Raw genomic sequence first — 56,613 nt, 5'->3', positions numbered from 1 at the left:
CACCCGCGGCGGGTGGCGTGCTTGACGGGCTCGTTGGCGCGATGTTTGATCGGCATCGGCTTGAGCTCGTTGCTCAAGGCCGGCGGCGGCCAGTGCGCCAGATGGCTCCCGGACGTCGGATGCGACAGGCTCAGCGGGCTGGTGCCTTTGGGATCAGTTGGGCGGCGGCTATAGGTCATGGCGTCCTCTCCGACGCGACAGTCTCTGCGCGAAAGCGTTGACCGGGCGTTAAGTGCGCTCCGAACCGGACCTCCGCATCAAACCGGAGTTGCATGCAGGCCCTCGGTTAGGGCTCCCACTTAACCCTGTCGCAATCCGCAATAATTATTGAATCCTGAAAGCGCGCCGTTTTCGTTAAGACAATGCCACGCTTTTGAATCTCTCTCGACGATTTGGGGACTAGCGCTGATGTGCGGAATCATCGGGATCCTGGGACGCGGGCCGGTTGCCGAGCATCTCGTCGATTCCTTGAAACGTCTCGAATATCGCGGCTACGATTCCGCGGGCGTTGCTACGCTCGAGGGCGATCATTTGGACCGGCGGCGCGCCGAGGGCAAGCTCAAGAACCTGCAGAAGCGGCTCGAGCAGCATCCGCTGAAGGGGCACGCCGGCATCGGTCACACGCGCTGGGCGACCCACGGCAAGCCGACCGAGAGCAACGCGCATCCGCATGCGACTGACAACGTTGCCGTGGTACATAACGGCATCATCGAGAATTTTCGCGAACTACGGGCCGAGCTCGAAAAGCAGGGCGCCAGGTTCGCGTCGGAAACGGACACCGAGACCGTCGTCCATCTGGTCAACTCCTATTTGCTGAAAGGCCATTCGCCGCAGCAGGCCGTGGCTGCGTCGCTGCCGCAATTGAAGGGCGCGTTCGCGCTGGCCTTCCTGTTCAAGGGGCATGGCAACCTCCTGATCGGCGCGCGCAAGGGCTCGCCGCTCGCGATGGGCTACGGCGACGGTGAAATGTTCCTCGGCTCGGATGCGATCGCGCTGGCGCCGTTCACCGACACGATCAGCTATCTCGATGACGGCGACTGGGTCGAGATCACCCGCGACTCCGGCATCATCCACGACGCCTCGGGCGCGGTGGTGAAGCGCGACGTGTTGAAATCCGGCGCGTCGTCGTTCCTGGTCGACAAGGCCAACTATCGCCACTTCATGGCCAAGGAGATCCACGAGCAGCCGGAGGTCGTCGGCCATACGCTGGCGCGCTATGTGGACATGGGCACCGAGCGCGTAGTGCTGCCGGCGCGGCTGCCGTTCGACTTCAAGGACATTCAGCGCATCTCGATCACCGCCTGCGGCACCGCGAGCTACGCCGGCTTCGTTGCCAAATACTGGTTCGAGCGCTTCGCGCGGGTGCCGGTCGAGCTCGACGTCGCCTCGGAGTTCCGCTACCGCGAGGCGCCGCTGCGCCAGGGCGATCTCGCCATCTTCATCTCGCAGTCCGGTGAGACTGCCGACACCCTGGCGGCGCTGCGCTATGCGAAGTCGCAGGGCGTGCACACGCTCTCCGTCGTCAACGTGCCGACCTCGACGATTGCGCGCGAGAGCGAGATCGTGATGCCGACGCTCGCCGGCCCGGAGATCGGCGTTGCCTCGACCAAGGCCTTCACCTGCCAGTTGATGGTGCTCGCGGCGCTCGCGATCGCGGCAGGTCGCGGCCGCGGCGAACTCTCGGAAGCCGACGAGACCAAGCTGGTGCATGGCCTGGTCGAGGTGCCTCGCCTGATCGCGGCGGCGTTGACGACCGAGCCGCAGATCGAGAAGCTCGCCCGCGAGATCGCGAAGTCGAAGGACGTGCTCTATCTCGGCCGCGGCACCTCCTATCCGCTGGCGCTGGAAGGCGCGCTGAAGCTGAAGGAGATCTCCTACATCCACGCCGAGGGTTACGCCGCCGGCGAGCTCAAGCATGGGCCGATCGCGCTGATCGACGAGACCATGCCGGTCGTCGTCATCGCGCCCCATGATCGCGTGTTCGAGAAGACGGTGTCGAACATGCAGGAGGTCGCCGCGCGCGGCGGCAAGATCATCCTGATGACCGACGCCAAGGGGGCCGAGGAGGCGACCGTGGACTCGCTGGTGACGATCATCCTGCCCGACATGGCCGCGACCTTCACGCCGATCGTCTACGCGATCCCGGTGCAGTTGCTGGCCTACCACACCGCCGTGGTGATGGGCACCGACGTCGACCAGCCGCGCAACCTCGCCAAGTCGGTCACGGTGGAATAGGCAAACGTCCGGCCCGGCGGATCGGTCGGTTCGCTTGATCACGGGGATGGGGATGGCCCTCAACACCTGGCTGCTGTTCTTCGTCACGTCCGTTGGGATCTCCCTGACGCCCGGGCCGAACGGCCTGCTCGCCTTGACGCACGGGGCGCTGCATGGCGGCCGCAGGACGCTGTTCACGATCGCGGGCGGCCTGATCGGCTTCATCCTCGTCATCGCGCTGTGCATGTTCGGCATCGGTGCGCTGGTGCAGTCGTCGATCACTTGGCTCGTGGTCCTGAAATGGGTGGGCGGGCTCTATCTCGCATGGCTCGGGGTCAAGTTGTGGCTCGCGCCGCCGGTGGGCGTCGATCTGGCCGACCAAGCCGTGACGGTCAGAGGACACGCGCTGTTCCGCCAGGGTTTCCTGACCGCGGCGACCAACCCGAAATGCCTGCTGTTCTTCAGCGCGCTGCTGCCACAGTTCATCGATCCCGATCGCAGCCTGGCGGTGCAGTTCGCCGTCGTGGCGGTCACCTATACGGTGACCGAGTTCGTCACCGAATACGCCATCGCCAGCGTGGCGGCCCAGGTTCGCCCCTGGCTCGCGCGGGTTGGGCGGCGCTTCAACCAGGTCTGCGGCGGCATCTTCGTGGCGGTCGGGCTGGCCCTGCCGCTGCGCAGCGCCTAGGGCGCCGCGTTCGGCCGTCCGCGTCGCAACTCGCCGCAACGGACCTGAAGCACCTTCCGCCTGAAATGGGTGTCCGGCTGCCGGGCCACAGGTCAGCGGCAAAGCGCGCATGTGTCGGAAAGAGGGCCTTTGCCCTTCAAAAATCTGCTAAGACCCCTAGCTGAGATTTGATCCGACCCGGAAGTTCGCATGAGTTCCCGCGACGACCTGCCGCCAGAGACCGATCCCTTGGCCGATGCTCCGGCCGAGACGCCCCACCATGGGCTGATGTTCCGGTTTCGCAACTATTTCCTGACCGGCCTCGTCGTAGCCGGACCCGTCGCCATCACGCTCTACATCACGTGGTGGTTCGTGACCTGGGTGGACGGGCTGGTCCGGCCGTTCGTGCCTCTGGTCTATCGTCCGGAAACCTATCTGCCGTTCGGCGTGCCCGGCTCCGGCCTGATCGTGGCCGTGATCGGACTGACGCTGCTCGGCTTCCTGACGGCCAACCTGATCGGCCGCACCCTGGTCGACCTCGGCGAGCGGCTGCTCGGCCGCATCCCGGCGGTGCGGGCGATCTATCGCGGCCTCAAGCAGGTGTTCGAGACGCTGTTCTCGGGCAAGGGCTCGAGCCTGCGCCGTGTCGGCCTGGTCGAGTTTCCGTCGCCGGGCATGTGGTCGATCGTCCTGATCTCGCAGCCGCCGAGCACGGAGATTGCGAGCCGGCTGCCCGGTGACGACGAGCAGATCTCGGTGTTCTTGCCGTGTGCGCCGAACCCGACCACGGGCTTCTTCTTCTATCTGCCGCGGAGCAAGATCATCGAGGTCGACATGAGCGCCGAGGACGCCGCGACGTTGATCATGTCATGCGGCGTGGTGCAGCCGGGATCCGACCAGCAGAAAAAAGTCGCGGCGCTGGCCAACATGGCCAACACCGCGCGCCTCGCCAACGCACCCGCGCAGCCATCGCCGCATCGCGAGCCGGAGCCGGCCAAGGCGGACTAGGCTGAAAGGCCGATTGATGCGCATGGCCGGCCACCCGCGGAGGAGCTAGGCCGCATCCTGCGGAACGAACACGCGCAGGCGATGCCCGTCCGGATCGAGCGCGACGAACGTCGTTCCGAAATCCATCCGCGTCGGCGCTTGCGCGATCGAGAGTCCGCGCGCCTTCCAGTCGTCGTGCAGCCTCTGGACCTCGCCGGCATCGCCGACCGCGAACGCGACCTCGGCGAAGCCTGCTGCGCCCGTCGCTGTCGGCTCGACCGTGTGCCGCGACCACAAGCCCAGCATGACCCCCTCGCGCAGCGGCAGCATGGCGAACGTCGGCGATTGTTCGATCACGGGCCGGCCGAGCAGATCCGCATAGAAGGCCGCGCTCCTCGGCGGGTTGTCGACGTAGAGGATCAGAAAATTGAAGTCGGGCATCGTCGTTTCTCCGGTGGCGGCGCCGTCTGCAGCGCTTCAGCCACACGACTAGCCGAGCCCTCTGCCAGATTCTGTCAGCAGCCTTCGTGAGCATGGTCGGTGGCGGTCCGGTCCGCCCAGCGGGCAAACGTGCGCATCGCGGCGCTTTGCACTGCATGATGATGCGGGGAAAGCACAGCCACGGATGTCGTCGTTCCTACAACCAGCGGGCGGTGGTGTTTCGAATGGTCACCATGGAAACATCGGGCAAACAAAAGTAAGGCGTTGGGGAGGCGCGTAGGATGCCTGTGAGTAGGACGACATTGTTGTACGCGGTCGCGCTGTCCGCGGCGTCCCTGCAACTGACCGCGCCGGCAGCAGCCCAGACCACCTATACGCGCATTCAGGCTTTTGGCGACAGCTACGCCGACACGGGCAATCTCTGGACCTTCACCGGCGGCGCCGGCAAGCTGCCGCTCTATCCCACCGGCCGCTTCAGCGGCGGCACGAATTTCGTCGACACGACCTCGGCGCTGCTCGGCATTCCCCAGCTCAACTACGCGATCGGCGGCGCCATGGCCGGCAACACCAACGTGGTGGCGCCCGGCATTCCCGGCTTCTTCCAGGAATGGAGCGGACTGACGGGCTTCTCCGGCAGGATCTCGTCGACCGACCTGGTCGAGATCTCGGTCGGCGGCAACGATGCGCGGGCCTATTACCGCGCCGGCGGCTCGCTCGCTGGAGCGCCGACGGCCGCGGCCGTCACGGCCCAGCAGGCCATGGCCGGCATCAACGCGCTGGTCGGGGACGGCGCGCGCAGCATCGTGTTCACGGCCGGCGATGTCAGCACCTTGCCGGAGGCCGTCGGCAACGCCAATGCCCCGGCCGGCAAGGCCTACAGCACGACCTATAACAGCCTGATGCAGCAGTCGCTCGCTGGCGTCGCGCGTTCGGGCGTACGTGTCGAGTATGTCGACACCGGACTGGTGGGGACGCTAATCCAGGCCAATCCACAGCGCTATGGCTTCACCAATGTCGGCGCCTGTCCGGTGGCGTGCATCGGCAATCCGGCGCTGCAGAGCCAGTATCTGTTCTATGTCGACGGCGTGCACCTGACCTCGCACGGCTTCGAGGTGCTGGGCCAGTACATCGTCAACCGCCTCAACGCGCCGCTGACCTTCGCGCCGCAGGGCGAGGTGGCATCGATCACGGCGATGGGGTTTGCCTCGACGCTGTTCGGCAAGCTGGATCAGTTCCGCGAGACCACCGGCTTCGCGCCGTCGACGATGAATTCCTTTGCCGCCGTGACGAAGGCGCCTTACGCCAAGTCCCCTTACACCAAGGCGCCGCCGCTGGCGCCGGTCAGCCCATGGTCGTTCTACATGCAGGGCAATGGCGGCGTCAGCGACCGCCAGGGCAGCGCCGCCTCGAATGGCTTCAATCTCGACAGCATCGGCGGCACAATTGGCGTCGAGTACCGGCTGTCGGCGAACTCCATGATCGGTACCGCCTTCGACTATTCCAATCCGAAGGCGAGGCTGTTCAACAGCGCCGGCACCACGGATGCCAACTCCTATCAGTTCGGCCTCTACGGCGCCTGGGCGAGCAGCAACCTGTTTGCCGAGGGCCTGGCGACGATCGGCCGTCAGGACTATCGCAACACGCGGCCGGGCGTGGTCGACACCATCACCTCCAATCCCGGCGGCACCACCTTCGTCGCGGCCGGCAAGGCCGGTTACCTGTTCGATGCAGGCACGGCGAAGCTCGGCCCGATCGGCGGGCTGACCTATGCCCGCGCCCGTGTCGACGGCTTCACCGAGACCGGCGATCCTGCGCTCACGCTCGCGGTCGGCTCGCAGACCGCCGAGACCCTGATCGGCAGCGTCGGCGTGCAGCTGCGCACGCCGTTCCAGGTGCAGGGCAACGTCATCAATCCGTACCTGAACCTGACGCTCGATGACGACATCATCGGCAACGGCCGCCTGATCCAGTACAGCGCGACCTCGGCGCCCGTCATCGTCAACAACTGGACGGTTCCGAACGGCACCTCGCACAACGTCTACGGCCGGGTGAGCGCCGGCGTTGTGGCGCCATTCTGGAGCAATGCGGCGCTGACGGTGAATGTGTCGCGCACGATCGGACGCACGGGGGGAGACGATTTCTTCGGCAGCGGAGGCTTGAAGATCGCGTTCTGAGGGTCTGCCGCGGCAGCCAGCGTTCTCGGGGGGCTCTGAGGGGGCGCTGACGTTGCGGCCAAGGCGAGGGCAGCCCGGAAGGGCTGCCCTTCGTTTTCGTGCCTTCAGTTTTGTCATGGGGTGGGCATAGTCTTCGAGACCATCGTTGGAATCGGAGCGTCATCATGCCTCCCAGCATTGCCGTCATCGCGCCCGGCGCCATGGGCAGCGCCATCGCGGCCCGTCTCGTGGAGCACGGCTGCAAGGTTCTGACGTCGCTCGAGGAGCGCAGCGCGGCGACGCGGGCGAGGGCGGCCGCATCCGGCATGATCGGCGCCAGCGACGCCGAGATCGCCAATGCCGACATCATCCTGTCGATCGTGCCGCCGGGCGAGGCTGTGGCGCTGGCGGAGCAACTCGCGACGGTCATCAACCGGAGTTCGAAGAAGCCCATCATCGTCGACTGCAACGCCGTCAACGTCGACACCATCCGGACCATCGAGGACATCGTGCTGTCCTCGGGCGCGCGCCTGGTCGATGCCGCCATCATCGGTCCGCCGCCGAAGCCGGGCACGAAGGGACCGGCGTTGTATGTGAGCGGCGAGGCGGCCGTTGATGTCGTCGTGCTGGGCCAACTCGGGCTCGATCTGCGCCGGATCGAAGGGCCGATCGGCGCGGCTTCGGCGCTGAAGATGTCCTATGCGGGCATCAACAAGGGCCTGACGGGGCTCGGCGCCGCGATGGTGCTGGCCGCCACCCGCGCCGGCGCCGCCGACGCGCTGCGCGACGAGCTCGCGCTCAGTCTTCCTCATGTGCAGGCGCGGCTCGCCAATGCCTTGCCGGACATGCTGCCGAAGGCCTATCGCTGGGTCGCCGAGATGCGCGAGATCGCCGGATTCTTGGGGGAAGATCATCCGGCCGCGCTGATCTACGAAGGCTTCGCCCGTCTGTTCGAGCACATCGCGACGGACGTGCAGGGCGAGGGCACCGATGCAGCGCAGCTGGTGGCGTTCGCCGAGAGCTGCAAGGTGAATAAGCCGGCGTCATAGACTCGTAGGGTGGGCAAAGGCGCACCACGCAACGCGCGGTGTGACGTGCCCACCGTTGTTCTTTACGACCATCGACATGGTGGGCACGCGCCGCCTTTGGCGTCGCTTTGCCCACCCTACAACATGTCAGCCCGCCGTCAGCAGCGGGATCGCCTCGTCGCGTTCGTAGAGATAGAGCAGGCAGCGCAGCGCGTCGCTGCGCGGGCCCTTCAACTTGGGATCCTCCTTGAGGATGCGCAGCGCCTCGTCGCGAGCCTGCGTAATTAGTTGCGCATGCACCTCGGGACGGGCGATGCGATAGCCGGGCAGGCCACTCTGGCGGATGCCGAGCACGTCGCCTTCGCCGCGCAGCTTGAGGTCCTCCTCGGCGATCCGAAAACCGTCGGTGGTCTCGCGGATCACGGCGAGCCGCGCCTTCGACATCTGCCCCAGCGGCTCGTGATAGAGCAGGATGCAGGTCGAGGCCTCCGAGCCGCGGCCGATCCTGCCGCGCAGCTGGTGCAACTGCGCCAGGCCGAAGCGCTCGGCGTTCTCGATCACCATGATGCTGGCGGCCGGCACGTCGACGCCGACCTCGACCACGGTGGTCGCAACCAGCAGGCGCAGCTCATGCGCCGCGAACCGCCCCATGACGTCGTCCTTCTCGCTGCCCTTCATCTTGCCGTGGACGAGGCCGACCTTGTCGCCGAAGCGCTCGCGCAGGCTCTCGAAGCGATCCGTCGCATTGGTGAGATGATCGACGCCCTCGGCCTCGGATTCCTCGACCAGCGGGCAGATCCAGTACACCAGCTTGCCGGCATCGAGCGCGCGGCCGACGGCATCGATGACCTCGCCGAGCCTGGTGTCGGCGACCGCGCGGGTGTCGATCGGCTGCCGGCCGGCCGGCTTCTCGCGCAGCTCGGAGATGTCCATGTCGCCGAAATAGGTCAGCACGAGGGTGCGCGGGATCGGCGTCGCCGACAGCACCAGCACGTCGACGGCCTCGCCCTTCGAGGTCAGCGCCAGCCGCTCGCGCACACCGAAGCGATGCTGCTCGTCGACGATGGCGAGCGCGAGCGACTTGAAGACCACGTCGTCCTGGATCAGCGCGTGGGTGCCGACCAGCAGGTCGATTTCGCCGGCCTCCAGACGCGCAAGAATGTCGCGACGCTCCTTGCCTTTCTCGCGCCCCGTGAGAATGGCCACCTTCATCCCGGCGCGCTCGGCGAGCGGCGTGATGGTCTTGGCATGCTGGCGCGCCAGAATCTCGGTCGGGGCCATCAGGGCCGCCTGCTTGCCAGCCTCGGCAACGGCGGCTGCCGCCAGCAGCGCCACCACCGTCTTGCCGGAACCGACATCGCCCTGCAGCAGCCGCAGCATCCGCACCGGCTTTTCGAGATCGGCGGCGATCGCTTCGATCGCCCGGGCTTGCGAGTTCGTCAGCGCGTAAGGCAGGGCATCGATGATCTTGCGGCGCAGACGACCGTCGCCGGCATGACGGTTGCCCGCAGGACGGCGCAGTTGCGCCCGCACCAGCGCCAGCGCCAATTGGCCGGCCAGCAATTCGTCGAACGCGAGCCGCGACCAGAACCGGTTTTCCGGCAGGATGTCCGTCAGCTCCTGCGGCACATGGACCCGCGTCAGCGCCTCCTTCAAGGGCGGGAAGCCGCAGCGGCTGAGCACCTCCGGACTGATCCATTCCGGCAGCTCGGGCAGCTTGGTCAGCGCCGCGGCGATCGCGCGCCGCAACGATCCGAGTGCGAGGCCTTCCGTCAGCGGATAGACTGGATCGATGCCGGAGAGTTTTGCAAACCCCGCTTCATCCAGGATGCGGTCGGGGTGCACGATCTGCGGCACGCCGTCATACATTTGCACGGTGCCGGAGACGTAGCGCTTGGCGCCAACCGGCAGCACCTTCTCGATGTAGTCGCCCTTGGGACGGAAGAAGGTCAGCACGACGTCGCCGGTCTCGTCGCTGGCGTAAACGAGGTACGGTGCGCGGGCGTTGCGCGAGGGGCGGTGGCGATCGACCGTGACTTCCAGCGTCACCACGGTTCCGACCGCGACGTCGCGCACCTTCGGCCGGTTGCGGCGGTCGATCACGCTGGCCGGCAGATGCAGCAGCAGGTCGACCAGCCGCGGCGTCTCGCTGCAGCCGAGCAGGTAGCGCAGCAGCTTGTCCTGCTTCGGCCCGACCCCGGAGAGGGTGGTGACCGGCGCGAACAGGGGATTGAGAACGCTTGGGCGCATGGACCGAACACTTAAAGCGGTTTGAGAGCCGGAATAGCCGCGAATGCCAAGACATCCACGTCTTTTTCTCAGGTTTCAGGTGCCGGGCATGCCGGTTCTGCAGCCTGGGAGGGCTGACAGGAGCGCTGCGTGCCGCTATATCGAACCGCGCCCGGCACTGTCCGGGCTTTTGGCGTTGTCCTGCAGGAATATCGCGATGACCGGAACGACCCGATCGAGCCAAGGCCTAGACGACCGTCGCAAGCGGCTCCTGTTCCGCTGCTGGCATCGCGGCACCCGTGAGATGGACCTGATCCTCGGCCGCTTCGCCGATGCCGAGATCGGGAGCCTCTCCGAGAGCGAGCTGGCCGAGCTCGAACAGCTTCTGGAAGTTCCGGACCCGGATTTCTACGCCGCGGTGACAGGCGCCCGGCCGCTGCCGCCGGAGCAGACCCCGGCATTGTTCGAGCGCATCAAGGCGTTCCGCGCGGTGGGCGCCGATTGATGAAGAGTCCGGTCAAGTCGCCAGCCGAGCATCTCGCGCCGGGGCGCGCGCTTACGCTCGCCAATGTCGCCGAGGGCGCCGAAGGCCTGGTCGTCTCGGACCTCGCGCGGGCGATCGCCGCCAAGCCGAAGCCGCCGGCGGTCAGCCTCGCCGTGGTCTGTCGCGACGGCAATCGGATGCAGCAGCTGGCGCGGGCGCTCGACTTCTTCGCGCCGGATCTGCCGGTGATGCAGTTCCCGGCCTGGGACTGCCAGCCTTACGATCGCGTCTCGCCGCATGGCGGTATTCTCGCCCAGCGCGTCACGACGCTGGCGCGGTTGTCGCGCCTCGCCGGCAGCGACAAGCCGCTGATCGTGCTGACCACCGTCAACGCCATCGTGCAGCGCGTGCCGGCGCGCGACACCATGGCCGGGCAGGCGCTGTCGGTCGCGCCCGGCCATGTCGTGCCGATGGACTCCGTCGTCGCCTGGCTCGAGCATAACGGCTATCACCGCTCGTCGACCGTGCGCGAGAGCGGCGAATATGCGGTGCGCGGCGGCATTCTCGACCTGTTTCCCGCCGGCCTCGACCAGCCGGTGCGCTTCGACTTCTTCGGCGACAGCCTGGAGTCGATCCGCACCTTCGACGCCGAGACGCAGCGCACCTTGCTCGACATGCGTTCGCTGGATCTCGTGCCCGTCTCTGAATTCCAGCTCGTCACCGACACCATCCGCCGCTTCCGCATGGGCTATGTCGCCGAGTTCGGCGCGCCCGAGCGCGATGACGCGCTGTACGAGGCCGTCAGCGAAGGCCGCCGCTATCCCGGCATGGAGCACTGGCTGCCGCTGTTCCATGACAAGATGGAGACCTTGTTCGACTATCTGCCGAACACACCCATCGTGATCGAGCCGCAGGGCGAGGACGCCGCGCGCGAGCGCTTCAAGCAGATCATCGACTATTACGACGCGCGCCGCGAGGCGATGGAGCATCCCGGCGGCGGGGCGATCTACAAGCCGCTGACGGTCGACCGCCTGTATCTGACGTCGTCGGAGTGGGCTGAGCGGCTCGCCGCGGTGCCGCTGGCGCGCGTGACGCCGTTCGCGGTGCCGGAGAGCGCCAACGTCGTCGACATCGGCGCGCGGCAGGGCCGCAACTTCGCGCCCGAGCGCAACGACGCCGCCGTCAACGTGTTCGAGGCAGTTGTCGCCCACGTGCAGGCATTACAATCGGTGCGCAAGAAGGTCGTGATCGCGCTGTGGAGCGAAGGCTCGCGCGACCGCATGGCCAGCATGCTGAAGGACCACAAGCTGATCCATGTCACCAGCGTCAACACCTGGCGCGTGGTGCAGGCGACGCCGCGCAACGAGACCATGCTCGCGGTGCTGGGCCTGGAGACCGGCTTCGAGACCGACCAGATCGCCGTCATCTCCGAGCAGGACATTCTCGGCGACCGCCTGGTGCGGCCGCGCCGGGCGAGCCGCAAGCTCGACAACTTCATCTCGGAGGTGACGAGCCTCGCGATCGGCGACATTGTGGTCCATGTCGATCACGGCATCGGCCGTTTCGTCGGGCTGCAGACGCTCGAGGTCGCCGGCGCGCCGCATGACTGTCTCGAACTGCGCTATGCCGGCGAGACCAAGCTGTATCTGCCGGTCGAGAACATCGAGCTGTTGTCGCGCTACGGCTCCGACCAGACCAATGTCGAGCTCGACAAGCTCGGCGGCTCCGGCTGGCAGACGCGCAAGGCCAAGCTGAAGAACCGCATCCGCGAGATGGCCGGTGAGCTGATCAAGATCGCCGCCGAGCGCATGCTGCACGAGGCGCCGAAGCTGCCGGTGCAGGTCGGCCTCTATGACGAGTTCTGCGCCCGCTTCCCCTATGACGAGACCGAGGACCAGCTCGCCGCGATCCAGGCGACGCTCGCCGATCTCGAAGTGGGACGTCCGATGGACCGGCTGGTCTGCGGCGACGTCGGCTTCGGCAAGACCGAGGTGGCGCTACGCGCCGCCTTTGCCGTCGCGCTCGACGGCAAGCAGGTCGCAGTCGTCGTGCCGACCACGCTGCTCGCGCGCCAGCATGCAAAGACTTTCGCTGAGCGCTTCAAGGGCTTTCCGGTCAACGTCGCACAGGCGTCGCGGCTGGTCAGCACCAAGGAGCTCAATCAGGTCAAGAAGGGCCTCGCCGACGGCTCGGTCGACATCGTCGTCGGCACCCATGCGCTGCTCGGCAAGGCGATCAAGTTCCGCGATCTCGGCCTCGTCATCGTCGACGAGGAGCAGCATTTCGGCGTCAGCCACAAGGAGCGGCTCAAGCAGCTGCGCGCCGAGGTGCATGTGCTGACCCTGTCGGCGACGCCGATCCCGCGCACCTTGCAGCTCGCACTCACCGGCGTGCGCGAGCTGTCGATCATCGCCTCGCCGCCAGTCGATCGTCTCGCCGTTCGCACCTTCGTCGCGCCGCATGACCCCGTGATGATCCGCGAGGCGCTGCTGCGCGAGCGCTACCGCGGCGGCCAGGCGTTCTACGTCGTGCCGCGCATCGACGATCTCGCCGAGGTCAAGGAGTTCCTCGACAAGACCGTGCCGGAGATGAAGGTCGCCGTCGCGCACGGCCAGATGGCGCCGACCGTGATTGAGGACATCATCGGGGCGTTCTACGACGGCAAGTTCGACATCCTGCTGTCGACCACGATCGTCGAATCCGGCCTCGACATTCCCCGCGCCAACACGCTGATCGTGCACCGTGCCGACATGTTCGGCCTTGCCCAGCTCTATCAGCTGCGCGGCCGCGTCGGCCGCTCCAAGCTGCGCGCTTATGCGCTGTTCACCCTGCCGTCGACGCACAAGATCAGCCCACTAGCCGAAAAGCGCCTGGGCGTGCTGCAGTCGCTGGAGACGCTGGGGGCCGGCTTCCAGCTCGCCAGCCACGACCTCGACATCCGAGGCGCTGGGAACCTCCTCGGCGACGAGCAGTCCGGCCACATCAGGGAGGTCGGCTTCGAGCTCTATCAGTCGATGCTGGAGGAGGCGATCGAGAACCTCAAGGCTGGGATCACCGAGCCGACCGTCGACCGCTGGTCGCCCCAGATCACCATCGGCATGCCCGTGCTGATCCCCGAGGACTACGTCTCCGACCTCTCGGTGCGACTGTCGCTGTACCGCCGGCTCGCCGATCTCGAGACCGACGACGAGATCGACAACTTCGCGGCCGAGCTGCGCGACCGCTTCGGCAAGCTGCCGGACGAGACGCGCTATCTGTTCAAGGTCGCCGCGATCAAGAACTACTGCCGCAGGGCCAATGTCGAGAAGGTCGATGCCGGCCCGAAGGGCGCGGTCATCGCCTTCCGCGACAACAGCTTCGCCTATCCCGACCGTCTCGTCGCCTTCATCAAGCGCCACGGCCAAGCCGCCAAGGTGCGCCCCGACATGAAGGTCGTGTTCCTGCAGGTCTGGGAGACGCCCGAGGAGCGGCTCGCCGGCACCACCGATATCCTGAAGGAACTCGCCGACCTCGCGGAGAAGAAGAAGGCGGCGTAGCGCGGGGAGCGGAAGCTATCGGATTCACATGACACAATATCCGATCGGAATAGACTGCGTGTGGATCGCCTCTGATCGAGACGGCCATGTCGGCGCCTTCATAAGCGCGGGTGCAGGACCGATCCCCGCAGCCGGATTCGATTCGGATCAGATCCCTATTGAGGATATCGAGACGCGTTTGTGTCAGTTGCCGATCGTGTCATCGGCTCATCTACTCGCCACGGTCCGATCGCCGGCGAGCTTTGTCGATTTGGCCGAACGAGGGCTGTTCGTCTACGATTGGATTGACGCCCATCGTTCCAGCAGGGATGCAACATGCATGTACGAGCCGGTTGCCGTGCCAGCGATGCCGCTTCGTTCAGATCAGCTTCCCAATGATCTGCACATCCTTGCCGACGAACTGCGTCTGTCCGCTGTGCGCTTTGGCAGAGAGACGTCGGTGGATATCGGATCGCTTCTGACCTGCGTTGACGCTGGATGATCAGCGAAGCTGCCAGCCGAAATGCAGCGCGAAGCTGGCGATGAGGAAGACTGAGACGATCGCGACTACGCTCACCCAATCGGTCTCGTCGCGAGATTGTGGGTTTTGCATCGCGCCATTCTCCGCTTCTTCGGACTCCCCCAAAGTCCACCAGTGTCATTGCACCAGACGAGTGGGGCAAATGCGCGATCTCAACATGCCGGTGTTTAGTTGAGATCGTGACCGAGGGAACGAACGTCCAACATCGGGGCTACGGAACGCAAGATCTCGTAGGGTGGGCAAAGCGGCCGCCGTCAGGCGGCAGCGTGCCCACCGTCGATCGGTATGTTGCGCGGTGAGATGGTGGGCACCGGCGCTATCCGAGATCTCGCATGTGGTGACACCGTGCATGCGCCTTTGCCCACCCTGCGGAGCACGACTCGTAGTTCGGACAAGCGCAAATAACGTCCTTGGGGCGCCCAATTCCTCACGACGCCACGCGCTGCGGCTCGCCATAGACCCGGGCTAGCAGCGTGCGTGCGGTGTCGCCCTGCCGCCATTCTTCAGGGTCTGGCTGACCGCGGTGGCGAAGTCACGGGCGAACGCGGCGCGCGTGAGCAGGCCGGTCAGCGGATCGAGCATGCCGCCGGCTTCGATGGCGCGCAGCGTGCGGTTGAGCTTGGCCTCGACGACACACGGCGCAAGCTCGCCGCCTGGGTCAGGGACTACAACGGCGAGCGGCCGCACTCCTCACTGACATACCAGACGCCTGCGGCCTATGCCGCCAACCTCCCCGCAACGGGCGAACGGCTGCGCAACCCCGACCAGCTCCGCCAATCGCCCGTTGCTGCACCCGCGCCACTCGGCGTCAAACCCAACAGGACTCTAAATCCTACTGGATGAAACTTCGGTGGCAGGTCAGTTGCAGAACACGGCGGGCCTGCGATGCTCGCCGGTATCGGCATCATGCGAGCGCTAGCTAAGTCCGGCTCGAACGCGTGTGCAACCTTGAGATGGTCGCACGAGTCCCTAAAGAGGATTAATGTTTCACAGATTTTTATCAACGAGATCAGTTTCGCAGATCTTCAAGAAGATCAAAGGTCAGTTGTGGGGGGCGATCCAACTGCCTAGTTCAGGCATCGACGATGTCCGATCCACGATCACTATCGCCGGAGATAAATTTCCGCCGAGGCATTAGCTATGCCGGCGGTCTGGTCGCAATTGGACTGATCTATTTCGCCCTGGCAAAAGGTGGCCTTGCTCTCGCCTCTATTCATCCCAGTGCAACGCCAATTTGGCCACCGACAGGTGTCGCGCTGGCGGCGGTGCTGTTGTGGGGATATCGGACTTGGCCCGCAATTTTCACGGCGGCGGTGATCGCCAATGCGACGACCGCCGGCTCGGTTGCCACCGCGATTGCGATTGCGACCGGTAACTCTCTTGAAGCGGTTGTTGGCGCTTACCTAATCCATCGATGGTCGAGCGGATGTAATACGTTTTCGACGCCATATTCTGTCGCGAAGTTTACCTTGATTTGCCTCGTGATCGCGACACCGATCAGCGCCAGCATTGGACTGTCCAGCCTGGCAACCGCCGGGTACATCGAACGGACGAATTTCGCAAACGCCTGGGTCACATGGTGGCTGGGAGATGTGACCGGCGCGCTGGTCATTGCCCCCGTTATCGTGCTTTGGGCATCAAGCCCCTACCATGCTTTCAACCGTAAGGAATTTTTGGAGACGGTCGGCGTCCTCGCAACAGCGGCGGCTGTTGGACTCATTGCTTTCAGCCCCCTGATCGAGCAAACGCCGAGCCGAAATCCACTGGGTTTTCTTGCGATCCTGCCAATGTTGTGGGCGGCGCTGCGCCGCGGTCCACGTGACACCGCAACGGTTGCGCTGGTGCTTGCGGGGATCACGATTTGGGGGACGCTCACGGGCGGCGGCCCCTTCACGACCGTGGATCTCAACGTTTCATTCCTGCTGGTATTGATGTTCTTGATCAGTATTACCGTTCCAAGCTTGTTACTGAGCGCCGACGTCGAGGTGCGCAAGAAAGCGGAGGAAAGTCTGCGCCACGCGCAGATGGAACTCGAGCGGAAGGTCGCAGAACGTACGCAAGAGCTGGAGCTCGCCAATGCAGCAAAATCGCGCTTTCTTGCCATGGCAAGCCATGATTTGCGGCAGCCATTACATGCACTAGGCCTGTTCGTTGCGCAGCTGCGCACGCCGCTCAAATCGGGGGAAAGGACAAAGACGATCGAGCGGATCGATGCAACGCGCAAAGAAATGGATGAAATGTTCAACTCGCTCCTGGATATTTCCAGGCTCGATGCTGGAATCTTTACACCCAAAATTACCGAATTCCCGATCGCGCGCCTGTTGCAAACAATTGAGACTACGTTTGATCAGGCAACGCGAGAAAAAGGCTTGCGTCTACGCGTTCGGCGAAGTGATGCCTGGGTGCGGAGCGACGCCATGCTGCTCGAACGCATACTGCTCAATCTGGTATCCAATGCTGTGCGCTATACGTCACGGGGCGGGATCATCGTCGGATGTCGTCGGCGCGGTGAAATGTTGCGTATCGAAGTATGGGATAGCGGTCCCGGCATTCCTGAGGATCAGAAGCAGAATATTTTTGGCGAATTTTTTCAACTACCCGGCCCGGAACGGAACCGGTACGGCGGCCTGGGGCTCGGCCTGGCTATTGTCGATAGGCTTCGCGTACTTCTCAACCATCAAGTCGACTTAGCTTCGACTGTGGGCCGAGGTTCGCGATTCGCAATCCTGATTCCGATGGCAGATAAATGCGTCACGTCCACCGTGCCCGTCGACTCACCTCGCTCCGCAGTCGTTGCGGTCGAAGGTAAGGTAATTCTTGTTATTGCCGATGCTCCAATTGTGCGAGAGGAGACGGGCGGATTGCTTGGCAAATGGGGATACTCCGTCCTTACCGCCGGATCCGACGAAGCTGCGCTTATCCGACTGGCTGAGCGCCAACAACGCCTCGATCTTATAATCTCGGATTATCATCTTGCCAGCGGAAAGACCGGGATCCGAGCAATTGAACAAATTAGTGCGGCGTTTGGCTCATCAATTCCAGCTATCCTCACCAGCGGCGATACGGCACCCGAACCACTACGTGACGCTAAGGATAGAGGGTACATTTTGCTGCACAAACCTGTCGACCCAATGCGGCTCCGCGCTGTCATGCACGAGTTCTTGAGGGATCAAGACGATAGGAGAGACACCGGGGCGGCGTTATGAATCAGAGTTCGGCGACAAATCCCAGCCCATTTTTCCGACTTCTATTACTGCCTCGGTGCGACTCGTTACATTGAGTGCCTTGAGAACGACCGTGATGTGGTTCTTCACTGTCGGCACGGCCATATCGAGGGTCTTGGCAATGATCTTGTTGCTTTTTCCCTTCATCAGGAGCGCAAGCACTTCAATCTGCCGATCGGTCAACCCGAGACCCTTGGGAGAGTCGCGCGTCGCTAGCTTATTTGTAAGCCGCGGAGACGTTGGTTCCTCAAGAATCTCCGAGGGAATGTAAATGCCGCCAGAGAACACTAACTTGATGGCGTTGAGCATGACCTCACGTTCGGTAGTTTTCGGGATGAAACCCAGAGCGCCAAGTTTGAAAGCGCGCTTGACTGTATCTTGATCATCCGAGGACGAGAGAATGACGACAGCAATGGTCGCATAGCGGTCACGCAGTTCGCGGAGGACAGAGAAGCCATCTCGATCGGGCAAATTGATATCAAGCAAAATGAGGCTGATGTCAGGATGTTCCTCGACTATGTGCACTGCCTCACGGCCGTTCGAAGCTTCAAAAATGACGGAGTCTCGCTTCAGTTGTTTCACGATGGCGTGCAACGCCTCGCGGATTAATGCATGATCGTCGACAATAAGAACTTTCATAAAAGCTCTCCGTCATCCCATTGCACGGAGATCCAACTTAAAAAAACATACACCCACCTTCGGGTCTTTGGCGAGGAAGAAGCTGGCGGAAGACTGGCTCCCGATACCGTCCATCCACCATCATCCGTGGCCCAACCAGCGGTTCGCCGCCGGGCACTCAAGGTAGGAGCCGAATGCCGTTGTGTGGTGTAATTGTAATCGCCTCACGGTAGGAGCGCGAGTACGGACCACGAAAGTCGTGGGACTCAGAGTCACCTTCGCCTGTAGGCAAAGGTGATTGATGCCGAGATCTGTACGGTACCTTGATCATAGGACCTAGGAACCTCTCTCTGTGGACCTCCGGCTGATTTACGCGCTGTGCCGTTTAAACGATGATCGTCAAGCGGATAGCTTCACGCGCCAGCAGGTTCTACCAAGCGCTGCCATATGATCGCTATCGCAATAGCTTTCGTGGCCGGGGTCGGCGTGAAGCAGATCTAGATTGCGGCGTTGTCACGATCCGGCAGCGCGGCGGTGACTTTTTGTCAAATTCGGTCCCTCTTGAAGCGTGCTCGTACGCCGGACGGGGCAATCAGATGCATGATCGAACTGCCGACCTGAAGCCATCGGTAGGCGCGTTGCCGGAGCTGAAAGGCTACGGCCGCGATTTGCGCATTGATGCCTGCCGCGGCATCGCGCTCTGGTGCATCTTTCTTGATCATGTCCCCAACAACATCGGGAGCTGGCTGACGCTGCGGAACTACGGCTTCAGCGATGCCGCGGAAGTGTTCATGTTCGTGTCGGGCGTAACCTGCACGTTGGCCTACGGCAAGGCATGGCGCTGCGGGGGCTGGACCGGCGTGATCGGTCGGACGCTGTGGCGAAGCTGGGATATTTATGTCGCATTTCTGCTGCTCACGCTCGCCTGCGCCATCATGGTTCACCTCGCAGGCGGCGGCCATCTTGCCGACGAGAGCAATACGCGCATTCTGTTGGAACAGCCGGGCGTGACGCTCGCGCACGCGGCGATCCTGCAATACTGCCCCGTCAACACCGACGTCTTGCCGCTCTTCGTGCTTTATCACCTTGTGTTCGCGCCGCTGCTGTGGCTGCTGCTGCGAGCGCCGAACGCAACGCTCGGCGCGTCGCTGTTGCTTTACGCACTGGTGCACGTCTTCGGCTGGACCATCCCGGCATGGCCGAATGGCCACTGGGCCTTCAATCCGCTGGCCTGGCAGCTGCTGGTCGTGCTTGGCGTGTGGTGGATGATCGAAGGCAAGAGAGCCCGGCCATGGGTGACCTCACGCACCGCGCTTGTGGCTGCCGCTCTCTATCTGGTGTTCAGCCTCATCATCGCATTGAGCTGGAGCATCAAACCGCTGGAAGCGCTGGTCCCGCAGGGGCTGCTGACGCTGCTTTACCCGATGGACAAATCGAATCTCGATCCATTGCGACTGCTGCATTTCTTGGCCCTTGCGGCTTTGGTGGTATGGTTAGTGCCTCGCAATTGGCGAGGGCTGACGACGGCGGTGATGCGCGGCGCCATTCTCTGTGGCCAGAATTCGCTGCCAATCTACTGCCTCGGCGTTCTGCTGACGTTCGCCAGCCGCCTGGCGCTGCTCGGCATCTCGGAGGGGCTGACGATGCAGATCGCGCTCAGTGTTGGTGGCGTCCTGGTGATGATCGTGGCGGCGACGCTGCTGAACTTGATCAAGATCAAGCCGAGGCAGCAGCCGGACGCGAAGCCCGTCGAGCAGACAACCAGGTTTGAGCTGGTCGTCAATCTCAAGACAGCCAAGGCGCTCGGCGTTGACATTCCGCCCACGCCGCCCGCCTCGGGCCGACGAGGTGGCCGAATAAAGATGCTGTTTGCTCCGGTGCGCGAGTCCGGCTGCGGCGCTGGTCCAGTGCCAGCAATGAGCACGCCTTCGGGCCACCAGCGAAAACTGTGGGTCAGGTCGTGAATTAGATCACAAGGACCGTGGAGCCTGCCCTTTATTCTTCCGGCCATCGTACAGAGGAGCCAAGGCCATGATTTCCCACCCAAGGACCCACAAGGGAGCGGTGCTGATCGCGGCGTGTGTGATGTTTGCCTGCGTAGCGGCATTATTGTCGGTCAACCTGACGTCACCCACTAGCGCCGCGCTCGGCACTGACTGGCAGTGCAGCCGGCTTGCGCTCGTTATCACGACCTGCACCCATGTGCGTGCACACGAGACCGTTTCAACTGGCGTGCGCAAGCGGACCTGGTACCCGGAATCATAGCTCGGTGATACGGCGGTCTTTGAAGCGGCGTTGCCGGGCCTTTTTCTTGGTCCAGACGAAGGCTCAGATCTGACGTTATATGCTTTGATGTAGTGACCTGCCCCTAGGAATTTGCGGCCTATGCCGCCAACCTCACCGCAACGGGCGATCGGCTGCGCAACCCCGACCAGCTCCGCCAATCGCCCGTTGCTGCACCCGCGCCACTCGGCGTAGAATTCAAGAGGACTCTAAATGCTACTGGATGAAACTTAGGTGGCAGGTCACTCGCAATGACGCCCGTGACGCAGGCAACATCGTTCTATGAAGCCGCGCGCTGGGCCTCGCCGTAGACGCGGGCCAGCAAGGCGCGCGCGGTGTCGCCCGGCTGCAGCGCGGCGACGGTGACCGAAGGCTCCGTGCGCGTATCGCGCTTGCCGTGGGAGGTGTGGCGCATCACGCTGGAGAGGCGGCGCGCGATGGCGTGAGCCGAGCGCAGATCGGTCTCGGCGAACACGACGACGACCGAACCGTTGTCCTCGTGGGTGCCGAAATCCATCCGCCGCATCAGGCGGCTGATGATGCGGGCGCCGTCATATTGGGCGCGCGGATTGACCGGATCGAACGCGAAGCGGGCGACGGCAAGGCTGCCGCCGTTCTTCTGGGTCTGGCTGACGGCGCTGGCGAAGTCGCGGGCGAACGCGTTGCGGGTGAGCAGGCCGGTCTGCGGATCGAGCATGCCGCCGGCTTCGATGGCGCGCAGCGTGCGGTTGAGGCGGGCCTCGAAGGCGTGCTGACGGATCAAGGGCAGCGCGCTGGCCGCGATATGCGCGGGTGCGCCGGCGATGATCTCGAGATTGGCGAGTTCCTGCAGCGGTGCCGGCTGGTTGGCGGTGACGACCACGGCGAGGTTGCGGAAGCGAGTGTCCTCGGCAAGGACGGCGAGGAACGCATCGACCACGCGGGGCGAAAAACCTTCGCCGAGCACGATGCCGTCGATGTCGCGGCTCGACAGATGCTTCGCGGCGGCTTCGATGCTCAGCGCGCCGACCACGGCCATGCGTTCGCCGAGCGCGACCGACAGGCCGGGCAGGGAGCTGCCGCGGCCGAGCAGTAGCACGGTCGCATCATCGAGCGGATCTGTTTCCGGCAGCGCGGCGTCGGGCGTCTTCTTCTCGTCGAGACGGCGCAACACGGTGGTGTGCAGAGTGCGGACACGCAGGGCGGCGCGCAATCGCGCCAGCAGCCGTTCGTGGTTGTCGCTGTCCTGCAGGGGAAGAGCGTGATCGGGCAGGGTTGCGTCACCCGGCGTGATTGCGATCAGCGGCACGTAGGGCTTTCGCGCGCCGATATGACGCGAGAGCGCCGCAAGCTCGGCCGCATCAGCGCCCTCCATCACGGCCACCACTGCGGCCGGCTGCACCTTGGACATCGCGCTCAGCGCATCGGTCCAGCGCGTTTCGACGGAGGGGAGAATCTGCGCCGCCGCGAGGGCAGCCGTCAGCGAAGGCCGCGTGGAAGGAGAGACGATGAGAAGCGGGCCTTGTTGGGACATCCAGGGAACTCAGGATACGCTGATGACAACGTGCGATCCTAGGTCGCTCCCGTTAACGCGGCGTCAACACTGTTCCGAACGCACCGGTTCCCCTGTCAGAGCGCGCGCCCTTCTCGCGGGCGCACCGGATCGACGACCTGGCCAACGCGGCAATATCAGCCGCCCGAGCTGGCGCGATCGCGGAAGGCCTCGACCATCAGCGGATTGAGTCCGAGTTCGGCGAGCGCTTCCCGTGCGCGCGCATTGTCCATCGCGCGGCCCGCAAGGCGGTGACCGCTGAGACGGTCGGGCAGAGCGGTGAGCAGCGCACCCTGGCCGAGCCGCCTCGACCATTCGTGCAGGTCCTGGGCGAGGAAGCGGTAGCCGCCCACGGCCATCACGCCGGCCGGCGGCGCCGTGATCGAGATCGTGTCCTGGGCGCGGTCGAGGCGCACGGCGTATTCGGTGTCGACGTAGTCGCGCGGCGCTGCCGGCAGCAGCGAGTCGCTCGGCGGTTGCGGCGGCGCGTAGGCGGCCAACACGACCATGGGGCCACGCAGCCCGAGCGTGCCCTTCGGCGTCACCAGGATCTCGCCGGCGATCGACGAGCCCGGCTGTTCGCGCGGCGCGCCCTGGCGTCCCGGTTTGACCGGGCCCGGGCTGCCGTCGGCCGCGGTGCGGCGCACCGCGAACAGGCCGGCTTCGCCGAACAGATAGACATCGGTGAGCTCGATGTCGCGCGTCTTCCACGATGCGCTCGACGCGACCTGCTCGGGCGCGCGCCACAGGCCGAGCACATAGCGCAGGTTCGGCAGCCGCGCGGCGAGGTCGCCCTCGTCGAGACGCAAGGCGAGTTGGGCCGGGGCGATCAGCGTATCGCAGGCCAGCTCCGCGAGCTGCTGTTCCAGCGCATCGGCGTCGAACGGGTGATGCAGCGCAAGGGTGCCGCCGGACAACAGCCATGTCACGACCGAAGCGGCGAGACCGGCGAATGACGACGGCAGGAAGGCCGACATCATGTTCACGCCCTGCGGCAGATCGCTCTCGAGCGAGACGGCGAGCCCGCCGGCGATCAGGCTCAAATGGGTGCGCGGGACGGCGCGGAAGCCGTCGGCGGTCACGTCGAACGAGACGATCGCGGCCTTGCGGCCGTCCGGCATCATCCCGCGCGTCGAACGCGAGGGTTTTGCGATCGACTGGTCCAGCGAATACATGCCCTCGGGCAGGTCGGAGCCGAAGCCGCAGACGTGGCGGATCGAGAACGCCTCCGCCGCCGCATTCATCGCGAGATCGGAGTGAATCACGCCGTCGATCTTCGACATCGTGACGATGGCGCGCGCGCTGGTGCGGTTCAGCGCCGCCACGAGCTCCGACTGACGCCACAGCAGCGGGAACACGGCGACCACGAGGCCGGCGCGATGCGCGGCCAGCACCGTCAGCACGAACTCGATGGTGTTGGGCAGTTGGACCGCGATCACCGAATGAGCGGGCAGGCCGGCGTCGATGAAATGCGCCGCCAGCGCAGAGATCACGCGATCGGCTTCGGCATAGGTCAGGCGCATCGGCGGCCGCCCGGTGACGCGCTGCTTGTTGATCGGATCGACCAGCGCGACCGCATCCGGCTTACGCGCCAGGATGCGTTGAAACAACGCGTCGAGCGTCGGCGACGTATTGGCCTGATTCACCTGTTGCCCCGTACTTTCACGGACCCGGCCACGACCAATTGCCCCGATTGGTCACTTCTGTGCCGGCTCCGGCCGCTGCCACCAGCTCTCCGGGAGCGCTCCCGTCAAAGCCGTCCTCTTTGGCCGTTCTATACGATTCCACCGAGCAATCCATTCCTCGGCGGCATTGAGCACTGGAATAGCGTAGAACCCCGCCATCAGGGTACGGTCCAATGCGCGAACCGTCGAGATAAATTCCAGCCTGTCGCGGGCGCGCAACAGCGCCGCGATCATGGCGTCGATCGCAGGATCCTTGGCGCCCATGTAGTTGCGGGTTCCGGTGCGGTCGGCGGCCTCGCTGCCCCAATAGAACGCCTGCTCGTTGCCGGGAGACAGCGACTGGTCCCAGCGGTTCTGGATCATGTCGAACTCGAAGCTCAGGCGGCGCTGGTCGAACTGCACGGGATCGACGACCCTGATCGAAGCATTGATGCCGGCCCGCTTGAGATTGCCGGCGTAAGCCAGCGCAATACGCTCCTGATCGCGCGTCGTGACCAGGATCTCGAAGGCGAGGGGGCCCCGCGTCGTCCGATGCCGCAAGACCGTCCCATCGAAACCATAGCCGGCCTCGTTAAGCAGATCGAGCGCCGCCTTCAGCGTTGCGCGGTCGCGGCCGGACCCGTCGGTGATCGGCAGGCGGTAGCTGCCGTCCAGGATGTCGGCGGGGATCTGCGCGGCGTACGGCTTCAACAGCTCGAGCTCGGCCGCATCTGCTGGACGTCCATAGGCCGAAAGCTCGGATCCAGCGAAATAGCCGCCGCTGCGGCGGTACAGCCCGAAGAAGTAGTTGCGGTTGATCCATTCGAAATCGAACAGCAGTGTCAGCGCGCGGCGCACCTTCACGTCGGCGAACACCGCGCGCCGCGTGTTGAACACCAGGAACTGCGAGGGCTGCGGCATCCCCGAGGTGAAGCTGTCGCGGATGACCTCGCCATTGCGGGCGGCCGGGAAATCGTACCCGTCGTGCCAGCGCAGCGGCTCGGTCTCGACGCGGAAGTCGTACAGCCCGCGTTTGAAGGCTTCGAACTGTCCATTGGACTCGCGGTAGTAATCGAGCCTGATCTCGTCGAAGTTCCACAATCCGCGGTTGACCGGCAGGTCGCGTCCCCAATAGTCCGGATTGCGGGTGAGGGTGACGCTGGATCCCGGCTGCACCGCGGTGACACGATACGGGCCTGACCCAAGCGGCGCGGTCATCGTCGTGTCCTCGAAGCTCGCCACGTCCGTCGCGTGCTTCGCCAGAATGGGCATCAGGCCGAGGATCAGCGGCAGCTCGCGGTCCTCGGCTCCGCCGAAATCGAACCGGATGGTCAGCGGGTCGAGCACGTCGGCCCTGGCGACCTTGCCGTAGAACTGCCGGTGGTTGGGGCGGCCGTGATCGCGCAGCAGCGCAAAGGAGAACGCCACGTCCTCGGCGAGCACCGGGCTGCCGTCGGAGAAGCGGGCACGCGGGTCGAGCCGGAAGGTGACATAGGTCCTGTTCTCGTCGGTCCCGACGGATTTCGCCAGCAGGCCATACAGCGTGAACGGCTCGTCATTGCCGCGAGTGAGCAGGCTCTCGACCACATAGCTGCGGATTTGCTGCACGGCGATGCCGCGGACGATGAACGGGTTCAGGCTATCGAAGGTGCCGAGCAGTCCCCAGACCAGACGACCGCCCTTAGGCGCGTCGGGATTCGCATAGGGCATGTGGTCGAAGTCGGCCGGCAAGGCCGGGTGACCATGCATGGCGATCGCCGCAGTTTCTGCTGCGTTCGCCGTGGGGGTGTAGACCGCGGGCAACAATGCCAGGATCACGGCGGCCCATCTCGCGGCCGCGCTGAATATGCGCTGCAGCATCAGGATCGGGGCGCAAGCATTTGATTCGGAACAGGTCACAAGGGGCTTTTACCACAGGCTCGCCAGCGCTAGACCGCGGCTTCGACATGGTCTCGCGGCATTGATTCTTCCGCGCACCGCGTTAAGAAGGCGGGCGATTGAGTGAAGGCGGCAACGCCTGTCACTTAACCGCCTCATTTCCTGAGGAGACAGCCGCTTCAACGGCTTGGTGTGGCGCCTTTGGCGGTCTCGGGCGCTGCCGTTCAGAAAGGGTTTTCCGCAATGAATTTCCGTGACTTGGCCTCGTCGGTTGGGCCGCGTGGGCGGCTCGTCGCGCTGCTCGCGGTCACCGCGCTGGCCGTTTCCTTCGCTCCTTCGGTTGCGCAGGCTCAAGCGCCGAAGGCGAAGGCTCCGGCTGCCGCTCCCAAGGCTCCCGCTCCGGCCGCTCAGGCCCCTGCAACTCCTCCCGCCGGCGGCCAGCCTCAGGCCCAGGCTCAGCAGGAGATGCCGCAGCTGATCTACGCGCCGTGGACCAAGTTCTGCCTGAAGGGGCAGGATGCCAACGCCAAGCAGGTCTGCTTCATCGGCAAGGACGGCCGCATCGAATCCGGTCAGCCTGTGGTTGCAGCCGTCATCATCGAGCCTGAAGGCGAGCCGAAGAAGATCCTGCGCGTGACGCTGCCGCTCGGCATGCAGCTCCAGCCCGGAACCCGTATCGTCATCGACAACAACCAGTTCATGGAAGGCAAATACGTCATCTGCTTCCAGAACGGCTGCATGTCGGACTACGAAGCCACGCCTGAGTTCGTGAACAACCTGAAGAAGGGCCAGACCCTGTTTGTCCAGGCGATCAACTCGAACGGCACCGCGCTGACGCTGCCGCTGCCGCTGCAGGAAGGCAACAGCAGCTTCGCCAAAGCCTATGATGGCCCGCCGACCGACCCGAAGCAGTTCGAGGAGACCCAGAAGAAGCTGCAGGAAGAGCTGCAGAAGCGCGCCGAGGAGCAGCGCAAGAAGCTCGAGCAGACCCAGCCAGGCCAGCCGCAGGCGAAGCAGTAACGCCGGTCGGGTCCATTCCGCAAAATCAAGGGCGCTCCATTCGGAGCGCCTTTTTCGTTCTGCGAACTGATGTAAGGGGACTTGCGCGCCGGGACCAAAGATCAAGCCTGCGCCGACGGCGCTGGGTTGAAACCCTCCGGTCGACAGGTCAGTTCATCAGCGGATTGCGCGGACGATAGCCGCCCGACTTGTCCTTGATGAAGATCTCCGCAACCTGGGAATGGCGGATCGGCTCGCCGGACTCGTCGGGAACCAGGTTCTGCTCGGAGACATAGGCGACGTATTCGGATTCCGCGTTCTCGGCCAGCAGGTGATAGAATGGCTGGTCCTTGTGCGGACGGACCTCCTCGGGAATCGACAACCACCATTCCTCGGTGTTGTTGAACTCCGGATCGATGTCAAAAATCACGCCCCGGAACGAGAACACCCGATGCCGGACGATCTGGCCGATCTGAAACTTGGCAGTTCGCGCTTTGATCATCTCAGTCGAATAGACCAGGATGGGGAGCGATGCTAGTGCCCCGCGGCCGGATTTAATCTAGACCAATCCGATTCGCGTCAAGCCGCGACGCCCCCGCATTCCAGGCCCTTCCCAGGCCCCCCAGGGGTCATCCTCCGAGCCCATGTTCGACATTCTCAACCTGGCCCTGCCTTATTTCGGCGTCGTTTTCATAGGCTTCGCCTGCGGTAAGTGGAGGAGGCTGCCCGAAGCCGGGCTCGCCTGGATGAACTTCTTCCTGCTCTACGTCTCGCTGCCCGCCTTGATGTTCAACCTCATCGCGCGCACACCGTTCACAGAGCTGAGCAACCCTCCCTTCCTGGTTGCAACGACGCTCGCCACCATGCTCACCTTCGCCCTGGCGCTCGTGCTCGGCAAGGCCATCGGGCAGCTGTCGCTGCGCGAGGCGACCATGGCCGGGCTCGCGGGTGGCTACGGCAATATCGGCTATATGGGGCCGGGGCTGGCGCTGGCCGTGCTCGGGACCAAGGCGGCGGCGCCGACCGCGCTGATCTTCTGCTGCGACAGCATCTTCCTGTTCTCGATCGTGCCGCTGCTCGTCGAATTGACCGAGCGCGACCACGCCTCGGTGGCGCACGCGCTGCGCACCGTGCTGCGCCAGATCCTGCAGAACCCGCTGATCATGGCGACAGCAGCCGGCATCCTGGCGGCGGCGTTTCAGCTGCATCCGCCGACCGTGCTCGACCGCACCCTGCAGTTCCTGCAGAACGCCGCTGCGCCGACGGCGCTGTTCGCGCTCGGCGTGACCGTGGCGCTGCGCCCGTTCGAGCGGCTGCCCTGGGAGGTGCCGGTCCTGACCGTGGTGAAGCTCGTCGTCCACCCGCTGCTGTCGTTCGGGCTGATGCTGCTGTTCGGGCCGTTCGCGCAGCCTTGGGCGGCGACCGCGGTGCTGATGGCGGCGTTGCCGCCGGCGCTCAATGTGTTCGTGATCGCGCGCCAGAATGACAGCTGGATCGAGCCGACCTCATCGGCGGTGCTGATTGGCACCTTCGCCTCGGTGATCACCCTGACCAGCGTGATGTGGCTGATCCAGACTGGCCGGCTGGTGTTTCCCTGACGGTGCTCAACCGGCCCTGCGCGTGGCTCTCCATGACGGCGCCAGGCCCTCGCGCATGGCGAGCCGCCGCAGCGGACCGATGCCGCTCATCAGGTGCATGCCGACGGCGCGCAGCGACTGCATCGGCAGGAGATCGCTGAGCAGCGAGCGGTTGGCGACGTCGATGGCGAAGGTGCGGCTCAGGATGTCGGCGCGGCGCGCCGCACCGTAGCGCGCGAGCACCTGCGGCGCACCGATATCCTCGCCGGCCGCATTGGCCTTGCGCACAACATCGGCGATGTCGATGCCGTCGCGCAGGCCGAGGTTCAGTCCCTGCGCACCGATCGGCGGCACCACATGCGCGGCCTCGCCGACCAGGGCGATCCGGTTTTGCTCGTAGCGCAGGGGCCGCTCGATCGCGAGTGGAAACACATGGCGGCCCGGCTCGACGCGAACGCGGCCGAAGATCGAATGCGACTGCCGCTCGGCCGCGGCGGACAGGGCTTCGTCGTCGAGCGCGAACAGCCGGTCGGCCTCCTTCGGGGCTGCGACCCAGACGACGCTGGAGCGGTCGCCCGGCAGCGGCACGAACACGCAAGGTCCCTGCGGCGTGTGGAATTCCGTCGACACGTTGTGATGCGGCCGCGCATGGGTGATGTTGAAGGTCAGCGCCGACTGCTGCAGCGTGCGCCGGCTCACGCCGATGCCGGCGGCCTCGCGGCACAGCGAATGCCGGCCATCGGCGCCGACCACGAGCCGCGCCGTCAGCACGCGGCCCGATGCGCTGGTGACGGTCACCGCATCGGCATCGCTGCGGACGCTTTCCGCATCCTCGGCGATCCGCACCAGGCCGTCGATCTCGCCGGCGCGTTGTTCCAGCGCCTCGACCAGGACGGCATTGGCGACGTTGTAGCCGAACACGTCGAGACCGATCTCGTCGGCGACGAAGCGCACCTCCGGGGCTCGGATCAGCCGGCCGGTATCGTCGACCAGCCGCATCGCCTTCAGGCCGGCGGCGCGGTCACGGCACGATGACCAGACGCCGATCTCGTCGAGGAAGTCGACCGAGCCGCCGAGCAGGGCGGTGGTGCGGTTGTCGGCATACGGGGCCTTGCGGGCCACGAGCGCCGTCCGCGCCCCGGTCTGCGACAAGGCAATGGCGGCGGCGAGCCCGGCGGGCCCGGCGCCGACGACGATGACATCAAAGCTAGCGTCTGTGTTGCTCATGCGGGAACATTTGACGTTCCCGCAGGGCTTTTTCAAGAGTATTGCGTGAGCCTGCGCGGCGCATCGCCGCAACGGCGGATATGCAATTGGCTCCGATTCCTGATAGCACTGGCGCCGCATGGATCAGTTGAGACCAGAGAGCAGGGTGGCCGCAACGCCCGCCCATCGCGCCGCGGCGTTCTCGGTGCACGTCTTCACCGCGCTCGGTGCGGGCGTCGCGCTGCTCGCGCTGCTCGAGGCCGTGCGCGAGCATTGGACTGCGATGTTCTGGTGGCTCGGCGTCGCGCTCGTCATCGACGGCATCGACGGGCCGCTGGCGCGTCGGCTCGACGTCGTCCATGTGCAGCCGGACTGGTCGGGCGACGTGCTCGATCTCGTGGTGGATTTCACGACCTATGTGTTCGTGCCGGCCTACGCCATCACCGCCAGCGGGATGCTGCTGCCGCTCGCCGCGCCGGTCATCGGCGTCGGCATCGCCGTCACCGGCGCGCTGTATTTCGCCGATCGCCGCATGAAGAGCGACGACAATCATTTTCGCGGGTTTCCGGGACTCTGGAACATCGCGGCATTCTACCTGTTCCTGCTGCATCCCTCGCCATCATTGGCGACCTTGGGTCTCGCGGTCCTGATCGCGCTGACCTTCGTCCCATTCAACGTCATCCACCCGGTGCGCGTCGAACGGCTGCGCTGGCTGACGCTGCCGCTGGTCGCGCTCTGGGGCGTTCTGGTCATCGATGTGCTGGGAAACAACTTCGCCGTGGGCCCGATCGTGACGACGCTGTTGTGCGCGATCGCCCTCTACATCGTCGCGAGCGACTCCGCGATCCGACTGTTGAGATCCTTGAAAGCATGATCGACCTTCTGACCAGTCCCGAAGCGTGGGCCGCGCTGCTCACCCTGACCGCCCTCGAGATCGTTCTCGGCATCGACAACGTCATCTTCCTGTCGGTGATCACCTCGCGCATCCCGCAGCCGCAGGCGACACGCGCCCGGCAGGTCGGGCTGGCGCTGGCCTTGATCTTCCGCATCATGCTGCTCAGCGTGCTGGTCTGGCTGATCGGGCTGACGCAGCCGGTGCTCACGATCGGCGGCGTCGGCTTCTCCTGGCGCGACATCATCCTGATCGCCGGCGGCTTGTTCCTGATCGCCAAGGCCACGCATGAGATCCATGCCGAGGTCGAGGCGCGTGAGGACGGCGGGTCGCAGGGCGGCGGCACCAACAAGTTCTTCTGGGTGATCGTGCAGATCATCGTCATCGATCTCGTGTTCTCGCTGGACTCGATCATCACGGCGATCGGCATGGCCCAGGATCTCGAGATCATGATCGCCGCCGTCATCATCGCCATGGTCATCATGTACGTGTCCTCCGGACCGGTCGCTCGCTTCGTGGCGAACCATCCGACCACCAAGATGCTGGCGCTCGCCTTCCTGGTCCTGATCGGCGTCGCGCTGGTCGCCGACGGCTTCAAGTTCCACATCCCGCGCGGCTACATCTACTTCGCGATTGTCTTTGCGCTGGCGGTCGAAGCCTTCAACGTGATGGCCTCGCGCAACCGCAGGAAGCGCAACGCCTGACAGGTGCCGAGTTGACAAGGCCGTCGTGATCGCCTTCGCTTTTGCCGCCGGCAGCGCCCGATGCGCGGCCGGAGTCCGGCTCCTTCAACGGAGCCGGATGTCCGATGAGAATCAGGTAAGTGTCGGAAGTTCTTTCGCCGGATTCTCGGACGCGGCGATGGAGAGTCCGAGGGGAGATGGCGGGATGACCAAGGCGGTGCGCGTGCACAAGGTGGGAGGCCCCGAGGTGCTCGTCTATGAGCCGGTCGACGTCGCCGCGCCCGGCCCCGGCGAGGTCCGCATCCGCCAGCACGCGATCGGCCTGAACTTCATCGACGTGTACTACCGCACCGGACTGTACAAGGCGCCCGGCCTGCCGTTCATCACCGGCAACGAGGCGGCAGGCGAGGTGATCGCCGTAGGGCCGGGCGTCACGAATTTTCATCCCGGCGACCGCGTCGCCTACTACGAAAATCTGGGCGGCTACGCGACCGAGCGCAATATCGCTTGGCAGCGCCTGGTCAAGCTGCCCGACCACATCACCTATGAGCAGGGCGCGGTGCTGATGCTCAAGGGGTTGACGGTCTGGTATCTGCTGCACAAGACGTTCAAGGTCGAGCCGCACCATCGCGTGCTGATCCACGCTGCCGCCGGCGGCATCGGCCTGCTGGCCTGCCAGTGGGCGCGCGCGCTCGGTGCGCACGTCATCGGCACCGTCGGCTCCAAGGCGAAGGCCGATCTTGCCCTGGCCAATGGCTGCGACCACGTCATCCTCTACAACGAGGAGGACTTCGTCGCACGGGTCAAGCAGATCAGCCGTGGTGAATTATGCGACGTGGTCTATGACGGGGTCGGCAGGTCGACCTTCCCCGGCTCGTTGTCCTGCTTGAAGCCGCGCGGTCTGTTCGTCAGCTTCGGCAATGCCTCGGGTCCGGTGCCGCCATTCTCGATCGCCGAGCTCAACAGCCATGGCTCTTTGTTCGCGACCCGGCCGAAGCTCAACGACTACATCGGCAAACGATCGGAGTTGCTGGAGGGCGCCGACACGCTGTTCTCGGCGGTGATCAGCGGCAAGCTGCACGTGCAGATCAATCACGCCTATGCGCTGAAGGATGCGGGCCGGGCGCACGCCGATCTCGAAAGCCGCGCCACGACCGGGGCCTCGATCCTCAAGCCATAGGCGCTTGGCGATCGGGATCTGCCGCTAGAATTCGTCCCGGTTCGAAGCGCCACCAGCCGAAGCCCGGCTCCAGAGCACCGCGTCCGTCTGCGCTGCCGTCGTCGACGCCTCGATCCGCGCCGGCGCGAGGCTGTCTTGTCCGTCGCGCCAGGCGCGCTCGCGCTCGGGGTCGTGGAGCGCCAGAACGAGACCCTGATTGAGCTCATAGAGGCCAGAGGCGAGCCCCGCAGCACCGAGCGCGTCCCTGAGCGAATCCTGCACCAGGGCGCGCAGCGCGACGTGTGGCGCCGAGACCGGCACATCCACCTCGCGGCCGGCCATGGCCTGCGCGCAGGCGCGCCGGTCGAACGAGGCATGGCCGCGGCAGGCGAGCGGACGCGCGGGATGGATGATGCAGCCGCCGCGCACGACGAATGGGCAAGGCTGGTGCAGCTTCATTCGCTCGGTCTCGCCCAGGCCGCGCGTCGCGCGGTTGGCGAGCTTGATCCGTCGTGACAGCGAGCCGAGCGCGGTTGCCGGCATGCGCTGATCGATCTGCCGGGCGTAGCGCGCGAGCAGGAAGATCTCCGGTGCCGTCGCCGTCACGCGCAGCGCGCAACAGGAGGGGCAGCCCTTGGCGCAGGCGAGGGCGGGCAGATGCGCCGTCTGGGCGTGGATGTTGGCTTCGAACAGATCGAAGGCGCGGTCGGCGAGCATGTCTGCCAGGTTCTGCGAGGCCCGCCCGGACGCCAGCAGCGCGTTGAAGACACGTCGCAGTTCGCTGAAAGGTGCTTCGCTCAATGTTTTCCTCCGACGCCCGCACGAACCAAAACGTCAGCGACCGCGGCGCACCCGGCGCACCGCGGTCGACAAGGATGAGGCAGAGAGGACGCCCGCTGCCTCATCCGGAGAGAGCCGACGTCAGGCAGCAACGCCTTTCAGGATCGCGTCGAAGCAGGGGCGGGGGATGCGGAAGAATCCGCGGCCGCCGGCGAACGTCCGATAGTGCGGACGTGCCATCTCGAGCAGGCGCTCGTACCATTCGTTCGCGGTGAGCCCGGCCGGCTTCTCGCCGATCGAGTTGATGTCCGAGTTCGGAAAGAAGCGGACGTGAATCAAAACCTCTTCGGTGGCGGCAGCGGGGGCGATGTGGCTCGCGGCGTCCGTGACGGGTAGTGCCCGAGCCAGATTGTCTCTCGCCATTCTCGTATCTCCTTGTGTCGTACCGACGTCGTTGTCGGCGGAATGATCATCAGCTTGGTCCGGTAAGCCTCGTCCCTCCGAGCTGATCACATCCCGTACAACGCTATATCCACAAGGATATAACGTATGTCATCGGACCGCAGGTGTTTGGCTCCGCAAAGATCGTTGGTCAGGCGGCGCGCTGTCTTTGATCTAGGTCAATCGAAGTCCGGTTCTGGAGCCTCCGGCGCGACACGATAGACCTGACGCTGTGGCTCCTCGTCTTCGCGCCGGCATGCTTCCGCTCCTCCGACAATCATGTTCTCGGCGATCGCGCGCCCCTCCGGACGCGCATCCCGCAAGGTCGGCTCGACTGATGAATGCCGCGCCGGTCCTAGCGACCTGAGCTGCTACGCCACGCACCGGGCAGCGCCGACCTCGGTCAGGATGCCATCCAGCGTGTCGATCATCGCCGCGATTTCGTCCCGGGTCACGTTGAGCGCCGGCATGAAGCGCAACGCATCCGGACGCGGCGCGTTCAGCAGCAGGCCGAGCTCGAAGGCATGCGCGACGATCGCCGGCGCGATCGGTCTGATCACGTCGAGCGCGAGCAATAGACCACGGCCGCGCGCTTCGCCCAGGCCGTGCCTTGCCGAGATGCGCTGCAGCTCACTCTCGAGATAGATCCCGTTGTCCGCGACAGCCTTGAGAAACTCCGGCTTCTCGATGACGTCGAGCACAGCAAGTCCCGCCGCGCACATGAGCGGATTGCCGTTGAAGGTGCCGCCCTGATCGCCATGCTCGAAACAAGACGCCGCATCGGTCGCCAGCAGGGCGGCGAGCGGAACGCCGCCGCCGATGCCCTTGCCCAAGGTCATGATGTCCGGGAGGACGTCGGCGTGCTCATAGCCGAACAGCTTTCCGGTGCGGCCCATGCCGGTCTGGATCTCGTCGACGATCAGCAGCAGCCCGTGCCTGGTGGTCAGCGCCCGCAACTGCTGCAGGAAACTGTCCGTCGCGGGCCACACGCCGGCCTCGCCCTGGATCGGCTCGAGCATGATCGCCACCGTCTTGTCGGAGATCAGGGCCTCGACCGAGGCGATGTCGTTCAGGCGTGCCTTTGGAAAGCCCGGGACCTTGGGCTCGAACAGCGGCTCGAACGCCTTCTTGCCAGAAGCCGACATCGTCGCCAGCGTGCGGCCGTGGAAGCCGCCCTCGAAGGTGATGATCTCATACGCGCCGTTCTTGCGCAGAGCGCCGTATTTGCGCGCGAGCTTGATGGCGCCTTCATTGGCTTCGGCGCCCGAATTGGTGAAGAACACCTGGTCGAAGCACGAGCGGTCGACGAGTGCCTTGGCGAACTGCAGGCTGGTGTCGTTGAAATACGCTGGGCTCGGGGTGATCAGGCGCGCCGCCTGGCTGGCGAGCGCGCTGGCCAGCTCCAGCGGCGCATGGCCGAGCGAGTTCACGGCCCAGCCCTGGATGAAGTCCAGATAGCGCTTGCCGTCGTCGTCCCATAGCCAGGAGCCCTTGCCCTGAACGAAGACGGTGCGCGGACGCGCCGTGATCTCCATCAGAGCGTCGTAGGGATGGGAGGCGGTCAGCATGTGCAATCTCCTGTGCTCAGAGGTGAAACGGTGGGCCAAAAAGCGAGAAGGCCGCTCCTTTGCGGGAGCGGCCTTCTCGAAAACCTGGAGCTGATGAGCTAGCTGATCAGCAACGTCTTCGGACATGGCGCGCCCCGGCATCGTCACGGCGGTGACGACGGCAAACGGCGGCGCGGCGGTTGGTCCGGTTGAAGATCATGCGGCGGCCATACAGGCAAATCGCAACCGGTGTCAAGATGCCGGCCTGCAGGCTGCAATACGGGCCGCTGCTCCGGGAAGCGGCGAGGGAAGCGCCGGCCGGTGCGAAGGCCGCACGATCCAATCTCGGGTCTCGCGCTTTAGTGACAACTTTACCAAACATTTAGCGGCTGCGTTTACTTTGCCGGGCAGCTTGAAAATGCAAGCGCTCAGGACGAGCGATGTCGAACCCCCATCTCACGATCGCCGAAGAAGTGCAGGCGGCCATAGCCACCGGCTCAGCCGACCGCTGCTCCGGCGTGGCCGAGCGGGTGGCCGCCCTGTTCGTCGCCTCGGCCGGCAGCCTGGATATCGAGCAGCACGCGCTGTTTGCCGACGTCTTCGAGCGTCTCGTCAACACCATCGAGCTGCGCGCGCTGGCCGACGTCGGTGCCCGGATCGCACTCGCCGAACTCAGCGCCCAGCTTGCCCCGATCCCGCAGGCGCCGGCCGGCGTGATCCGGCGGCTGGCCTATCATGACGACATCGCCGTCGCGGGGCCGGTGCTTTCGGAATCGCCGCGGCTGAGCAGCGAGGATCTCGTCGAGATCGCGCAGACGCGCGGCGAGAAGCACCTGATTGCGATCGCCGGGCGCTGGTGGCTGCAGGAGATCGTCACCGATGCGCTGCTCGCGCGACGCTATCCGAGCGTGAGCCGCCAACTGATGAAGAATCCCGGGGCGCGGGTGTCACCCGCCGGATTCGCCGCCATCGTGGCGCAGGCGGCTGGAGATGCGGAGCTCACGGTCGCGGCCGGCATCCGCGCCGATCTGCCAGCAGCCTTGCGCAGGACCCTGTTGCAGCGCGCGACGGAGGCGGTGAGGGCGCGGCTGCTCGCGTCGGCGCCGCCGCATCTCTACGAAGAAATCCGCAGCGCCATTTCAGCGGCCACGGTCGACGCCGAGCGCGACATGTCGCGAAACCGCGATGGTGGCAGCTCCAAGGTGGCGGTTGGCCAGCTGAAGCAGGGCGGAAAGCTGACCGAGGCCGCGCTGCTGGAATTTGCCCGTCAGCGGCGCTACGGCGAGACGATCGCGGCCATCGCGGAGCTCGCGAAATGCAGCATCGAGCTGGTGCGGCCGCTGATGCAGAGCCTGCGCAGCGACGGCATTCTCGTGCCGTGCAAGGCCGCTGGGCTGAGCTGGGTCACGGTTGCCGCGATCCTCGATAGCCGGTTCGTTTCAGGTGCAACGCCTCCCGACGAGCTGACCAAGCTCAAGAACAAATATCTCGAACTGAAGCAGGACGAGGCGCTTCGCCTGCTGAAGCTCTGGTCGGTTCGCACCACGGGCTCCTCGCACTGAGGGGCGGTCCGCAGGTCCAGGACGCGTTGACACGCCCATTCTGCAATTCCCCCGAGTTCCCGGCGATGGCCCGAGACGCGACAGAGCCGCGCTAGAAACCCGCGACCGTGCCGTGCAGGTCGTATTCGTCGGCACGTTCGATCCTGACCGTGACGATCTCGCCGACACGCAGCGGCCGGCGGCTGGACAGATAGACGGCGCCATCGATGTCAGGGGCATCAGCCTTGGTGCGGCCCTTAGCGACGCTCGGCCCGACCTCGTCGATGATCACCTGCTGACGCGTGCCAACCTTGCGCTTGAGCCTGCGCGCCGAGATCTTCTGCTGGCGGGCCATCAGCGCGTCCCAGCGCTCCTGCTTGACCGCGTCCGGGACCTGGTCGGGCAGGGCGTTGGAGGTCGCGCCGGCCACCGGCTCGTATTTGAAGCATCCGAGCCGATCGATCTCGGCCTCATCCAGCCAGTCCAGCAGATAGGCGAAATCCGCGTCCGTCTCGCCGGGGAATCCGACGATGAAGGTCGAGCGCAGCGCAAGGTCGGGGCAGGCTGCCCGCCAGGCCTTGATCCGGTCCAGCGTCTTGTCCTGCGCCGCCGGGCGGCGCATCGCCTTCAGGACGTTCGGGCTGGCATGCTGGAATGGGATGTCGAGATAAGGCAATATCTTACCGTCTGTCATGAGGCCAATCACCTCGTCGACATGCGGGTAGGGGTAGACGTAATGCAGCCGGACCCAGGCTCCGAGTTCGCCGAGCTCGCGCGCCAGATCGAGGAAGCGCGCCCGGACGCTGCGGTCCTTCCAGGCGCTTTCGGCATATTTCAGGTCCAGCCCATAGGCCGAGGTGTCCTGCGAAATGACCAGGAGTTCCTTGACCCCGGCTGCGACCAGCCGCTCGGCCTCGCCCAGCACGTCGGCCGCGGGGCGCGACACCAGATCGCCACGCAGCTTCGGGATGATGCAGAAGGTGCAGCGGTTGTTGCAACCTTCGGAGATCTTCAGATAGGCGTAGTGCCGGGGCGTAAGCTTGATGCCCTGCGGAGGAACCAGGTCGAGATGAGGGTTGTGCGCAGGCGGCGACGCGCGGTGTACGGCGTCCAGCACACTCTCGTACTGCTGCGGGCCGGTGATCGACAGCACACCGGGATAGGCCTGCTCGATCTGCTCCGGCTCCGCGCCCATGCAGCCGGTCACGATGACCTTGCCGTTCTCGGCCATGGCCGAGCCGATCGCCGACAGGGATTCCTGCTTGGCGCTGTCCAGGAACCCGCAGGTGTTGACGATGACGACGTCGGCGCCGTCATGCTTCCGGGCAAGCTCGTAGCCCTCGGCGCGGAGACGCGTGATGATGCGCTCGGAATCGACCAAGGCCTTGGGACATCCGAGCGAAACAAAGCTGATCTTGGGCGCCGAACCCTGCTGCATCTTGGAACTGCCTGATGAGATAGGCGTCAGCTAGTCCGAATTGTCCAGAAAGACAAGGCTTTGAGGCGGCCACGTCCATGCTATGGGTGAGGGCCCGGACAACCTGGTGATCGATGAGCGCCGAGCAATCGCCTAAAATCGTGATCGTCGACGAAAGCCCGATCCGCGCGGCCATCCTGGAGGAGGGCTTGCGGGAAGCGGGCTTTACCGGCGTCGTGCATGTCAGCGAGATGCAGGGTCTTCTGGCGCGCATCTATGCCCTGGATCCGGACGTCATCGTCATCGACCTGGAGAACCCGAGCCGCGACGTGCTGGAGCAGATGTTCCAGGTCAGCCGCGCCGTCCGCCGGCCGATCGCGATGTTCGTGGACCAGAGCGACGCCGCCTCGATCCAGGCCTCGGTGGAGGCGGGCGTCTCCGCCTACATCGTCGATGGCCTGAAGAAGGAGCGGATCAAGCCGATCCTCGACCTCTGCATCTCCCGCTTCAATGCGTTCTCCAAGCTTCAGGACGAGCTGGAGCGCGCCAAGTCCGCGCTCGAGGACCGCAAGGTGATCGACCGCGCCAAGGGCATTCTGATGAAGATGAAGGGCTTCACCGAAGAGGAAGCCTACGTGCTGTTGCGCTCCACAGCCATGCGCGAAAAGAAGAAGATCGGCGAGATCGCACAATCGATCCTGACCGCCTCGGAGATGTTGAAATGACCGGCCCGCTTCGCATTGGCTTCATTCCGCTGGTCGATGCCGCGGCGCTGATCGTCGCCGTCGATAAGGGCTTCACGGCCGCGGAGGGGCTCGACGTCACCCTCGTCCGCGAGGTCTCCTGGTCGAACGTCCGCGACAAGCTCAACATTGGCCTGTTCGATGCCGCGCATCTGCTGGCACCGGTGGCCATTGCGTCCAGTCTTGGTATCGGCCACGTCAAGGTTCCGATCGTCGCGCCGTTCAATCTCGGCGTGAACGGCAACGCGATCACCGTGACGCCGGCGCTGCATGCGGCAATCATGGCCCACCTCGAGGGTGATCGTTTCGACCCGATGGCGACGGCGCTGGCCCTGGCGCGCGTCGTCGCTGAACGGCGCAAGGCCGGCGCCGAGCCGCTGACTTTCGGCATGACGTTTCCGTTCTCGACCCACAACTATCAGTTGCGGTTCTGGATGGCTGCAGGCGGCGTCGACCCCGATGAGGACGTCCGCCTCGTGGTGCTGCCGCCGCCTTACATGGTGGAGAGCATCGCCAACGGTCACGTCGATGCGTTCTGCGTCGGAGCACCGTGGAACTCGATCGCGGTCGATCTCGGCATCGGCCATATTCTCCACTTCGTGTCTGACGTGCTGGTGCGCGCGGCCGAAAAGGTGCTGGCGGTCAGGCAGAGCTGGGCTGACAAAAATCCCGGCGCCCTCGCCGGCCTGGTCCGCGCCTGCGCGAAGGCCGCCGATTTCATCGAGCAGAACCACGGGGAGGCCGCGCGTATCCTGGCCCAGCCGGAGCGGATCGGCGTCGATGCGGAGGTGCTCCAGCGTACGCTGGACGGCCGCCTCAAGATCTCGCCGGACGGCACCTTCCGCGAAAGCTCGCGCTATCTGCTGGTGGGCCGGGAAGAAGCGGGACGGCCCGAGAAGATCCAAGCGGCATGGCTGTATGCCCAGATGGTGCGGTGGGGCCAGACTCCCCTCAGCAATGAAGCCCTGGGCACCGCCATGGGCGTGTTCCGGCCGGATATCTACGACGCGGCGATGGGCACGGCCGCGGTCGGCACGGATGCCGCCATCGGCGCGTTCGCTGGTCCGCCTTTTGCGGTGGATGACGTGATCGGCCATCTCAAGGCATTCAAGATCGGCCGCTGGACGGCCTGATCCACCGCTCCGATCAGGGTCTGGGCACCGGGCGCCGCCGACCAATTTTTGGGCGGCGTGCCCGTATTTCGGGGCTTGAGCCTGACAACGCGCCTTCATCGATTCGGGCAGCGACCTGATTCTTCGCGCTTTTCCTTGATTTGTCCCGCTGGCACGCAACTTGAATGTTGCGGTGCAGTCGGCCGCCGCAGACGCCGCTGACTGCAATCCATGTCGGATTTCCGCAGCAACGAAGCTGGTCGGATCGCTCACCTGAAGCAGGCCATACCGGCCGGTCGGACGATGCGATCCTCATCCCATTCCCGAACGCCAATCGCCCTGGCCGCTGGAGCTTCGTCCGCCATCATGAAAATCGAATCGTTGTCAGTCGACTTCAACGACGAGCAGAAGCGCTACCTCGAAGGGTTGGCCGCGGGTCTCAAGGTCACGCTCGCAGGACGCGGCCAGGGTGGCGCGCCGACAGCAAGCGAGCCGACCGGTCCGGACGCCATCCACATCAAGGCGCAGGACAAGGTGATCGCGTCGGGACGGAAGCTCGCCGACCAGGAAAAGGTCAAGCGCGAAGGACATCCGTTCGATGCCTACGAACGGCTGAAGGAGCAGGCGCGCAACGATGCCGCGCCATCCACGGCCGACAATTTCCGTTGGCGCTACTACGGCCTGTTTCACGTCGCTCCGGCGCAGGACTCCTACATGTGCCGTCTGCGCATCCCCAACGGCATCCTGAAGCATTGGCAGTTGACCGGCCTCGCCGATCTCGCCGACGAGCTTTGCGGTCCCTACAGCCACGTCACCACGCGGGCAAACCTGCAACTGCGCGAAATCCCACCCAGGCACGCGGTCATGCTGCTGGAGGGACTTTCGGATCTCGGTCTGACCGCGCGCGGCTCCGGCGCCGACAACATCCGCAACGTAACGGGAACGCCGACCGCCGGCATCGATCCGCAGGAATTGCTGGATACGCGGCCCTATGCGCGCGAATGGCATTTCCACATCCTCAACGACCGCTCGCTGTACGGCCTGCCACGCAAGTTCAACGTCGCTTTCGACGGTGCCGGGCAGATCGCGGCGCTCGAGGACACCAACGACATTGCGTTCTCGGCGGTCGAGGTGAAGGACGGATTTGGGGTTGCGCCCGGCGTGTGGTTCAGACTCGGCCTCGGCGGCATTACGGGACACAAGGATTTTGCCAAGCCGACCGGAATCATCGTCGAGCCTGAGCGGGCGACCGAGGTGGCTGACGCCATCGTGCGGCTCTTTATCGAGACCGGCGACCGCACCAATCGTCTCAAGGCGCGGCTCAAATATGTGCTCGACAGCATGGGCCACGACAAGTTCATGGAAGCCGTCGAGACGAGGCTCGGCCGCAAGCTTGCGCGCGTGCCGGACGAGGCGCTCGAGCCACGCCTCGACTCCGACCGCATGGCCCATGTCGGCGTGCATCAACAGAAGCAGCAGGGGCTGAACTGGATCGGCGTGGTGCTGCCGCTGGGCAGGCTGACCACGGATCAGATGCGCGCGCTTGCCAGAATCGCAGCGGATCTCGGCGATGGCGAGATCCGGCTCACGGTGTGGCAGAACCTGCTGTTATCGGGCGTCCGCGACGACAAGGTCGCGCTGGCCTGCGCCGCGGTCGAGCAGATCGGACTGTCGGTCAAGGCCTCGCACATCCGCGCCGGATTGATCGCCTGCACAGGCAACGCCGGCTGCAAGTTCGCAGCATCCAACACCAAGAAGCATGCGGCCGAGATCGGCGACTGGTGCGAGAGCAGGGTGGACGTCGACACGCCGCTGAACATTCACCTCACCGGCTGTCATCACTCCTGCGCCCAGCACTACATCAGCGACATCGGCTTGATCGCGGCAAAGGTGCCGGCTGGTGACGGCGACGACACGGTCGAAGGCTATCATCTGTTCGCCGGGGGTGGTTTCGGCCCTCAGGCCGATATCGGCCGCGAGGTCTATCGCGACCTCAAGGCGGCGGATGCGCCTGTAACCGTCGAGAAGCTGCTCAAGGCCTATCTCGCCCATCGCGCCTCGCCCGAAGAGACCTTCCTGTCGTTCGCACGCCGTCACGACGGCGAAGCGCTGCGCAATCTCGCCGAAGCCCAGACCTCGTCGCAGGTGTCAGCATGAACCAGATCACGCCCATGCCCAACATCGAGATCATTCCTCCGACGGCGCCATTTTCCGAGGCGCAGCGCTCGTGGCTCAACGGCTTCCTGGCCGGAGCGCTCGGTCTAGACGGCTCGACAGCATTGTCGCCGGCGCAGAACGGCGCTGTGCTCGCGCCCGCAGGCGACGGTGATGACGGCGAGGCGCCATGGCACGATCAGACCATGCCGATCGCCGAGCGCATGAAGCTGGCCGAGGGCCGTCCGCTGCGCCGGCGCATGATGGCAGCCATGGCGCAGCAGGACTGCGGCCAATGTGGCTACAATTGCAACGACTATTCGGATGCGATCGCCGCTCGCAGCGAGGCGCGGCTGAATCTGTGCGTCCCCGGTGGCAAAGAAACCGCGCGGATGCTGAAGGCTCTTTACGAGGAGATCGACACGGCTCCGGCGGCCGCCAAGCCCGCTGCTGCTGCGCCGGCCACCGTCTCCGTCGTCGTCAGCGAGCCCGGCCGCTCGCGCGACAATCCGCTCGAGGCGACGTTCCTGTCGCGGCGCCTGCTCAACAAGCCGGGCTCGGAGAAAGAGACCTGGCACATCGAGTTTGATCTGGGAGAGAGCGGGCTCGACTATGTCGTCGGCGATTCCTTCGGCATCTTCGCCAAGAATGATCTCGGCCTGGTCGACCAGATCATCGCGCTGCTCGGCGCCTCGCACATGACCGAGGTGAACGGCAAGCCGCTGCGGCAGTGCCTGCTCGAGGACGTCTCGCTGTCGCCGGCACCGGATTCGCTGTTCGAGCTGATCTCCTTCATCACCGGCGGCGCGACCCGCGAGAAGGCGCGGCAACTGGCGCAGGGCGAGGATCCCGATGGCGATGCGGCAACGCTCGACGTGATGGCGGTGCTGCAGAAGTTCTCCGGTGTCCGGCCGCATCCCGAAGCCTTCGCCGAGGCGCTGGAGCCGCTGCAGCCGCGGCTCTACTCGATCTCGTCGTCGCACAATGCCACGCCCGGCAAGTTGTCGCTGACGGTCGACTGCGTCCGCTACGTCATCGGGAAGCGCAAGCGGCTGGGCCTCGCCTCGACGTTCCTGGCCGAGAGGATCAATCCCGGCGACAAGCTGCGTGTCTACGTGCAGAAGGCGCATGGCTTCGCGCTGCCGGCCGATCCCAAGACGCCGATCATCATGGTCGGCCCCGGCACCGGCGTTGCGCCGTTCCGCGCCTTCCTGCTCGATCGCAGGGCGACCGGCGCGCCGGGCAAGAACTGGTTGTTCTTCGGCCATCAGCGTAGCGACTGCGACTTCTTCTACGCCGACGAGCTCAATGCCATGAAGACCGCGGGCCTCTTGACGCGGCTGTCGCTGGCGTGGTCGCGCGACGGCGACAAGAAGTTCTACGTCCAGGACCGCATGCGCGAGGTCGGCCGCGAGGTGTGGACCTGGCTCGCCGATGGCGCCCACCTTTACATCTGCGGCGACGCCAAACGCATGGCCAAGGACGTCGAGCGCGCCCTGGTCGACATCGTCGCCCAGTTTGGTGCCCGGTCCACGGATGAGGCCGTCAGCTTCGTTGCGGACCTCAAGAAGAAGGGCCGGTTCCAGCTCGACGTCTACTGAGCCGGAACCCGATGGAGAATATTTCTTGGTCGGAACACCGATCGAGAATTTTTTGTTTCCAAGCGGACCCGAATCAGGGGGCTTGTCGTTATTTCGCCGGTTGCCTTGCACCCGGCCGCGGGAACGCTTTTCTCATGGCCGGAACTTCAGGAGACCGGCCATGCGGACGATATCGACGCCCCTGCGACACATGCCCCAGGCCCGCGCCATTCGCGAGCGCGGCACCGCGGTCGCGCTGGTAGCCTTTTATAGCGCGCTGGCGCTGATTGCCGCGATCACCTTGGGCATGCCCTCCACGCATCCGTTCTGATCACACCGCCGAGCTGAACGGCGCGACCGTGATGCCCGCCGCGTCGAGTGCCTTGCGGACCTCGCGTGCGATCTCGACGGCGCCGGCTGTATCGCCGTGGATGCAAACGGTGTCGGTGCGCATCTTCATGACCTTGCCGCTCACTGAAATCACGGCGCCGTCCTGAACCATTCGCACGACGCGCTCCGCGATCTGCTTGGGCTCGTGCAGCACCGCGCCGGGCTTGCTGCGCGACACCAGCAGTCCATCGTCGCCATAGGCGCGGTCGGCAAACACCTCGTGAGCCATCCTCAGATTGGCCTTCTCGCCAGCGGTCACCAGCTTGGAGTTGGCGAGCACGACGAAGATCAGGCTGGGATCGACGGCCTTGATCGCCTTGGCGATGGCATTCGCCGTCATGTCGTCCTCGCAGGCGACATTGGACAGCGCGCCGTGTGCCTTCACATGCGTGACCTTGTGGCCGGCCGCGGTGGCGATCGCCTGCAGGGCGCCGATCTGATAGGCGACGAGGTTCTCGATCTCCGACGATTTCAGCCCCGGCATCGGACGCCGACCGAAACCATGCAGATCGCGATAGCCGGGATGCGCGCCGACGCTGACGCCTTTGGCCTTCGCCATCTCGACCGTCCGCCGCATGATGTCGGCGTCACCGGCATGAAAGCCGCAGGCGACGTTGACCGATGTCGCCAGCTCGATCATGGCGGCGTCATTGCCCATTTCCCACGGGCCAAAACTCTCTCCGAGGTCGCAGTTCAGATCGACGGTGCTGGTCATGTCAGGGTCCGCTCGTTGATGGGTCCGAAGCAACGTGAGATGTGATCAAACTAATCGGGAGTGACTCCGGGCCAGGTGGTGGCGTCGGTTGCGCTGACGGCATGACCGGCCACATTGGCCGTGAACAGCGCATCGACGTTGAAGTCGCTGCTCGCAAGCTCGGTGACGCGGCCGGGCAGGCTGCGCAGCAGATCCTTGTAACGACGCAGCTCGGCCTGCGCCTCGGCCATGCTCACGGCCTTGAAGCGGAACGGCGTTCCGGCCGGCGTCTGCGCCAGGCGGCCGAAATCGGCCGTGATGACGGTCGCGATCTTCGGATAGCCGCCGCTGGTGCCGCGGTCCGACATCAGCACGATCGGCGAACCGTTGCCGGGCACCTGGATGCTGCCGTCCACGGTGCCGTCCGAGACGATGTTGTGACCGTGCAGGTGGCGCATCTGCGGCCCCTCGAGGCGATAGCCCATGCGGTCGCTGGTCGCCGAGACCATCCAGTCGCTGCCGAGGAATAGCGCTTTCATCTCGTCGCTGAACTCGTCGTCCTGCGGTCCCATGACGACGCGAATCGCGCCGCCGGCTTTCGGTAGATCGATCCGCAGTTCCGGCGCATCGCCGGCGGGCGCGACCTCGAACACGTCGCCGGCCTGAAGCGGGCGGGGGTAGGGGCTGCCGAGCCCGGCGCGCGCATTCACCGAGAGACTGTTGAACATCGGTTCGCCGGCGATGCCACCTGCGATGGCGAGATAGGTGAACGAGCCGCCGCGCGCAAAGCCGAGCGTGAGCTGCTCTCCGTCGTTCAGCGTCACCGACGTGTTGATCTCGACCTGCCGCTTGGCGACATCCGCCAGCCGTTGCGCGCCGGCGAGCGCCACGCGCACCGCGCCGCCCTTCGCCGCGAACGTCGCGCCGAACGGGCCGATCTCGATCGCAGCCGCCATCAGCGCATTGCCGACGAGGCTGTTGGCTGCCGCCAGCGCCAGCTTGTCCATCGCGCCGGACGGCGTCAGCCCGTAGCGCTGCGCGCCGAAACGCCCGCCATCCTGGACCGAGCTTGCCGGGCCGATCTGTGAGACGACGAGCGTGCTCATGCGGCGATCCGCTCGGCGATGAGCTCGCCGCCCTCGGCGGCGCGCTCCTGCTCCGCGAAGGTCTTGACGTCAACGGCATAGAAGCTGACCTCGTCGCCGGGCTCGAGCAGAAAGGTCGGCTCGCGATGCAGTTGAAACGTCCGCATCGCGGTGCGGCCAAGCAGGTGCCAGCCGCACGGGCCGGCAAGGCATTGGATGCCGGTCTGGATGCCGCCGATGGCGATGATGCCGGCCGGTGTCCAGAGCCGCGGATTCTGGCGGCGCGACATCTGCAGCGTGGGATCGAGACCGGACAAATAGGACCAGCCCGGTGTGAAGCCGATCATTGCGACGCGATAAGTGCTGGCGATATGGCGTGCGACGACTTCGTCCGGCGTGAGGCTCAACGCCTTGGCGACATCCTCGAGGTCGATGCCATTCTCTCCGCCATAGCAGACTGGAACCCGCCAGCGCCTGACCTCGCTGTCCGGCGCGAGCGACCCGGCCGACAGCGCGAAGAGCCTTGCCCCGAGCGTGTCGTGGTCGATGACGTCAGCATCATAATGCACGAGCAGCGAACGATAGGTCGGCACCGTCTCCGTGATGCCCTCGATCCCGGCCGCTGCCACTGCATGGTCGAGCGCCAGGACGCGGCGGTTGGCGATCTCGTCGATGGTCCGGCTGAACTCGACGGTGACGGCGCTGTCGCCGCTGGGCAGCAGGCGGGGAGGTGGAAAGGGATCGGCCATGAGTCCGAAGTGATCCGCGTTGATGGTCCCTGATCTAGCTCGTTTCGATCGCAAGTGGAATTGGGTCAAAGGCAAAAAGTCTCGAAAATTCAATAAATTAATCGGATGCTCGGCGATAAGAAGACTTTATCGGATGGGCGCAAGCCCCGCATGCGCTGGACGCACCGAGCATGCCCTTGACGCCGCCTTCGTCGCTCGCAAGATGCGCCTGCTTTTTCCGCCAGCTGTTTGGAGCGCCAGTCTCAAGATGTCCCTCACCCCCGAAGCCATCGCCACCCTGTCTCAAGTCACAACCGCGACCATCACGACGGTCTTGCTGAAGAAGGGGTTGCGCAATGTCTGGCTGCGCGGCGCCAAGCCGCTGCGCCCGGGACAGAAGCGGCTGGTCGGTCCCGCCTTCACGCTCCGCTTCGTGCCGGCGCGCGAGGATCTGGCGACGCCGGAATCCTGGTCGTCGCCGATCTCGACCCGCACCGCGATCGAGGCCATGCCCGAAGGCTGCATCGCCGTGGTCGATGCGATGGGCGTCAAGGACGCCGGCATCTTCGGCGACATCCTCTGTGCCCGCATGGTCAAGCGCGGCGTCACCGCGCTGATCACCGACGGCGTGGTGCGTGACCTCGAAGGCGTGCTCGGCACCGGGCTTCCGGTATGGTGCGACGGCTACGCGGCGCCGCCTTCGGTGGCCGGCCTGACCTTCGTCGGTTGGGGCGAGGCGATCGGCTGCGGCGGTGTGGCCGTGTTCCCGAACGACGTCGTCGTGGCCGACCAGGACGGTGCGGTGCTGATCCCGCAGGCGATGCTCGATCACGTGCTCGCCGAGGGCCCCGAGCAGGAACGCATGGAGGCCTGGATCGTCGACGAGGTGAACAAGGGCGCGGTGCTGCCGGGTCTCTATCCGATGAATGCCGAGACCAAGGCGCGCTACGCCGCGTCGAAGAAGTAGTTCACGGCCCCGATCAATCGACGGCACAGATTCAGGAAAGGTAGAACAATGGTCGAAGTCTATCTCGCGGGCTCTCGCCCCACCCGCCGCGCGGCGGCGGAAAGCTTTACGGGCACGGTCTGGCAGGATCCGATCATCACGCCACAGGCTCCGGCTCGCGTCGCCTCGGCGCGTGTCGCGTTCGAGCCGGGCGCTCGCACGGCCTGGCACACCCATCCCCTCGGGCAGACGCTCTATGTCATCCAGGGCGTCGGCCGCGTGCAGGCCAAGGGCGGGCCGGTCCGTGAGATCAAGGCCGGCGACGTCGTCTGGATTCCGCCGGGCGAGAAGCATTGGCATGGCGCCGCGCCGACCACCGGCATGGTCCACGTCGCGATGCATGAGTCGCTCAATGGCGAGCACGTGACGTGGATGGAGCACGTCACCGACGAGGAATATGCCACCCCGGTCGGCTGAGGCTGAGCAGCACCCGAGATCAGTTCGAGCGCGCGGTCGCAGGGCCGCGCGCTTTTCATTTGAAAGAGCGTCGACCGCAGGCGCGGCGCTCAGTTCACCCGCGTCCAGGTCTGGCCGCCGCAGAACATGCCGCCGAAGGCGCAGCCCTGCACGCGCAGACTGTCCATTCCCTTCAGCGCAATGGTCGAGTCGTAGGTGCTGCCGCTGTTCGGATCGAAGATGCGGCCGGTCCACTTCTTTTCCTGCGTCTTGTCGCTCGGCCGCATGTTGATCAGGATCTGCTCGCCGTTCTGGTTGGTCTTCGTATCCACGGCGTAGCCGCAGAGATTGCTGCCGCAGGGCTCGATGCGGATCTGGCCCTCCTTCTCCTCGGTTAACCAGATGCCGACCGGCGAGTTGGGATCGCGACCGGCGGTCTGCGCCGCAGCGGGCGGCGCGGCTGCGGTGGTCACGGCAGGCGTCTGGGCTGGGCGCGGTGGCGGTGGCGCGGCGGCAGGAGCCGGAGCCGCAGCAGGTGCCACAACGGCCGTCGCAGCGGCTGGCGGCGCAACCGGTGCCGCGGCGTTGGCGGCCGGGGCCGCCGTAGGCGGCAGCGGCGCGGGTGGCGCGGCCGCTTGGACGGGAGCAGGCGCAACCGGCGGGGTCGCCGGTACGGCTCCCGTCGGAGCTGGTGCGGGAGGAACAGGGGCTGGGGCCGTGGCGGCCGGAACCTGCGGTTGCGGGGCCGGCGTAACGGCCGCCTCGGCTGGCGCCTGGGCCGGCTTGTCCGCGCCAGGCTGCGGCCTGGCCGCCGGATCCGGATCGCGCTTGGTGCGCTTGGTCTTCTTCTGCTCGGTATTGTCGTAGACCCCGGGGATCTGCACGGTGCCGCGGTCGGGATCGATGCGGATTGTCTTGCCGCCGTATTCGATGACGTACTGCGCCTCGGCGGCACTGCTGGCCAGAACCAAAGCCGCAACAGCCAACAGCCTCTTCATCCGTGTCTCCGCGATGTCGGTTGCTGATGTGAGCGAGCTCACGCGCAATTAAGTCGCTGATGCGGCGTCCCCGGTTCAATGCGCCACCTGCTCAGAAATCGAGCGGCGCATTGTCGACGACCTCCTTCATCACGAAGAACGTGCGCGTCTGGCGCACGCCGGGCAGCGAGATCAGTTGGTCGCCATGCATCCGATTGAAGTCGTGCATGTCGCGGACGCGGATCTTCAGGAAGAAGTCGAAATCGCCGGCCACGAGATGACAGTCGAGCACGAATTTCAGCTTTCGGATCGCGGCCTCGAAGGTGCGGAAGCTCTCCGGCGTCGACCGGTCGAGCACGACCCCGACCAGGACCAGCGCGCTGCGCTCGACCTTCTCGGGCGCGATCTGGGCGCGCACACCGGTGATGTAGCCGTCGTCGAATAGCCGCTGCGTGCGGCGATGGCAGGTGGCGGGGCTGACGTGGACGGCGGCGGCGAGCTCGGCATTGGTCATCCGGCCGTCCTTCTGCAGCAATTGCAGAATGCGCCGGTCGACGCGGTCCAGGTCAGGGGTGGAAGCTTCTTTCGATTTCTGCGTCATTTGCGGATGTATCTATCGTCAAATCGCGACGGTGCGGAGGTAACCACGAAAACATGGGGCGATAAAGAGAGCACCTTTCTGAGGGATTTTCGTATGGTGAGGCGACCCTTTCATCCACCCACGGAGAGATCCCGTGCTTCGGCTCGACAAGTTCAAGAAGTATCCGCTCACCTTCGGCGCCACGCCCATCGAGCATCTGCCGCGCCTCACGGCGGCGCTCGGCGGCAAGGTGCAGATCTACGCCAAGCGCGACGACTGCAACTCCGGCCTCGCGATGGGCGGCAACAAGCTGCGCAAGCTCGAATACATCGTGCCGGACGCGATCGAGTCGAATGCCGACACGCTGGTCTCGATCGGCGGCGTGCAGTCGAACCACACCCGCATGGTGGCGGCGACCGCGGCCAAGATCGGCATGAAGTGCGTCGTCGTCCAGGAGAGCTGGGTGCCGCACGAGGACGCCGTCTATGACCGCGTCGGCAACATCCTGATGACGCGCCTGATGGGCGCCGACAGCCGTATCGTGCCGGATGGATTCGACATCGGCATCCGCAAGAGCTGGGAGGATGCGATCCAGTCGGTGAAGGATGCCGGCGGCAAGCCCTACGGCATTCCGGCCGGCGCGTCCGTGCACAAGTTCGGCGGCCTCGGCTATGTCGGCTTCGCCGAGGAGGTGAGGGCGCAGGAAGCCGAGATGGGCATCAAGTTCGACTACATCATCGTCTGCGTCGTGACCGGCTCGACCCAGGCCGGCATGATCGTCGGCTTCGCCGCCGACGGCCGCGCCGACCGCGTCATCGGCATCGACGCCTCCGGCACGCCCGAGCAGACCCGCACCCAGGTGCGGCAGATCGTCGACAACACCGCCGAACTCGTCGAGCTCGGCCGCAAGGTGCGCGACGACGAGATCGTCATCCTGAATGACTACGCCTATCCGGCCTATGGCGTGCCGAGCGCCGAGACCAACGAGGCCATTCGCCTGGCCGCCCGCACCGAGGCGATGATCACCGACCCGGTCTATGAGGGCAAGTCGATGCAGGGGATGATCGACCTCGTCAAGAAGGGCTACTTCCCGGAAGGATCGAAGGTGCTCTATGCGCATCTCGGCGGCGCTCCGGCGATCAACGGCTATAGCTACACATATCGGAACGGCTGAGGGCGGATTCATCTTCCCCCGCAGCGTAGCCGGTGGTCCGAGGTCCAACACCACATCCCGCCGTCGTCCCGGCCTTGAGCCGGGACCCATAGCCACCGGCAGTGCTGGTCTGACGGGCTGCATGTCCTGGCCTGCCACGAACCACGGCCTGTGAGCATGGGTCCCGGCTCGGAGGCCGGGACGACACCGAATGTGTTGCGCGAGCGATCCACCCATGGTCTCGTCATTGCGGGGCGTGCGACGCGCGCCTCGGAATGACGGCGCGTGTGTTGAAAGAGCGATCCACACATGACGTCGCCTTCTCGCGACGCACCAGCGTCCGAGGGATCCATCAGTTCGCCCCTCTGAATGAAGAGGGCGCAGGGAATGCCGGGTGAAGGCCTCACCCATGGCCCGCCTGCAACAAGAAAAGCAGGCGGCAGTCACCACAGGTTCAGCCGATCATCCGGCATTCCCTGCGCGACGGTCTTAACGCTTATACGCAGTCTCCCTGGTGCGCCGGGCTTGTTGGCCACCATGGCGACAATGCGCTTGCGCGCATTGCGCTGGACACCAGCATCGGGGTGTCAGGACGCTGCGATTTCGCGTCCGCGCCATGCCGTTCGTCCGCGTGCAAGCACGCTGCGGCAAAACGCGGCCATCGCCTCCCCACCTCGCGTGTCGTGACGATCGCGCGCTACGCCCCTCTCGTTGAGGTGGGATGGCGTCAGTCAATCATAGTTTCCGAAAAAACGAAAGATGAATATTTTTAGCGCAGGGACTGGACAGGGGTCTTCGCGTTGAAATGACTGCAGAACTTTGCGTTTTGCGTCCTGCTGGACATTCCATGTCACGTTCCGGCTGCGGCCTCATCTCGGAATCCGCAGCATCCCAATGGAGGCCCCGACCGTCGTCTTGTATAAGCCCCGCGACAATGCTCTCCGGAGACATCCACAGCAGCGCAATCGTCGCACTATGCTACACTCACGCTACCACGAACGCCATCGAGATCACGTTCTCATAGCGGCCGTCGATGCGGACGGCGTTGCGTTGCAGCCCTTCGGCTCGGAAGCCGACGTTCTTGTACAAGGCGATCGCATTCATGTTCTACTCGCGCACGGTCAGCTCGATGCGCGTGAGGCCGACGGCAAGCGCGGCGTCCATCGTCCGTCGAATGAGAGCACGACCAATTCCGCGGCCGCGATGAGCTGGCAGCAGACCTATGCCGAGGGTGCCGCAATGGACGTAATCACTCGGCAAGCACGTGTCCTGCGCCAGACGAGGGGAGGCAACGGCGCTGTCGGCGCAACGCAGGTCGCGCAGCTCCCCCAAGGCAGCATATTGGAAGACGGCTGTTCTCGCGCGGCAGGGCGATGACCTAACCTCCGTCTCGAAGCTCGGCTCAAGCCGCCTCTGCCACCGGTTCCGATCCATCGCCAGAGGCGCCGCGCGCCGCTGTGCTGCCGGATGACAGGCCGCGTCCTTTCACCAGACCGAAAATGGCGGGGATCACGATCAGAGTGAGCAGAGTCGATGAGATCATGCCGCCGATCATGGGGACGGCGATGCGTTGCATGATCTCTGAGCCCGTACCATTGCTCCACATGATCGGAAGCAGACCCGCCATGATGGCGACCACGGTCATCATCTTCGGCCGGACGCGCTCGACGGCGCCCTCCATGATCGCGTCCTGGAGATCGCGCCGGGTCAAGGGCGCGCCCTCAGCGGCCCGCCTGGCTTTCATCTCGGCCAGCGCGTGGTCGAGATAGATCAGCATCACGACGCCGGTCTCAGCGGCCACGCCGGCGAGTGCAATGAAGCCGACCGCGACGGCGACCGATAGATTGAAGCCGAGCCACCACATCATCCAGATGCCGCCCACCAGCGCGAACGGCAGCGACAGCATCACGATCAGGGTCTCCGTCATTGCCCTGAAGTTCAGATAGAGCAGCAGGAAGATGATTGAGAGCGTCACGGGGACGACGATCTTGAGGCGGGCAGCGGCCCGCTGGAGATATTCGTACTGGCCGCTCCAGACCACGTAGGTGCCGGCTGGAAACTGGATGTTCTCGGTGACGGCGCGCTGCGCGTCGGCGACGTAGCTGCCGATGTCGCGATCGCGGATGTCGACATAGATGTAAGTTGCAAGCTGTCCGTTCTCGGTCCGGATCGAGGTGGGTCCCCGGACCGGCTCGATCCTGGCGACCTCGCCGAGCGGCACGGCGCCGCCGGCCGGCATCGGCACCAGGACATCGTCGGCGATGGCCTTCGGATTGTCGCGGAGATCGCGCGGATACCTCATGTTGACCGTGAAACGCTGGCGGCCCTCCACCGTGGTGGTGACCGTCTGGCCGCCGAGCGCAGCCGCGATCGTATCCTGGACGTCCTGGACCAGCAGGCCGTAACGGGCAAGCGCCTCGCGGTCGGGTGTGATCTCGAGGTAGTAGCCGCCGATGCCGCGCTCGGCATAGGCCGAGGACGTTCCGGGGACGGTCTTGATGACCCGTTCGATCTGCTTTGCCAGACGATCGATCTCGGTCAAATCAGTGCCCATCACCTTCACGCCGATCGGCGTGCGGATGCCGGTCGAGAGCATGTCGATGCGGGCCTTGATCGGCATCGTCCAGGCGTTGGAAACGCCGGGGAATTGCAGCGCCTTGTCCATCTCGGCGATCAGGCTGTCGATCGTGACGCCAGGGCGCCATTGATCCCTCGGCGTGAGGTTGACGACCGTCTCGAACATCTCGATCGGCGCGGGGTCGGTTGCGGTCGCCGCCCGCCCGGCCTTGCCGTAGACCGAGGCGACCTCCGGGAACGATTTGATGATGCGGTCCTGCATCTGCATCAGCTCCGCGGCCTTGGTCACGGAGATGCCGGGCAGGGTCGTGGGCATATAGAGCAGCGTGCCCTCGTTCAAGCTGGGCATGAACTCGGTGCCGAGCTGGCGCGCCGGCCAGATGGAGATCGCGAGCACGGCGACCGCGGCAAGGATCACGATCGTCTTGGCCCGCAGCACGCCCTTCATGACGGGCCGGTAGATCCAGATCAGCAAGCGGTTGATGACGTTGCGGCGCTCGGGAATGATTCTGCCGCGCACGAAGATCACCATCAGCGCCGGCACCAGCGTGACCGACAGCAGCGCGGCCGCCGCCATCGAGAACGTCTTGGTGAAGGCGAGCGGGCTGAACAGCCGGCCTTCCTGCGACTCCAGCGTGAAGATCGGCATGAACGACACGGTGATGATCAGGAGGCTGAAGAACAGGGCAGGGCCGACCTCCGCGGCCGCGTCGATCAGGATTTGAACACGCGATTGCTCGGGCTTGGCACGCTCGAGGTGCTTGTGGGCGTTCTCGATCATGACGATCGCGGCATCGACCATGGCGCCGATCGCAATCGCGATGCCGCCCAGGCTCATGATGTTCGAGCCGAGCCCGAGCAGTTTCATCGCGCCGAACGCCATGAGCACGCCGACCGGGAGCATCAGGATCGCGACCAGGGCGCTGCGGACGTGCAGCAGGAAGACGACGCAGACGAGGGCGACGACGATGCTCTCCTCGAGCAGGGTGTGCTTGAGCGTGGCTATGGCGGCATAGATCAGGTTCGAGCGGTCGTAGACCGGAACGATCTCGACCGATTTTGGCAGACTGCTCGCGATCTCGTGCAAGCGCTTCTTGACGTTCTCGATGACATCGAGCGCGTTGACGCCGAAGCGCTGCAGCACGATGCCGCTGGCGACTTCGCCCTCGCCGTTGAGCTCGGCAATGCCGCGCCGCTCGTCCGGACCGAGCTCGACGGTTGCGACGTCGCGCAGCAGCACCGGCGTGCCGCCGGACGTCTTCAGCACGATGTTGCCGAGGTCGTTTATATTCTTGATGTAGCCCTTGCCGCGGATGACGTATTCGAACTCCGAGAGCTCGACGGTGCGGCCGCCGACATCGGCATTGCTGGAACGGATCGCATCGCGGATCTTCTGCGTGCTGACGCCGCGATCGCGCATCCGCTGCGGATCGAGAACGACGTTGTACTGCTTGACGAAGCCGCCGATGCTCGCGACCTCGGCGACACCTTCGGCCTTGGCCAATGCGAATTTGAGGGTCCAGTCCTGGATCGTGCGGGCGTCGGCGAGGTTCAGCTCCTTCGACATGACGGCGTATTGATAGACCCAGCCGACGCCGGTGGCGTCGGGGCCGATCGTGGGTGCTATTCCGGCCGGCAGCCGCGACGCTGCGCTGTTCAGGAATTCCATCACGCGCGAGCGCGCCCAATAGATGTCGGTGCCGTCCTCGAAGATGACGTAGACGAACGAGACGCCGAAGAACGAGAAGCCGCGCACGACCTTCGACTTCGGCACCGTGAGCATGGCCGTGGTCAGCGGATAGGTGACCTGATCCTCGATCACCTGCGGCGCCTGACCGGGATATTCGGTGTAGACGATGACCTGTGTATCCGACAGATCGGGGATCGCGTCGAGCGGCAGATGAATGAGCGCGTAGAAGCCGGCGGCTGCGGCGAAGCCGGTGCCGAACAGGACCAGCAGGAGATTCCGTGCGGACCAGGCGATGATGCGGGCGATCATTTGTGCGCTCCCATCCCGGCGTGATCGGCGTTGGCTGGCTGCTGCTCAGCTGCTTCGGCAAAGCTCTTCAACGCGGCCTTGAGGTTGCTCTCGGCATCGATCAGGAAGTTGGCTGACGTGACGACCGCCTCGCCCTCCGACAGACCGTCCTGCACCTCGACATAGCCAGCGCCGTGGCGGCCGAGCTTGACGGCGCGCGGCTCGTAGCGGCCGTCGCCCTTGTCGATCAGGACCGCCTGGCGGCTGCCGGTGTCGAGCACGGCATCTGCCGGCACAGCCAGCACCGGCGCCGGGGCTGCGGTCTCGATCTCGGCATCGACATACATGTCAGGCAGCAGCGCGAGGTCCGGATTCGCGAGCTCGATCCGCACCCGCGCCGTCCGCGTGTCCTTGTTCACCTGGGGATAGATCACCGCGATCGCGCCAGCGAAGGTCCGCCCCGGGAAGCTGCGCGCGCGGATCATCACGGGCTGACCCACCGCGATGCTGCCGAGATCGCGTTCGGCGACGTCGACCAGGGCCCAGACCAGCGAGATGTCGGCGATGCGGAACAGTACGTCGCCCGGATTGGCCCGCATGCCTTCGATCGCATTGCGCTCGAGCACGATGCCGTCGCGCGGTGCCGACCATTGCACCGTCACGGGGGCGGCGTGCGACTTCTCCATGGCCGCGATGACCGGCTCCGGCACGTCCAGATTGGTCAGCCGCTGGCGCGAGCCGCGGCCATAGGCGGCATTGCCGCCGACGATGTTGGAATTGATGGTGGAGAGATATTCGGCGGCGGCCGCCGCGATCGCCGAGCTATAGATCTCCATCAGCGGCTGGCCCGCTCTGACGCGCGTGCCGGTCGTCACGTCGGCGACCTTCTGCACGAAGCTTTCGGCGCGCATCGCGATCACGGAGATGCGCCGCTCGTCGAGCTGGATGGTGCCCGGCGCCTTCACCGCGACGTGGAGCGTGCGCCGCTCGACCGGCGTTGACTTCACGCCGCTGCGCTGGATCTTGCCGGGCGACAGCTTCACCACGCCGTCGTCGGCCTCGTCGCCGTCGTAGACGGGAACGTAGTCCATTCCCATCGGGTCCTTCTTCGGAGTGGGAGACGTGTCCGGCAGGCCCATCGGATTGCGGTAGTAGAGAATCTTGCGTGAGGAGTCCGCCTGCTGCTTCGGCTTGGCCGGCTCCGGCGCCGCTTGATCGTCGTCATAGACGGGCAGATAGTCGCGCCCGCGATCGTCCTTCCTGGGGGTCGCCGACCAAGCGGGGGCACCGCTTGGGTCGCGATAGTACAGCGGCATCCGATCCGCCGCGGCGGCGGCAAGAGGGGCGCGAAACGACGGAGGCGTGGTCTGGATGGATACGAGCCCACCCAAGCCGAGGCCAGCACCGACCGCAATGGTCGCGAGCAGACGCAACGTGTTCATGGCATCACCGTGAGGCGCGCTGGGCGCGCGCTATCCGTTGGGAGACTGGGGCGCTCGTCGGGAGCGCCCCGCGAAGCTCACTTCGTCGCCTTGACGATGACCTTGCCGGTGACCGTCTCAGGCTCGCCCTGCACCTTGGCGGACAGCGTGACCTGGTAGCGCCCGGCCATCGGCAGGTCGGTCTTGAAGGCGTAGACGCCCGGTTCCTTCGACGGCAGCGGCGCCACGTCCGACACCATGTCGGCCATCCCGTCGGGAGCCATGTCGACGCGCGTCTTGAAGATGACCGCGTCGGCGACCGGCTTGCCGGTCTGCTTGT

The 56,613-nt window shown here is 65.2% G+C and carries 47 protein-coding genes and 2 pseudogenes (2 of these 49 cut by a window edge); 26 read left to right on the top strand and 23 right to left on the bottom strand.

The window, feature by feature from the left end; all coding sequences use genetic code 11:
- A protein-coding gene (locus QW881_RS24175; protein WP_316158822.1) for a hypothetical protein crosses the window boundary here: on the bottom strand, positions 1-179 show its 5' portion. 49 nt of this gene lie to the left of the window's left edge; only the first 179 of its 228 coding nucleotides appear in the window; its start codon is at positions 177-179; the stop codon falls past the left edge of the window.
- Between the two features lie 229 nt (positions 180-408).
- On the opposite strand from QW881_RS24175, the gene glmS reads away from it, so the two are divergent.
- The 3 genes from glmS (at position 409) to QW881_RS24160 (ending at position 3,889) form a co-directional block, all read left to right on the top strand.
- Positions 409-2,235, top strand: a complete 1,827-nt coding sequence (gene glmS, locus QW881_RS24170; protein WP_315757429.1) for a glutamine--fructose-6-phosphate transaminase (isomerizing) — start codon at positions 409-411, stop codon at positions 2,233-2,235.
- Between the two features lie 52 nt (positions 2,236-2,287).
- The gene (locus QW881_RS24165) at positions 2,288-2,902 is read left to right on the top strand and encodes a LysE family translocator (RefSeq protein WP_315757430.1); all 615 of its coding nucleotides are present in this window, start codon (positions 2,288-2,290) and stop codon (positions 2,900-2,902) included.
- 189 nt (positions 2,903-3,091) lie between these two features.
- The gene (locus tag QW881_RS24160; RefSeq protein ID WP_315737899.1) at positions 3,092-3,889 is read left to right on the top strand and encodes a DUF502 domain-containing protein; all 798 of its coding nucleotides are present in this window, start codon (positions 3,092-3,094) and stop codon (positions 3,887-3,889) included.
- Positions 3,890-3,934: 45 nt separating this feature from the next.
- Here the strand turns inward: QW881_RS24160 and QW881_RS24155 are convergent, their stop codons facing one another.
- A complete protein-coding gene (locus QW881_RS24155; protein ID WP_315757431.1) occupies positions 3,935-4,309 on the bottom strand; it encodes a VOC family protein in 375 nt (124 codons plus the stop codon).
- A gap of 281 nt (positions 4,310-4,590) precedes the next feature.
- On the opposite strand from QW881_RS24155, the gene QW881_RS24150 reads away from it, so the two are divergent.
- Positions 4,591-6,483, top strand: coding sequence for an autotransporter domain-containing protein (locus QW881_RS24150; RefSeq protein WP_315757432.1), 1,893 nt, complete (start codon positions 4,591-4,593; stop codon positions 6,481-6,483).
- Positions 6,484-6,647: 164 nt separating this feature from the next.
- Positions 6,648-7,511 (top strand): NAD(P)-dependent oxidoreductase, encoded by an 864-nt coding sequence (locus QW881_RS24145; protein ID WP_315757433.1) that lies wholly within the window; start codon positions 6,648-6,650, stop codon positions 7,509-7,511.
- Between the two features lie 126 nt (positions 7,512-7,637).
- Here the strand turns inward: QW881_RS24145 and recG are convergent, their stop codons facing one another.
- Positions 7,638-9,740, bottom strand: coding sequence for an ATP-dependent DNA helicase RecG (recG, locus tag QW881_RS24140; RefSeq protein ID WP_315757434.1), 2,103 nt, complete (start codon positions 9,738-9,740; stop codon positions 7,638-7,640).
- A 196-nt stretch (positions 9,741-9,936) separates the two neighbouring features.
- Here recG and QW881_RS24135 point away from each other — a divergent pair, with 196 nt between their 5' ends.
- From QW881_RS24135 to QW881_RS24125, 3 genes are read left to right on the top strand one after another with little or no spacing between them, the layout of a single operon-like run.
- The gene (locus tag QW881_RS24135; RefSeq protein ID WP_315757546.1) at positions 9,937-10,224 is read left to right on the top strand and encodes a succinate dehydrogenase assembly factor 2; all 288 of its coding nucleotides are present in this window, start codon (positions 9,937-9,939) and stop codon (positions 10,222-10,224) included.
- Positions 10,224-13,739 carry a transcription-repair coupling factor gene (mfd, locus tag QW881_RS24130; protein WP_315757435.1) on the top strand — a complete coding sequence of 1,172 codons (3,516 nt, stop codon included), beginning with the start codon at positions 10,224-10,226 and terminating at the stop codon, positions 13,737-13,739. The genes QW881_RS24135 and mfd overlap by 1 nt, the downstream gene beginning before the upstream one ends.
- Before the next feature lie 28 nt (positions 13,740-13,767).
- Positions 13,768-14,220 (top strand): hypothetical protein, encoded by a 453-nt coding sequence (locus tag QW881_RS24125; protein WP_315757436.1) that lies wholly within the window; start codon positions 13,768-13,770, stop codon positions 14,218-14,220.
- Between the two features lie 531 nt (positions 14,221-14,751).
- On the opposite strand, the pseudogene QW881_RS24120 reads toward QW881_RS24125, so the two are convergent.
- Positions 14,752-14,886 (bottom strand): annotated as a pseudogene (locus QW881_RS24120) (GGDEF domain-containing protein); the annotation flags it as partial.
- Between QW881_RS24120 and QW881_RS24115 the strand changes: the two are divergent.
- Positions 14,833-15,102 carry an integrase core domain-containing protein gene (locus QW881_RS24115; RefSeq protein WP_409999011.1) on the top strand — a complete coding sequence of 90 codons (270 nt, stop codon included), beginning with the start codon at positions 14,833-14,835 and terminating at the stop codon, positions 15,100-15,102. The pseudogene QW881_RS24120 and the gene QW881_RS24115 sit on opposite strands and share 54 nt — an antisense overlap.
- 242 nt (positions 15,103-15,344) lie before the next feature.
- Positions 15,345-17,465, top strand: a complete 2,121-nt coding sequence (locus tag QW881_RS24110) for an MASE1 domain-containing protein (protein ID WP_315757437.1) — start codon at positions 15,345-15,347, stop codon at positions 17,463-17,465.
- Here QW881_RS24110 and QW881_RS24105 read toward each other — a convergent pair.
- Complete coding sequence (locus tag QW881_RS24105; RefSeq protein WP_315757438.1) at positions 17,460-18,122, bottom strand: response regulator transcription factor; 663 nt, start codon at positions 18,120-18,122, stop codon at positions 17,460-17,462. The genes QW881_RS24110 and QW881_RS24105 overlap by 6 nt on opposite strands.
- A gap of 575 nt (positions 18,123-18,697) precedes the next feature.
- On the opposite strand from QW881_RS24105, the gene opgC reads away from it, so the two are divergent.
- Together opgC and QW881_RS24095 are read left to right on the top strand one after the other, a co-directional pair.
- Positions 18,698-20,065, top strand: a complete 1,368-nt coding sequence (gene opgC, locus QW881_RS24100; RefSeq protein WP_315757439.1) for an OpgC domain-containing protein — start codon at positions 18,698-18,700, stop codon at positions 20,063-20,065.
- A gap of 414 nt (positions 20,066-20,479) precedes the next feature.
- Positions 20,480-20,611: pseudogene (locus QW881_RS24095) on the top strand (IS3 family transposase); the annotation flags it as partial.
- Between the two features lie 53 nt (positions 20,612-20,664).
- Here QW881_RS24095 and QW881_RS24090 read toward each other — a convergent pair.
- From QW881_RS24090 to QW881_RS24080, 3 genes are all read right to left on the bottom strand, one after another.
- Entirely contained in the window at positions 20,665-21,897 is a 1,233-nt protein-coding gene (locus QW881_RS24090) for a GGDEF domain-containing protein (protein ID WP_315757440.1), read from the bottom strand.
- A gap of 155 nt (positions 21,898-22,052) precedes the next feature.
- A complete protein-coding gene (locus QW881_RS24085; RefSeq protein WP_315757441.1) occupies positions 22,053-23,561 on the bottom strand; it encodes a class I adenylate-forming enzyme family protein in 1,509 nt (502 codons plus the stop codon).
- Positions 23,562-23,612: 51 nt separating this feature from the next.
- The gene (locus QW881_RS24080; RefSeq protein WP_315757442.1) at positions 23,613-25,439 is read right to left on the bottom strand and encodes an extracellular solute-binding protein; all 1,827 of its coding nucleotides are present in this window, start codon (positions 25,437-25,439) and stop codon (positions 23,613-23,615) included.
- A 261-nt stretch (positions 25,440-25,700) separates the two neighbouring features.
- Here QW881_RS24080 and QW881_RS24075 point away from each other — a divergent pair, with 261 nt between their 5' ends.
- Positions 25,701-26,477: an invasion associated locus B family protein gene (locus QW881_RS24075; protein ID WP_315757443.1), complete on the top strand. Its 777-nt coding sequence runs from the start codon at positions 25,701-25,703 to the stop codon at positions 26,475-26,477.
- Between the two features lie 148 nt (positions 26,478-26,625).
- Here the strand turns inward: QW881_RS24075 and hspQ are convergent, their stop codons facing one another.
- Positions 26,626-26,958, bottom strand: coding sequence for a heat shock protein HspQ (gene hspQ, locus QW881_RS24070; protein ID WP_315711998.1), 333 nt, complete (start codon positions 26,956-26,958; stop codon positions 26,626-26,628).
- 142 nt (positions 26,959-27,100) lie between these two features.
- Here hspQ and QW881_RS24065 point away from each other — a divergent pair, with 142 nt between their 5' ends.
- The gene (locus QW881_RS24065; protein ID WP_315757444.1) at positions 27,101-28,054 is read left to right on the top strand and encodes an AEC family transporter; all 954 of its coding nucleotides are present in this window, start codon (positions 27,101-27,103) and stop codon (positions 28,052-28,054) included.
- 6 nt (positions 28,055-28,060) lie between these two features.
- Here the strand turns inward: QW881_RS24065 and QW881_RS24060 are convergent, their stop codons facing one another.
- A complete protein-coding gene (locus tag QW881_RS24060; protein ID WP_315757445.1) occupies positions 28,061-29,260 on the bottom strand; it encodes a UbiH/UbiF family hydroxylase in 1,200 nt (399 codons plus the stop codon).
- A 118-nt stretch (positions 29,261-29,378) separates the two neighbouring features.
- Between QW881_RS24060 and pcsA the strand changes: the two genes are divergently transcribed.
- The 3 genes from pcsA to QW881_RS24045 all read left to right on the top strand — a co-directional run bounded on the left by pcsA (position 29,379) and on the right by QW881_RS24045 (position 31,994).
- Positions 29,379-30,113 (top strand): phosphatidylcholine synthase, encoded by a 735-nt coding sequence (pcsA, locus tag QW881_RS24055; RefSeq protein ID WP_315757446.1) that lies wholly within the window; start codon positions 29,379-29,381, stop codon positions 30,111-30,113.
- Entirely contained in the window at positions 30,110-30,835 is a 726-nt protein-coding gene (locus QW881_RS24050; protein ID WP_315757447.1) for a TerC family protein, read from the top strand. Before pcsA ends, QW881_RS24050 begins: the two co-directional genes overlap by 4 nt.
- Positions 30,836-31,019: 184 nt before the next feature.
- Complete coding sequence (locus tag QW881_RS24045) at positions 31,020-31,994, top strand: quinone oxidoreductase (protein WP_315757448.1); 975 nt, start codon at positions 31,020-31,022, stop codon at positions 31,992-31,994.
- 24 nt (positions 31,995-32,018) lie between these two features.
- Here QW881_RS24045 and QW881_RS24040 read toward each other — a convergent pair whose 3' ends face one another.
- The 3 genes from QW881_RS24040 to QW881_RS24030 form a co-directional block, all read right to left on the bottom strand.
- The gene (locus tag QW881_RS24040) at positions 32,019-32,774 is read right to left on the bottom strand and encodes a hypothetical protein (protein ID WP_315757449.1); all 756 of its coding nucleotides are present in this window, start codon (positions 32,772-32,774) and stop codon (positions 32,019-32,021) included.
- A gap of 120 nt (positions 32,775-32,894) precedes the next feature.
- Entirely contained in the window at positions 32,895-33,176 is a 282-nt protein-coding gene (locus tag QW881_RS24035; protein WP_315737919.1) for a hypothetical protein, read from the bottom strand.
- Positions 33,177-33,565: 389 nt separating this feature from the next.
- Positions 33,566-34,762: an acetylornithine transaminase gene (locus QW881_RS24030; protein ID WP_316158819.1), complete on the bottom strand. Its 1,197-nt coding sequence runs from the start codon at positions 34,760-34,762 to the stop codon at positions 33,566-33,568.
- 419 nt (positions 34,763-35,181) lie between these two features.
- Here QW881_RS24030 and QW881_RS24025 point away from each other — a divergent pair, with 419 nt between their 5' ends.
- On the top strand, positions 35,182-36,303 hold the full coding sequence (locus QW881_RS24025; RefSeq protein WP_316158818.1) for a DUF2336 domain-containing protein: 1,122 nt from the start codon (positions 35,182-35,184) through the stop codon (positions 36,301-36,303).
- A 91-nt stretch (positions 36,304-36,394) separates the two neighbouring features.
- Here QW881_RS24025 and rimO read toward each other — a convergent pair whose 3' ends face one another.
- Positions 36,395-37,720 carry a 30S ribosomal protein S12 methylthiotransferase RimO gene (gene rimO / locus QW881_RS24020; RefSeq protein ID WP_316158817.1) on the bottom strand — a complete coding sequence of 442 codons (1,326 nt, stop codon included), beginning with the start codon at positions 37,718-37,720 and terminating at the stop codon, positions 36,395-36,397.
- Between the two features lie 113 nt (positions 37,721-37,833).
- On the opposite strand from rimO, the gene QW881_RS24015 reads away from it, so the two are divergent.
- The 5 genes from QW881_RS24015 (at position 37,834) to QW881_RS23995 (ending at position 43,619) form a co-directional block, all read left to right on the top strand.
- A complete protein-coding gene (locus QW881_RS24015; RefSeq protein ID WP_012044202.1) occupies positions 37,834-38,424 on the top strand; it encodes an ANTAR domain-containing response regulator in 591 nt (196 codons plus the stop codon).
- Positions 38,421-39,575, top strand: a complete 1,155-nt coding sequence (locus tag QW881_RS24010) for a CmpA/NrtA family ABC transporter substrate-binding protein (RefSeq protein ID WP_315757453.1) — start codon at positions 38,421-38,423, stop codon at positions 39,573-39,575. Before QW881_RS24015 ends, QW881_RS24010 begins: the two co-directional genes overlap by 4 nt.
- A 345-nt stretch (positions 39,576-39,920) precedes the next feature.
- Complete coding sequence (locus QW881_RS24005) at positions 39,921-41,711, top strand: NirA family protein (RefSeq protein WP_316158816.1); 1,791 nt, start codon at positions 39,921-39,923, stop codon at positions 41,709-41,711.
- Positions 41,708-43,309, top strand: a complete 1,602-nt coding sequence (locus QW881_RS24000; RefSeq protein ID WP_316158815.1) for a sulfite reductase subunit alpha — start codon at positions 41,708-41,710, stop codon at positions 43,307-43,309. Before QW881_RS24005 ends, QW881_RS24000 begins: the two co-directional genes overlap by 4 nt.
- Before the next feature lie 160 nt (positions 43,310-43,469).
- Positions 43,470-43,619 (top strand): hypothetical protein, encoded by a 150-nt coding sequence (locus QW881_RS23995; RefSeq protein WP_315757456.1) that lies wholly within the window; start codon positions 43,470-43,472, stop codon positions 43,617-43,619.
- On the opposite strand, the gene QW881_RS23990 is transcribed toward QW881_RS23995, so the two are convergent.
- Genes QW881_RS23990 through pxpB form a run of 3 tightly spaced genes read right to left on the bottom strand, consistent with a single transcriptional unit; the run spans position 43,620 to position 46,206 of the window.
- The gene (locus QW881_RS23990) at positions 43,620-44,393 is read right to left on the bottom strand and encodes a 5-oxoprolinase subunit PxpA (protein ID WP_316158814.1); all 774 of its coding nucleotides are present in this window, start codon (positions 44,391-44,393) and stop codon (positions 43,620-43,622) included.
- Positions 44,394-44,443: 50 nt separating this feature from the next.
- On the bottom strand, positions 44,444-45,478 hold the full coding sequence (locus QW881_RS23985) for a biotin-dependent carboxyltransferase family protein (protein ID WP_315751582.1): 1,035 nt from the start codon (positions 45,476-45,478) through the stop codon (positions 44,444-44,446).
- On the bottom strand, positions 45,475-46,206 hold the full coding sequence (gene pxpB / locus QW881_RS23980) for a 5-oxoprolinase subunit PxpB (protein WP_316158813.1): 732 nt from the start codon (positions 46,204-46,206) through the stop codon (positions 45,475-45,477). Before pxpB ends, QW881_RS23985 begins: the two co-directional genes overlap by 4 nt.
- A gap of 247 nt (positions 46,207-46,453) precedes the next feature.
- On the opposite strand from pxpB, the gene QW881_RS23975 reads away from it, so the two are divergent.
- Both QW881_RS23975 and QW881_RS23970 read left to right on the top strand, forming a co-directional pair.
- On the top strand, positions 46,454-47,152 hold the full coding sequence (locus tag QW881_RS23975) for a ribonuclease activity regulator RraA (protein WP_315757460.1): 699 nt from the start codon (positions 46,454-46,456) through the stop codon (positions 47,150-47,152).
- Positions 47,153-47,200: 48 nt separating this feature from the next.
- Positions 47,201-47,608 (top strand): cupin domain-containing protein, encoded by a 408-nt coding sequence (locus QW881_RS23970; protein WP_315757461.1) that lies wholly within the window; start codon positions 47,201-47,203, stop codon positions 47,606-47,608.
- Between the two features lie 89 nt (positions 47,609-47,697).
- Here the strand turns inward: QW881_RS23970 and QW881_RS23965 are convergent, their stop codons facing one another.
- Together QW881_RS23965 and QW881_RS23960 are read right to left on the bottom strand one after the other, a co-directional pair.
- Positions 47,698-48,585, bottom strand: coding sequence for a DUF2147 domain-containing protein (locus tag QW881_RS23965; RefSeq protein WP_315757462.1), 888 nt, complete (start codon positions 48,583-48,585; stop codon positions 47,698-47,700).
- Between the two features lie 91 nt (positions 48,586-48,676).
- Positions 48,677-49,165 (bottom strand): Lrp/AsnC family transcriptional regulator, encoded by a 489-nt coding sequence (locus QW881_RS23960; protein ID WP_315757463.1) that lies wholly within the window; start codon positions 49,163-49,165, stop codon positions 48,677-48,679.
- Between the two features lie 133 nt (positions 49,166-49,298).
- Between QW881_RS23960 and QW881_RS23955 the strand changes: the two genes are divergently transcribed.
- Entirely contained in the window at positions 49,299-50,318 is a 1,020-nt protein-coding gene (locus tag QW881_RS23955) for a 1-aminocyclopropane-1-carboxylate deaminase (protein WP_315757464.1), read from the top strand.
- Between the two features lie 1,086 nt (positions 50,319-51,404).
- On the opposite strand, the gene QW881_RS23950 is transcribed toward QW881_RS23955, so the two are convergent.
- The 4 genes from QW881_RS23950 to QW881_RS23935 form a co-directional block, all read right to left on the bottom strand.
- A complete protein-coding gene (locus QW881_RS23950) occupies positions 51,405-51,731 on the bottom strand; it encodes a GNAT family N-acetyltransferase (RefSeq protein WP_315757465.1) in 327 nt (108 codons plus the stop codon).
- Positions 51,700-54,873, bottom strand: coding sequence for an efflux RND transporter permease subunit (locus tag QW881_RS23945; protein WP_315757466.1), 3,174 nt, complete (start codon positions 54,871-54,873; stop codon positions 51,700-51,702). The genes QW881_RS23950 and QW881_RS23945 overlap by 32 nt, the downstream gene beginning before the upstream one ends.
- Complete coding sequence (locus QW881_RS23940) at positions 54,870-56,294, bottom strand: efflux RND transporter periplasmic adaptor subunit (protein ID WP_315757467.1); 1,425 nt, start codon at positions 56,292-56,294, stop codon at positions 54,870-54,872. The genes QW881_RS23945 and QW881_RS23940 overlap by 4 nt, the downstream gene beginning before the upstream one ends.
- A 77-nt stretch (positions 56,295-56,371) precedes the next feature.
- Positions 56,372-56,613, bottom strand: partial view of a FixH family protein gene (locus QW881_RS23935; protein WP_315737938.1) — the 3' portion only. The gene runs 151 nt beyond the window's last position; the window shows 242 of its 393 coding nt (coding positions 152-393); its start codon lies off the right edge, out of view; the stop codon is at positions 56,372-56,374.

This window comes from Bradyrhizobium sp. SZCCHNS3016, from assembly GCF_032484535.1.
In the GTDB taxonomy this organism is placed as follows: domain Bacteria; phylum Pseudomonadota; class Alphaproteobacteria; order Rhizobiales; family Xanthobacteraceae; genus Bradyrhizobium.
The sequence above is the reverse complement of the archived record's forward strand: the minus strand, read 5'-3'. Positions and strand labels throughout refer to the sequence as shown.

What these genes read in the sequence shown, in the direction of transcription:
- glmS (WP_315757429.1), top strand. Translation starts at nt 409, where the DNA reads ATGTGCGGAATCATCGGGATCCTGGGACGCGGGCCGGTTGCCGAGCAT.
- QW881_RS24165 (WP_315757430.1), top strand. Translation starts at nt 2,288, where the DNA reads ATGGCCCTCAACACCTGGCTGCTGTTCTTCGTCACGTCCGTTGGGATC.
- QW881_RS24160 (WP_315737899.1), top strand. Translation starts at nt 3,092, where the DNA reads ATGAGTTCCCGCGACGACCTGCCGCCAGAGACCGATCCCTTGGCCGAT.
- QW881_RS24155 (WP_315757431.1), bottom strand. Translation starts at nt 4,309, where the DNA reads ATGCCCGACTTCAATTTTCTGATCCTCTACGTCGACAACCCGCCGAGG.
- QW881_RS24150 (WP_315757432.1), top strand. Translation starts at nt 4,591, where the DNA reads ATGCCTGTGAGTAGGACGACATTGTTGTACGCGGTCGCGCTGTCCGCG.
- QW881_RS24145 (WP_315757433.1), top strand. Translation starts at nt 6,648, where the DNA reads ATGCCTCCCAGCATTGCCGTCATCGCGCCCGGCGCCATGGGCAGCGCC.
- recG (WP_315757434.1), bottom strand. Translation starts at nt 9,740, where the DNA reads ATGCGCCCAAGCGTTCTCAATCCCCTGTTCGCGCCGGTCACCACCCTC.
- QW881_RS24135 (WP_315757546.1), top strand. Translation starts at nt 9,937, where the DNA reads ATGACCGGAACGACCCGATCGAGCCAAGGCCTAGACGACCGTCGCAAG.
- mfd (WP_315757435.1), top strand. Translation starts at nt 10,224, where the DNA reads ATGAAGAGTCCGGTCAAGTCGCCAGCCGAGCATCTCGCGCCGGGGCGC.
- QW881_RS24125 (WP_315757436.1), top strand. Translation starts at nt 13,768, where the DNA reads ATGACACAATATCCGATCGGAATAGACTGCGTGTGGATCGCCTCTGAT.
- QW881_RS24110 (WP_315757437.1), top strand. Translation starts at nt 15,345, where the DNA reads ATGTCCGATCCACGATCACTATCGCCGGAGATAAATTTCCGCCGAGGC.
- QW881_RS24105 (WP_315757438.1), bottom strand. Translation starts at nt 18,122, where the DNA reads ATGAAAGTTCTTATTGTCGACGATCATGCATTAATCCGCGAGGCGTTG.
- opgC (WP_315757439.1), top strand. Translation starts at nt 18,698, where the DNA reads ATGCATGATCGAACTGCCGACCTGAAGCCATCGGTAGGCGCGTTGCCG.
- QW881_RS24090 (WP_315757440.1), bottom strand. Translation starts at nt 21,897, where the DNA reads ATGTCCCAACAAGGCCCGCTTCTCATCGTCTCTCCTTCCACGCGGCCT.
- QW881_RS24080 (WP_315757442.1), bottom strand. Translation starts at nt 25,439, where the DNA reads ATGCTGCAGCGCATATTCAGCGCGGCCGCGAGATGGGCCGCCGTGATC.
- QW881_RS24075 (WP_315757443.1), top strand. Translation starts at nt 25,701, where the DNA reads ATGAATTTCCGTGACTTGGCCTCGTCGGTTGGGCCGCGTGGGCGGCTC.
- hspQ (WP_315711998.1), bottom strand. Translation starts at nt 26,958, where the DNA reads ATGATCAAAGCGCGAACTGCCAAGTTTCAGATCGGCCAGATCGTCCGG.
- QW881_RS24065 (WP_315757444.1), top strand. Translation starts at nt 27,101, where the DNA reads ATGTTCGACATTCTCAACCTGGCCCTGCCTTATTTCGGCGTCGTTTTC.
- QW881_RS24060 (WP_315757445.1), bottom strand. Translation starts at nt 29,260, where the DNA reads ATGAGCAACACAGACGCTAGCTTTGATGTCATCGTCGTCGGCGCCGGG.
- pcsA (WP_315757446.1), top strand. Translation starts at nt 29,379, where the DNA reads ATGGATCAGTTGAGACCAGAGAGCAGGGTGGCCGCAACGCCCGCCCAT.
- QW881_RS24050 (WP_315757447.1), top strand. Translation starts at nt 30,110, where the DNA reads ATGATCGACCTTCTGACCAGTCCCGAAGCGTGGGCCGCGCTGCTCACC.
- QW881_RS24045 (WP_315757448.1), top strand. Translation starts at nt 31,020, where the DNA reads ATGACCAAGGCGGTGCGCGTGCACAAGGTGGGAGGCCCCGAGGTGCTC.
- QW881_RS24035 (WP_315737919.1), bottom strand. Translation starts at nt 33,176, where the DNA reads ATGGCGAGAGACAATCTGGCTCGGGCACTACCCGTCACGGACGCCGCG.
- QW881_RS24030 (WP_316158819.1), bottom strand. Translation starts at nt 34,762, where the DNA reads ATGCTGACCGCCTCCCATCCCTACGACGCTCTGATGGAGATCACGGCG.
- QW881_RS24025 (WP_316158818.1), top strand. Translation starts at nt 35,182, where the DNA reads ATGTCGAACCCCCATCTCACGATCGCCGAAGAAGTGCAGGCGGCCATA.
- rimO (WP_316158817.1), bottom strand. Translation starts at nt 37,720, where the DNA reads ATGCAGCAGGGTTCGGCGCCCAAGATCAGCTTTGTTTCGCTCGGATGT.
- QW881_RS24015 (WP_012044202.1), top strand. Translation starts at nt 37,834, where the DNA reads ATGAGCGCCGAGCAATCGCCTAAAATCGTGATCGTCGACGAAAGCCCG.
- QW881_RS24010 (WP_315757453.1), top strand. Translation starts at nt 38,421, where the DNA reads ATGACCGGCCCGCTTCGCATTGGCTTCATTCCGCTGGTCGATGCCGCG.
- QW881_RS24005 (WP_316158816.1), top strand. Translation starts at nt 39,921, where the DNA reads ATGAAAATCGAATCGTTGTCAGTCGACTTCAACGACGAGCAGAAGCGC.
- QW881_RS24000 (WP_316158815.1), top strand. Translation starts at nt 41,708, where the DNA reads ATGAACCAGATCACGCCCATGCCCAACATCGAGATCATTCCTCCGACG.
- QW881_RS23995 (WP_315757456.1), top strand. Translation starts at nt 43,470, where the DNA reads ATGCGGACGATATCGACGCCCCTGCGACACATGCCCCAGGCCCGCGCC.
- QW881_RS23990 (WP_316158814.1), bottom strand. Translation starts at nt 44,393, where the DNA reads ATGACCAGCACCGTCGATCTGAACTGCGACCTCGGAGAGAGTTTTGGC.
- QW881_RS23985 (WP_315751582.1), bottom strand. Translation starts at nt 45,478, where the DNA reads ATGAGCACGCTCGTCGTCTCACAGATCGGCCCGGCAAGCTCGGTCCAG.
- pxpB (WP_316158813.1), bottom strand. Translation starts at nt 46,206, where the DNA reads ATGGCCGATCCCTTTCCACCTCCCCGCCTGCTGCCCAGCGGCGACAGC.
- QW881_RS23975 (WP_315757460.1), top strand. Translation starts at nt 46,454, where the DNA reads ATGTCCCTCACCCCCGAAGCCATCGCCACCCTGTCTCAAGTCACAACC.
- QW881_RS23970 (WP_315757461.1), top strand. Translation starts at nt 47,201, where the DNA reads ATGGTCGAAGTCTATCTCGCGGGCTCTCGCCCCACCCGCCGCGCGGCG.
- QW881_RS23965 (WP_315757462.1), bottom strand. Translation starts at nt 48,585, where the DNA reads ATGAAGAGGCTGTTGGCTGTTGCGGCTTTGGTTCTGGCCAGCAGTGCC.
- QW881_RS23960 (WP_315757463.1), bottom strand. Translation starts at nt 49,165, where the DNA reads ATGACGCAGAAATCGAAAGAAGCTTCCACCCCTGACCTGGACCGCGTC.
- QW881_RS23950 (WP_315757465.1), bottom strand. Translation starts at nt 51,731, where the DNA reads ATGGATCGGAACCGGTGGCAGAGGCGGCTTGAGCCGAGCTTCGAGACG.
- QW881_RS23945 (WP_315757466.1), bottom strand. Translation starts at nt 54,873, where the DNA reads ATGATCGCCCGCATCATCGCCTGGTCCGCACGGAATCTCCTGCTGGTC.
- QW881_RS23940 (WP_315757467.1), bottom strand. Translation starts at nt 56,294, where the DNA reads ATGAACACGTTGCGTCTGCTCGCGACCATTGCGGTCGGTGCTGGCCTC.